Here is a 56,652-nt window from a genome sequence, read left to right as displayed (position 1 = left end):
TGGGAGCACGCCTTCGAGGGGCCCGTTGAGCTGGCCTCCGCCCTCGGCGAGGCGCCCGAGGAGCACAAGATCGTGCCCCTGCCCCCGCGCTACGACTTCTTCGAGAAGCACCCGTCGCAGGTTCGCTCCAAGTAGCGAGAAGGGCGGGCGAGAAGATCCGGCGCTCAGGCAGTCCTCGCCGCAAAGAGCGCGGCTGCGGAACTCGCGGCGGACCTTCTCGCCCGCCCGCACTTGATCGGCCCGTCTTACCGAAGGGAACCCACATGACCCCCACCCCGCCGCCCGTGCATGTTCCGAGGCCGTATGCTCTGCCGGCCACGCCGCTCGCGGCGCGCGTGGAGTGCCCAATGCCGGACGGCGCCACGATCGTGGCCTGGGTCTACGCGCCGGCGGGCGTGGCTGACGAGCCGGGGACGCCCTTTGGCATCGACCTCTCCGTGCCGCCCGTGCTCATGCTGCACGGCAACGGCGAGGAGCACGGCATCTTTGGCCCCGTGATCGACGCCGTGTGCGCGAGCGGCCGCTCCGTCGTGGCGCTCGACTCGCGCGCGCAGGGCGCGAGCACGCGCGGCGCAGCGCGGCCGCTCACCTACGAGCTCATGGCCGCGGACGCCATCGAGGCCTGCGCGCGGCTCGGCGTGGCGCAGGTCCACGTGCTCGGCTTCTCCGACGGCGGCATCCTGGGGCTCCTCCTCGCTCGCGACTGGGGCGCGCACGTGCTCTCGCTCACCGCGCTCGGGGCCAACCTCACGCCCGCGGGGCTGCCCAAGGAGGACACCGACTGGATGGCCTTCGCCGCGGCGGAGAACCGCCGCTGGGCCGAGGAGGGCTTCGAGGGCGCCACGCTCGAGGACGGGACGCCCGTACCCTCGCCCGCCGAGTCCGCGCAGATCGCGGAGCTCCTACAGCTCATGGTGGAGAACCCGCAAATTGACGCCGCTTCGCTTGCCTCCGTGGGCTGCCCTGTCACCGTGATGGTGGGCGAGTTCGACGAGATCCTCCCCGAGGAGACGGACCGCATCGTGGCGGCCATCCCCGGCGCCCGCAAGGTGGTGGAACCCGGGATTGATCACAACCTGCCCAAGATGGCGCCCGCCGCCGTGGCGCGCGAGCTTCTGGCCACGGTCGAGAGGAACGACGTGCGGCACCCCCGCCGCGCCATCGAGCAGCCCGCCGGCATCGCCGTCTGCCGCATCCCCGTCTCGGGACGCTGGGCCGAGAGGCTCGAGGGTCTCTACCGGCGCGTGGACGCCGAGCCCGGGACCTCGGGCTGGGTGCAGGACGTGTGGCCGCCCATCGGGATGGCGGCAGAGCTCCTGGCCGCAGGCGCGTACTGGGGCGCCTTCGACGCCGCGGCCGTGCGCGACGGCAGGCCCGCGGACGACGCCGCCCTTCTCGGCGCCGTGGCCGTGGACCACGACGCCGACATGGGGGACGGCACCGCCCCCGGGCACGGCTCCGGGCTCGGCGGCCCCTCGTGGGGACGGCGGGCCGAGAAGGACGTGGCGTGCTGGCACCTCCTCGCCGTGGACCCCGCGGCGCGCGGGCGCGGCGTGGCCGACGCCCTGCTCGTCGCCGGCGTGCGGGGGGCGCGGGAGCTGGGGGCTCGCGTGGTGCGCCTCAACACGAACGTGGCCAACGTGCCGGCCAACGCGCTCTACGCCGCGCGCGGCCTCACGCGGCACCGGCCGGTCTGGCTCCCCTACCCGGGGCTGCCGCTGCCCGGCTGGTCGAACCTCTGGGAGCTGCGACTTAGCTAGGCCCGCCCCCCAGCAGCGCATCGCGAGTGTCGACGCCGTCGATCGCCGCCCAACAGGCCCCATCATCGCCTGAGAGCGGCGACAGGGGCCGCCCCCTTGCGTCAACGCGGGAACGTCACGGTGATAGAGGTCCCCTTGCCGACGACGCTCTCGAGGCGGATGTCGGCCCCGTGGTAGGTGGCGGCGTGCTTGACGATGGCAAGGCCCAGGCCCGTGCCGCCCATGTCGCGGCTGCGCCCCTTGTCCACGCGGTAGAAGCGCTCGAAGACCTTGGCCTGCGCCTCCTCGGGAATGCCGATGCCGGTGTCGGAGACGCGCAGGCAGGGGTGCCCGCCCTGGGGCAGCACCCACACGAAGACCTTGCCGCCGGGGCGGTTGTAGCGCACGGCGTTCTCCACGAGGTTGCTCACGAGCTCGTCGAGCAGCCGCGCGTTGCCCAAAAGCGGCGTCGAGATGCCCGAGAGGTTCACCGTGACGCCGTTCTTGCGCAGCGCCCGGTCGCGCAGGCGCCCCACGACGTCGGTCGCCACGGACATGAGGTCGACGGTCTCCGCCCGCCCAAAGACCTCGCGGTCGCCCGCGCGCTCGGACTCGTCGAGCTTGGAGAGGGTGAGGATGTCGCTCACGAGCAGGGAGAGCCGCTGCGCGTCGTCGTAGATGCGCCCCGCAAAGCCGCTCACGTCCTCCGGCCGCGCGATGCCGTCCCGGATGAGCTCGGCGGCGCCCGAGATGGAGGCGATCGGCGTCTTGAGCTCGTGCGTGACGTTGGCCGTGAAGTCGCGGCGCATGTCGGCGGCGTCCTGTATCTCCTCCATGCGGCGCATGAGCTCGTCGTGCTGCTCGTTCAGGCGCGTGACGAGCGGGTCGAGCTCCTCGTAGGGGGCCACCCCGTCGCCGACGGACGGGTCGATCTCAAGGATCGGCCGCACGAAGCGGTCGGCCAGCCGGCGCGAGACGAGCCAGCTCATCGCCACCACCACGAGCGCGAGCGCCGCAAGCAGCGCCACGTCCTGCATGAGGAAGGCCGCCACGCCCGCGCGGTCCACGGACAGGCGCAGGACCTCGCCGCTCTCCAGGCGCACGGCCTCGTAGAGGCTCACGTAGCCGGAGGTCTCGCTCGCACGGTCGGAGGAGCCCACGCCCGTGGAGAGCGCCGCCGCCACCTCGGGGCGCGAGGCGTGGTTCTCGAGCGTGGAGGCATCGGTCAGGCTGTCGTAGGTCACCGTGCCGTCGGGCGCGACGAGCGTCACGCGGATCCCCGCGAAGTCGAGCCCCTCGAGCACGGAGGCGCCGTCGGTGCCGTCGAGAAGCGACGCCACCGTCCGGCACTCCCCCGCGAGCTGGTCGTGCTCGTCGGCGAGGAAGGCGGACTGGTAGAGAACGGACGCCGCGGCCGTCACCACCACGGCGACGACCGCGCAGGCGGCGACGAGCGCCGCGAAGACGCGCCTTGAGAGCGAGCCCTTTGCTCCCGGCTCCCTGACCACGCGCCCGCCTATCCCCGGACGCGGTAGCCCACGCCGCGGACGGTCTCGATGAGGTCGGAGGAGTCACCGAGCTTGGCGCGGATCTGCTGCACGTGAACGTCGACGGTGCGCGAGCCCCCGTCGAAGTCCCAGCCCCAGACGCGCTGGAGGAGGGTCTCGCGCGAGAAGACCACGCCGGGCGAGCGCATGAGGAACTCCAGGAGGTCGAACTCGCGCATGGTGAGCTGGACCTCGCGCCCGCCGGCCGTGACCTCGCGGCGGTCGGGCCAGAGGCAGACGTCGCCGGACACAAGCGAGCTCGGCTCCTCCTGCGCGGCCTGCTCGCGGCCGGCGCGGCGCAGGAGGGCGCGGGTGCGGCTCACCATCTCCATCATCCCGAAGGGCTTGGAGAGGTAGTCGTCGGCCCCGGAGTCGAGCGCCTTCACGGTGTCGAGCTCGGTGTCCTTGGCGGTGAGCATCATCACGGGGACGTTGGAGAGGCCCGGCGTCCGGCGCAGGCGCGTCAGGATCTCGAGACCGTCGGTGTCGGGGAGCATGATGTCAAGAAGGACGGCGTCGGGTCGGCGCTCGGCGCAGGCCCGGCGGAACTCGGCGTCATCCGCGCAGCCCCGGGCCTCGATGCCTCCCTGGCCAAGCGCATAGACCGTGAGCTCCCTGATGTTCTTGTCGTCCTCCACGTAGTAGACCACGCCGCACTCCTCCAAACGTCGTCCCTCTCTCCCCTATCCTACTACTGCTCCTGGGCCGCCTGCAGGTGGCTTGCCTTCTCGGCGACGGTGTGCTCGCCGGTCACGCGGAAGACCGCCCAGGCGGCGATGCGCTTGGCGAGGTCGCCCATGCGCTCGAAGTACTTGGCCACCATGAGGAGCTCCGGCAGGGACTGCGCGGAGGGCTTGCCGTCGCGGATGAGCGAGACGAGCTTCTCCTCGGCGGTGGCGTAGAGCTCGTTCACGGCCGCGTCCGCCTCCATGACCTGCTGCGCGAGCTCGACGTCGGCAGCGCAGAAGGCGCGCACGGCCTTGTCGACCATGTCGGCCGCGCCCTCGCTCAGCTTGCGGAACTCCCCCTCGAGCTTGCTGGCCGCCTTCTCGGGAATCTCCTCGACGAGAAAGACCGCGTCGCGCGTCATGGAGTCGATGTGCGAGAGGTCGCTCACCATGCGGAAGGCGCCGCTCACAAAGCGCAGGTCCTCGCCGATGAGGGGCTGCTGGAGGAGCATGATGTCGAGGCAGGTGTTCTCGATGGCGGAGCGCAGGCGGTCCTCCGCCTTGCGGCCGCCCATGACGCCGCCGGCCGCGCCCTTGTCGCCCGTGGCCGCAAGGCCCGCGGCGCGCACGTCCGCGACGGTCTTCTCGCCAAAGCGCCTGATGTAGCCCTCGACCTCGTCGAGCTGCTCGGTGAACTTGGTTCGGGTGCTGATGACCATTAGCTGAACCTCCCTGAGAGATACTCTTGCGTGCGCTGCTGGCGGGGGTTGCCGAAGAGCTCCCGCGTGGGGCCCTCCTCGACGAGCTCGCCCAGATAGAAGAAGGCGGTCTTGTCCGCCACGCGCGTGGCCTGCTGCATGTTGTGGGTCACGACGACCACCGTGTGGTCGACCGCGAGCTCGCCCATGAGCTGCTCGACCATACTCGTCGAGATGGGGTCGAGGGCCGAGGTGGGCTCGTCCATGAGCAAGATCTCGGGGTCGGTGGCCAGGGCGCGCGCGATGCAGAGGCGCTGCTGCTGGCCGCCCGAGAGGCCGAGGCCGCTCTTGTCGAGCTTGTCCTTGACCTCGTCCCAGAGCGCGGCGCGCGTGAGGCAGCGCTCGCAGATCTCGTCGCCCTCGGCCTTGGAGACGCGACGCTGGCGCCGGGGCCCGTAGAGGATGTTCTCCCGGATGCTCATGGGGAACGGGTTGGGGTGCTGGAACACCATGCCCACGTAGACGCGCAGGGCGTTGGCGTCCATCTGGAAGATGTCCTTCCCGTCAAACTCGATCGTGCCCTCGGTGCGCACGGACTCGACAAAGTCGCACATGCGGTTGAACGTGCGCAGCAGCGTCGACTTGCCGCATCCGGACGGGCCGATGAAGGCGGTGGCGCGGTTCCGGGGGATCTCCAGGTTGATGCCCTTCAGGGCCTGGAAGTCCCCGTACCACAGGTTGAAGTCGCGGATTGAGATCGCCGTCTCGGCGTCCGCGATGCCGCGGTGGGAGCCGCTGAGGTTGCTCGTGTCCATGTTCCTCCCCTCCTAGCCGAAGCGGCCCGTCAGATAGTCGATGAGGCGCTGGTCGTGCGGGTCCGAGAAGATCTGCTGCGTGGGACCCGTCTCGACCATGTCGCCCACGTAGAAGAAGGCGGTGCGGTCGGAGACGCGCGTGGCCTGCTCCATGTTGTGCGTGACGATGATCTCGCAGATGCCCGTGGAGGCGATGTCGCGGATGGTCTCCTCGATGGCAAAGGTGGAGATGGGGTCGAGCGCCGAGCAGGGCTCGTCGAAGAGGACCACGTCCGGCTTCATGGCCAGGGTGCGCGCGATGCAGAGGCGCTGCTGCTGGCCGCCGGAGAGGGCGTGGGCGGACTGGCGGAGCTTGTCCTTCACCTCGTCCCAGAGCGCCGCCTGGCGAAGCGACGTCTCCACAAGCTCGTCCTCCTCCGCCTTGGTGCGGACGCGACCGTGCTTCTTGGGCGCAAAGAGGATGTTCTCGCGGATGGACTTGCGAAACGGCGTGGGCTGCTGGAAGACCATGCCGATGGACTTGCGCAGCTCGAAGAGGTTCTCCTTGGGCGTGTTGATGTCATGCCCGTGATAGTGGATCTCTCCCCCGACGGAGCACTTGGGAATCTCGCGGTTCATGAGGTTGAGGCAGCGCAGGAACGTGGACTTGCCGCAGCCCGACGGGCCGATAAGGGCCGTTACCTGGCCCGCCTCGAAGGAGAGGCTCGTCTTGTGGAGCGCCTCGTGCGCAAGGTCGTAGGTGACCGTCACGTCACGGGTGAAGAGCAGGGGCCGGCCGGAGGTCGTCCGGGAGGTGGTGATGTCGGTCATTCGGCGGTCAGCCTCCTCGAGAGGAGCTTGCCGAGCAGACGGGCAAGCAGGTTGAACAGGAGCACGCAGACGAGAAGGACCGTGGCGGTGCCCCAGACGATCTCGGTGGAGCCGGCCGTGGGCTCGGAGGTGAGGCGCCAGATGTAGACGGCGAGCGAGCAGGCGGGCCGGAAGATGTTGAAGGGGCAGGTCGGGCTCATGAAGTTGAACGGGTTGGCGAAGTTCAGGCGCGCCGGGGCCGAGCCCGCGGTGAAGATGAGCGCCGCCGCCTCGCCGAAGACGCGCCCGGCCGAGAGCACGATGCCCGTGACGATGGCCGGCATGGCGGCCGGGAGCAGCACGTTGATGGTGGTCTCCCAGCGCGTGAGGCCCATGGCGAGCGCGGCGTCGCGCTGGCTGCGGGGCACGTCCTCGAGCGCCTGCTGGATGGTGCGCACGAGGATGGGGATGTTGAACATCGTGAGGGCGCAGGCGCCGGCGAGAATGGAGATCTTCCAGCCGAGCGTCACCACGAAGAAGAGCGAGCCAAACATGCCGACGACGATCGAGGGCAGGCTCGAGAGCGTCTCGATGGCCGTCTTGGCCGCCGCGGTCACCCAGTTGTCGGGCGCGTACTCCACGAGGAAGATGGCCGCGCCCAGCGAGATGGGCACCGAGATGACGAGCGTGACGATCAGAAGGTAGAACGAGTCCCACAGCTGGTAGACGATGCCGGCGACGACGTCGTCGTTGTAGGGGTTGGTGAGGAAGCCCGGCGTGAGCGCGCGGCCGGCGCCGCGGACCAGGATGTAGGCGATGATGGCCACGACGAGCAGCATCACGAGGCCCACGATGGCGGTGAGGACGCCGGTGGCGATCTTGTCCTGCCGATCGATGCGCCGGACGTGCGCGTCGAGGAGGTCCGTGCGGGAGAGCTCGCTAGCCATTGGCCTTCGCCCCCTTCCTACCGATCAGGTGGATGATCATGATGAAGACGAGCGACATGACGAGAAGGATGAGGCCGAGCGACCAGAGGGCGTGGTAGTAGACCGAGCCCGAGGTGGCGTTGGAGAGGCCCGCCGTGAGGGCCGCGGTGAGCGTGGAGGCCGGGTCGAGAAGGCCGGTCGGCATGGAGCGCTCGACGCCGCCGATGACCATCTGGACGGCAAGGGTCTCGCCGAAGGCGCGGGTCATGCCCAGGATGACGGCCGTCATGAGCGAGGGCAGCGCGCTCTTGAGGACCACGTGCCAGGTGGTCTGCCAGCGCGTGCAGCCAAGGGCGTAGGAGCCCTCGCGGTACTGGTTGGGCACCGCGCGCAGGGCGTCCATCGAGAGCGTGGTGATCGTGGGGAGGATCATGATCGCCAGCACGATCGAGCCGGAAAGGATGCCCGCGCCCGTGGGCGCCGCCTCGCCGAAGATGGCCTTGATCAGCGAGTTGATCACGTAGAGGCCGAGGACGCCGTAGACGACCGAGGGGATGCCCACGAGCAGCTCGATGAAGGGCTGAAAGACGCGGCGGCCAAAGCCGGGCGCGACCTCAACGACGAAGATCGCCGAGCCGATCGCGATGGGCAGGGCAAAGAGGGTCGAGAGCAGCGTGACTGAGAAGGACCCCACGATCATGGGCAGCGCGCCGTAGCGCTCCTGCTCGGGGATCCAGTTCTGTCCGAAGAGGAACTCGATCGGGTTGACGCCGTCCACGAAGAAGGTGGTGAGGCCCTGCTGGGCCACCATGAAGATCAGCGTGACGACGACGAGCGCGACGAGCGCGACGCAGAGGCCTGTGATGGACAGGCCGATGTTCTCGAGCCTCCGCTTGGGCATGAGGTGTGCCATGGAGGAGCCTTTCTCGTCAGGTCAGGGAGATGGCGGCATCCCCCGTGCGAGGGATGCCGCCACCAGGGAGGGCAGGTGTCGCTACGCGGCGGAGATGGTGCCGTCGGCGTCCTTCTTGACCTTCATGTTGCCCATCGGGATGAAGCCCTCCTCCACCACCGTGGCGGCGAAGTCGTCGGACATCATGAACTCGATGAAGGCCTTGGTCACGGGAGCCGTGGACTCGTCCTCGTCCTCTCGGGTGTACATGTGCTCGTAGGCCCAGATGGTGAAGTCGCCGCTCTCGACGTTCTCCTGGGTGGGCTCGACGCCGTCGACGGTGAGGGCCTTGATGCCGTCGCCCTCCATGTAGTTGAAGGCGACGTAGGAGATGGAGCCCTCGGTCGCGGCGACCTGCTCGACGACGGTGCCCGAGGAGTCGACCTCGGCGACCGGGCGGAAGCTGTCCGGGGCGGCCTCGCCGGCGAGGACGGCGTCCTCGAAGGTGGCGCGGGTGCCGGAGCCGGCCTCGCGCTGGATGACCTGGATGGCGCCCGCGGTGCCGCCGACCTCGGACCAGTCGGTGATCTGGCCGAGGAAGATGCCCTTGAGCTGGTCGAGCGTGAGGTCGTCGACGTCAACGCCAGCGTTCACGATCGGGCCCATGCCCACGATGCAGACCTGGTTGTCAACGAGGCCCTCGCACTGCTCGGGCTCGAGCTTGGTCTCGGCGTAGACGTCGGAGCGGCCGATCTGCACGGAGCCCTCGGCGATCTGGGAGAGGCCCTGGCCGGAGCCGCCGGCGGCGATGGCGATGGAGACGTCCGGGTTGGCCTCGCAGAAGGCGTCGGAGGCCTTCTCCACGAGCGGCTGGAACGAGGTGGCGCCGGAGCAGGAGATCGAGCCGGTCAGCGTGGAGGTTGCGTCGTCACCCGAGGGCTCGGTGGTGGAGCCGCAGCCAGCGAGGCCGAGGCCGGCCACGGCGGCGACGGCGCCGGTGAGGCCGAGGAACTGACGACGAGAGAGATCAGACATGTTTCTCCTTCCCAAGGATGTGACCCGTGCGCATGCCGGGCCGTTTCAAGTGGCATCCTAGGACGCCCCCACCACCGCCCCCGCAACGTTTCCGATGCATTACAGGAGGCTGACAGCGCCTTACGTTGGGCTTACAGAGCTCCTTACAGAAGCCATCGTTTGTAAGCCCACACTCCCGACCTGCCCATTTCCTCCTTTACATGTCAGGAGAGCCCCAGGGGCCGGGCGTTCTGAAGGGGCGCCGGCGCCGCCGCGCCCCGCACCCCGCCCCACGCCGATGACGTAAGGTGCAGATTTTGTTAGGTACCGTGAGATAAATCGCACGGTACCTTGAAAGCTCCCCCGCGGCGTCGCACAATGACTCCTTGTCGAAAGGAGTCACATGAAACGAAAGCAGAGAGAAGAAGCGGGCATGAGCGGGCGCGAGGTCGTCCGGACGCTCGCGAAGAGCATCCGCGAGTTCAAGGGGGCGTCGGTCGCCACGCCGATCATCGTCTCCGGCGAGGTCGTGATGGAGGTGGCGATCCCGTTTGTGACCGCCCAGCTCATCAACTCGATCCAGGCCGGCGCGGGCCTGCCCAAGCTGCTGCCCTACGCGGGCGTCCTCGTGGCCATGGCGCTCGCGTCGCTCGCCTTTGGCATCGGAGCCGGCGTCACGTGCAGCCAGGCCTCGTGCGGCCTTGCCATGAACCTGCGCCACGACGCCTTCGCCGCGGTGCAGCGCTTCAGCTTCGCCAACATCGACCAGTTCTCGTCGAGCTCGCTCGTGACGCGCCTCACCACGGACATCACCAACGTGCAGCTCGCCTACATGATGGTCATCCGCACCGCCATCCGCTGCCCGTTCCTTCTGCTCGCGGGCATCGTGATGTCGTTCATCATGGCGGGCCCGCTGGCGCTCGTCTTTGTGGTCATCGTGCCGATCCTGGGCTTTGGCCTCTACAAGGTCATCCGCACCGTGCACCCGATCTTCCGCTCGGTCTTCCACAAGTACGACGCCCTCAACGAGTCCATCGAGGAGAACGTCACCGGCATGCGCGACGTCAAGAGCTACGTGCGCCAGGACTATGAGAAGGAGAAGTTCGGCCGCGCCGCCCAGGACGTCTGCGCCGACTTCACCCGCGCCGAGAAGATCCTCGCGCTCAACACGCCGATGATGAACTTCGCGGTCTATGCCGTCTTTGCCGTGGTGCTGCAGTTCGGCAGCTACCTCATCATCTCCAGCCGCGGCAGCCTGCTGAACGTGGGCCAGCTCTCCGCGCTCACCACCTACGGCTTCATGATCCTCATGGCCCTCATGATGGTCTCGATGGTCTTCGCCATGATCACGATGGCCCAGGAGAGCGCCGAGCGCATCTGCGAGGTCCTCACCACCGAGCCCACGATCAAGAACCCCGCCCACCCCGAGACCGAGATGCGCGACGGCTCGATCGACTTCGACCACGTTACCTTCAAGTACTCCGAGAAGGCCGAGCACCGCGCCCTCGCAGAGATCGACCTGCACATCAGAAGCGGCGAGACGATCGGCGTCATGGGCGGCACGGGATCTGCCAAGACCTCGCTCGTGAACCTCATCAGCCGCCTCTACGACGTCACCGAGGGCTCCGTGAAGGTCGGCGGCGTGGACGTGCGCGACTACGACCTCGAGTTCCTGCGCAACAACGTGGCCGTGGTGCTGCAGAAGAACGTGCTCTTCTCGGGCACCATCAAGGAGAACCTGCGCTGGGGCAACCCCGACGCGACCTACGACGAGCTCGTGGAGGTCTGCAAGCTCGCGCAGGCCGACGAGTTCATCCAGGGCCTGCCCAAGCAGTACGACTACTACATCGAGCAGGGCGGCACCAACGTCTCCGGCGGCCAGAAGCAGCGCCTGTGCATCGCGCGCGCCCTGCTCAAGCGCCCCAAGGTGCTGATCCTGGACGACTCCACCTCGGCCGTCGACACCAAGACCGACGCGCTCATCCGCGAGGGCCTCAAGACCTACCTGCCCGACGCCACCAAGATCATCATCGCCCAGCGCGTGAGCTCGGTGCAGGACGCCGACCGCATCCTCGTGCTGGACAACGGTCACATCGCCGGTCTCGGCACCCACGAGGAGCTGATCGAGAGCTGCCCGTTCTACCGCGACACCTACCTCGCGCAGAGCCGCACGAGCCAGGAGGGCGAGAAGGACGCGAGGGCCGAGAAGGACGACGCGCCCGTGCCCGGCGCGACCGCGAAGGGAGGTGAGGCCGATGTCCGCTAGCAGCAACTCCGCCGAGAACGTCCTCGCAAGTGTCACCGGCTCCAACCAGCCGACCGAGCCCGAGCGCGAGCCGGAGCGCCAGAACGTCGCCGGCCGCCAGGTCGAGCGCCCGCGCCGCCGCGGCGGCCGCGGCAAGACGCTCTCCCGCCTCATCAGAACGCTCTTCTCGTTCTATCCAAAGATGCTGCCCCTCGTGGTCCTCTGCATCGTGGTGTCCGCCGTGCTCTCGGCCCTGCCCGCCACGTTCATGCAGCGCACGCTCGAGATCGTGACCGCCAACTGGGAGGGCGGCGACTGGGGGGCCGTCGCCGGCAAGGTGACCTCGCTCGTGCTCACGCTCGTCGGCATCTACGTGGTCTCGCTCGCCCTCAACTTCACCTGGACCCGCGCGATGGCCGTCATCACGCAGGGCTCGCTCGAGAAGTTCCGCGAGCGCCTCTTCGGCCACATGCAGGACCTGCCGATCAGCTACTTCGACCAGCACCAGCGCGGCGACATCATGAGCCACTACACCAACGACATCGACGCCCTGCGCCAGATGATCGGCCAGTCGCTGCCCAACATCACGCTCACCTTTGTCACGTGCTGCTCGGTCGTCGCCGTCATGGTCTACTACAGCGTGTGGATGTGCCTGGTCATCGTGGCCGGCGTGCTCTTCATGGCCTACATGACCAAGCAGCTCGGCGGCCGCTCCGCCCGCAACTTCGTGGCGCAGCAGAAGGAGATCGGCATCGTCGAGGGCCACGTCGAGGAGGTCATGAACGGCCAGCGCGTGGTCAAGGTCTTCTGCCACGAGGAGGCCGCCCAGGAGGACTTCGACGTCCGCAACCGGCGCCTGTTCGAGGCGAGCCGCGCGGCGAACATGTACACCAACACGCTCGGCCCCATCCTCATGAACCTCGGCAACCTCATCTACGTGGTCGTGGCGCTCGTGGGCGGCGTGTTCATCGAGGCCGGCGTGCCCAACCTCTCCATCTCGGGCCTGCCCTTCTCGATCGCCGTCACGGTGCCGTTCCTCAACATGACCAAGCAGTTCGCCGGTCAGATCGGCCAGATCTCGCAGCAGATCAACTCCGTGGTCATGGGCCTCGCGGGCGCCGAGCGCATCTTCGAGCTCATGGACGAGCCCGCAGAGCACGACGAGGGCTACGTGGAGCTCGTGGCCTGCACCGTGGCCCCCGACGGCACTGTCGCCGAGTGCGACCGCCGCGACCCGCAGTGGGCCGGCCAGTGGGCGTGGCGCCACCCGCACGGGGACGGCTCGCTCACCTACACCCCGCTCACCGGCGACGTGCGCCTCCTCGACGTGGACTTTGCCTACCGCAAGGGCCACACGGTCCTGCACGACGTGAGCGTGTGGGCCAAGCCGGGCCAGAAGGTCGCCTTCGTGGGCGCCACGGGCGCGGGCAAGACCACGATCACCAACCTCATCAACCGCTTCTACGACATCGAGGACGGCAAGATCCGCTACGACGGCATCAACATCAACAAGATCAAGAAGCCGGACCTGCGGCGCTCCCTTGGCATCGTGCTCCAGGACGTGAACCTCTTCACAGGCACCGTCATGGACAACATCCGCTTCGGGCGGCTCGACGCCACCGACGAGGAGTGCATGGCGGCGGCGCGCCTCGTGGGCGCGGACGGCTTCATCAAGCGCCTGCCCGAGGGCTACGACACCATGCTCACGGACAACGGCTCGAACCTCTCCCAGGGCCAGCGCCAGCTGCTCTCCATTGCGCGCTGCGCCGTGGCCGACCCGCCGGTGATGATCCTCGACGAGGCCACGTCCTCGATCGACACCCACACCGAAGCGATCGTCCAGCGCGGCATGGACGCGCTCATGACGGGGCGCACCACGTTCGTGATCGCCCACCGGCTCTCCACGGTGCGCAACTCGGACGCGATCATCGTGCTCGACCACGGCCGCATCATCGAGCGCGGCACGCACGACGAGCTGATCGCCAAGAGAGGGACCTACTACCAGCTCTACACCGGCGCCTTCGAGCTCGAGTAAACAGAAGGACACCGCATGCGAGCGGCCCCGGCGTTCCTCCAGAACGCCGGGGCCGCTCGCTTTTGAGACGCGCACGGCTGGGGGCGGTCCCCCAAACGGGTCAAACTGCATGGTACCTTGACATCTCGGGCGGGTGGGAGCAGAGTTGACTCGTTATGCAGACTATGACGAAAGGAGTCCCTCGTGTGCGAGACAGGGACCCAGAGGGGCGACCAGGGGGCCGAGCGGCGCATCCTGCGCAGCTTCGGGTACTTTGGCTACTATCTTCACGTGCACTGGGGCGGGCGCAACGGGAAGCAGCACATCCTCGTTGAGCTGCTCTCCCACGGCGGCACGATGACCCAGCGCGACCTGCAGGAGGCGTCGTGCATCACCTCCGCCTCCCTCTCCGAGGTCATCTCCAAGCTCGAGGCCGAGGGCCTCGTCGCGCGCGAGCGCTCGGAGACGGACCGTCGGCAGCTCACCGTCACGCTCACCGAGGAGGGCCTGCGCCGCGCACGGGAGATCGTTCGCACCCGCGCCGAGTTCGAGGCGCGCGCCTTCGACTGCCTCGAGCCCTCCGAGCGCGAGCGGCTCGCCGACACGCTCGACCACGTGGCGGCGCGCTGGCTCGAGCTTGAGGCGCAGGAGCGCGACCGCCGCTCGGAGCCGGACCTCGGGACGGAGAGGGGTGAGGCTCGATGAGCATTCTCCCGCAGAAGCCAGACGTGGGCGAGGACTTCGTGAAGACCGCCTCGCACGTGGGCTACGGCACGGTCGGGCGCAGGCTCATGGGCAGCGTGCGCCAGTACAGGGCCGCCACCATCGTCACTCCCCTGCTCGTGCTCGGCGAGGTGGTCTTTGAGGTCATGATCCCGCTCTACACGGCCGACCTCATCGACGCCATCAAGGGCGGCGCCGACCTGAGCCAGATCGTCTCCACGGGCGGCGTCCTCGCCCTCATGGCGCTCGTCTCGCTCGCCTTTGGCGCGGCGGCCGGCCTCACCTGCGCGAAGGCGTCCACCGGCTTTGCCAAGAACCTCCGCAAGGACATGTTCTACAACATCCAGACCTTCTCCTTCGCCGTCATCGACCGCTTCTCGAGCTCCTCGCTCGTGACGCGCATCACCACCGACGTCATGAACGTCCAGATGGCCTACATGATGCTCATCCGCACGGCGATCCGCTCCCCCTTCATGCTCGTGCTCGCCTTCATCGCGGCGTGGAACATGGCCGGCTGGCTCGCGCTCGTGTTCGTGGTGATCATCCCGGTCCTTGCGCTGGCGCTCTTCGGCGTGATCCGCAAGGTCGTCCCGATCTTCCGGCGCATCTTCCGCAAGTACGATGCCATCAACGAGCGCGCCGAGGAGAACCTCGCCGGCATTCGCGTGGTCAAGAGCTACGTTCGCGAGGACTACGAGAAGGAGAAGTACGAGCGCGCCGCGACCGAGGTCCAGAACGACTTCACCTACGCCGAGCGCATCCTCGCGCTCAACGCGCCGATCATGAACTTCTGCATCTACACCGTCATGGTCTTTGTGATCTACGCGGGCTCCTACGCCATCGTCACCACCCAGGGGGCCCAGCTCGACGTGGGGCAGTTCTCCTCCCTCATCACCTACGGCTTCATGATGCTCATGCAGCTCATGATGCTCTCGATGATCTTTGCCCAGGTGGTCATGAGCGAGGAGAACGCGCGGCGCATCTTCGAGGTGCTCGACGCAAAGACGACGATCGCCCAGCCCGAGGAGCCCGTCTTCGAGGTGGCCAACGGCTCGATCGACTTTGACCACGTGGGCTTCTCCTATCGCGGCGACAAGGACCGCGAGGCCCTGCGCGAGGTGGACCTGCACATCAGAAGCGGCGAGGTCATCGGCATCATCGGCTCCACGGGCTCTGCCAAGTCCACGCTCGTCCAGCTCGTCCCCCGCCTCTACGACGTGACCGAGGGCACCGTGCGCGTGGGCGGGCGCGACGTGCGCGACTACGACCTCGACACGCTGCGCAACGCCGTGGCGATGGTCCTCCAGAAGAACGTGCTCTTCTCGGGCACCATCAAGGAGAACCTGCGCTGGGGCAAGGCGGACGCCACCGACGACGAGATACTGGAGGCCGCGCGCCTGGCCCAGGCCGACGAGTTCGTCCAGGGCTTCCCGGACAAGTACGACACCTACATCGAGCAGGGCGGCACCAACGTCTCCGGCGGCCAGAAGCAGCGCCTGTGCATCGCGCGCGCCCTGCTCAAGCACCCCAAGATCCTCATCCTGGACGACTCCACCTCGGCCGTCGACACCAAGACCGACCGCCTCATCCGCGAGGGCTTTAGGACCTACCTCCCCGAGACCACCAAGATCATCATCGCCCAGCGCACCTCGAGCGTCGAGGACGCCGACCGCATCGTGGTCATGGACTCCGGGCGCATCAACGACGTGGGCACCCACGAGGAGCTCCTGGCCAGGAACCCCATCTACCGCGAGGTCTACCTCTCCCAGAACAAGCAGAGCCACGACGAGCGCGAGCTCGAGGAGCTGGAGGTGAGCGCCGATGAGTAGGAACATGCACCGCGGCCGTGCTCCCAAGTCCATGGGCCGGACCGCCCTGCGCGTCCTCAGGATGCTGCGCGGCTTCTATCCCGTGATGCTGCCGGCCGTGGCCTGCTGCATCCTCGTGCAGTGCGTCGTCCAGGCCATGCCCAACGTCTTCATGGAGCGCGCCCTCACCGTGGTGGGCCAGACCTGGGAGTCGGGCGACTGGGCCACGGCGCAGCCGCAGGTCTTCGCGAGCGCGGCGATGCTCGCTCTCCTCTACTTTGCGAGCCTCGTCTGCAACGCCGTGTGGCAGCAGTGCATGGCGATCATCACGCAGGGCTCGCTCAAGAAGTTCCGCTGCCTCATGTTCGGCCACATGCAGGACCTGCCGATCAAGTACTTCGACACGCACCAGCACGGCGACGTCATGAGCTACTACACCAACGACATCGACGCGATGCGCCAGATGATCGCCCAGTCGCTGCCGCAGCTGTTCCTCACGCTGCTCATGCTCGTCTCCGTGGGGTGCATCATGCTCTGGTACAGCGTCCCGCTCACCTGCGTGGTCGTGGGCGGCGCCGTCGTGATGGCCCTTCTCGCCAAGGTGCTCGCCGGCCGCTCGGCCAAGAACTTCCTGCGCACCCAGCGCGCCGTGGCGGCCGTGGAGGGGCACGTCGAGGAAATCATGAACGGTGAGAAGGTGGTCAAGGTCTTCTGCCACGAGCCGCAGGTCGAGGAGGCCTTCGACCGTCTTAACGACGAGTACGAGGCCGCCGCGCGCGCCGCCAACTCCTACGCCAACACGCTCATGCCGATCCTCATGAACATGGGCAACCTCCTCTACGTGATCGTGGCCGTGGCGAGCGGCGTCTTCCTGGTGCTGGGTACCCCCAACCCGTCCATCTCGGGCATGTCGCTCACGATCGCGGTGGCGGTGCCCTTCCTCAACATGACCAAGCAGTTCGCCAACCAGATCGGCCAGATCTCCAACCAGGTGAACTCCGTGGTCATGGGCCTCGCGGGCGCCGAGCGCATCTTCGAGCTCCTCGACGAGCCCGTGGAGCAGGACGGCGGCTACGTCGACCTCGTGGCCTGCACCGTGACCCCCGACGGCACCGTCGCCGAGTGCGACCGCCGCGACCCGCGGTGGGCCGGCCAGTGGGCGTGGCGCCACCCGCACAGCGCCGACGGCTCGGTCACCTACACCCCGCTCGCCGGCGACGTGCGCCTCTTCGACGTGGACTTTGGCTACGAGCCGGGCCATACCGTGCTCCATGACGTCTCGCTCTACGCCAAGCCGGGCCAGAAGGTCGCCTTCGTGGGCGCCACGGGCGCGGGCAAGACCACGATCACCAACCTCATCAACCGCTTCTACGACATCGAGGACGGCAAGATCCGCTACGACGGGATCAACATCAACAAGATCAAGAAGCCCGCGCTGCGCCGCTCGCTCGGCGTGGTCCTTCAGGACGTGAACCTGTTCACGGGCACCGTCATGGACAACATCCGCTACGGACGGCTCGACGCCACCGACGAGGAGTGCATGGCGGCGGCGCGCCTTGCCGGCGCCGACGACTTCATCCGGCGTCTCCCGGACGGCTACGAGACCATGCTCACGGACAACGGCTCGAACCTCTCCCAGGGCCAGCGCCAGCTCATCTCCATCGCCCGCGCGGCCGTGGCCGACCCGCCCGTCATGGTGCTCGACGAGGCCACGTCCTCGATCGACACGCGCACCGAAGCGATCGTCCAGCGCGGCATGGACGCGCTCATGACGGGGCGCACCACGTTCGTGATCGCCCACCGGCTCTCCACGGTGCGCAACTCCGACGTCATCATCGTCCTGGACCACGGCCGCATCATCGAGCGCGGCACGCACGACGAGCTGATCGCCAGGCGCGGCACGTACTACCAGCTGTATACTGGCGCCTTCGAGCTCGAGTAGCAGGAGGGGTCGCGCCCTCGGGGGCGAACCGCCGGTGACGGGGCAGCCTGCTATCCTTGTGGCAGGCTGCCCCGTCACCAGTCAACCCACGTCGGGAGGAAGCATGTACGAGCTGACGCAGGAGGAGTTCGAGGACGCCGTGGAGGCCGCGCTCGACGCGATTCCCGACGAGTTCATCGACGAGCTCGAGAACGTGGTCTTTACCGTCGCCGACGAGCCGAGCCCCGAGCAGCTCGACGCCGTCGACGACGCCCATGCCGAGGTCATGGGAAGCGAGGTGCTCGGCCTCTACGAGGGGACGCCCATCACCCAGCGCGACAGCTTCTACGGCTCGGGAGAGCTCCCGGACGTGATATCGATCTTCAAGGGGCCCCATGAGCGCTGCTTCGGCCTCGGCGAGCCGGACGAGGCCGCCCTCAGCATCCGCGAGCAGGTCCGCCGCACCGTGGTCCACGAGATCGGCCACTACTTCGGAAACGACGACGCGACCCTGCGCGCCCTCGGCTACTAGCGCGTCACGGGCGGCCTGACGCTCTCTCGCGCCCAAAGAGCTCGGCGTCGAGCTCCTCGAACTCCGCGGGCACGCCCTCGCACCCAAAGGACTCCCCCACCGCACGCGCCTGAAGGCGCCTCAGCCCGGCTAGGTCCGTGTTGCCCTCGCGCTCGTAGAGATCGGCCACGCGGTCGAGCGCGTAGCGGATGTAGGAGGCCACGGAGTCGCCCACGCCCGAGAGCAGGACCATCGTCACGAGCGAGTCGGGCGCGAGCGAGAGCGCGATCTTAGGGTCGAGCTCCAGGATGTCGCCCACCTGTCGCTCCGCCTCCGCAACGCCGTCGGCGTCCCCCGCCACGGCCCGGCGGAGCGCCCGGGAGACCTCCTGGACGAACTCCCCCACGACCTCAGTCAAGTAGTCCCTGTGCAGCATGCGCGCTCCTCTCCTTGGCCCTAGCATAGCGCGAAATGCGGCCGGCGCGGCGCGCTACTCGCTCCGGAGGGCCTCCACCGGGTCGCGGCGGCTGGCGGCCGAGCTGGGGATGAGGCCCGCCACGAGCGTGAGCCCCACCGAGATGGCCACGAGCGCGACGGCGGACCCCCAGGGCAGGCTCATGATGTTCTCCACGCCAAAGTCCGCGAGCACCCAGGCGTTCACCGGCATCGAGACGCCCACGACCACGGCGATGGCAAAGAGGCCGGAGATGAGGCCCTCGATGAAGGTCTCGGCGTTGAAGACGCTCGCGACGTTGCGCCTGGAGGCGCCGATCGCGCGCAGGATGCCGATCTCCTTCTTGCGCTCGAGCACGGAGATGTAGGTGATGATGCCGATCATGATGGAGCTCACCACTAAGGAGATGCTCACGAAGGCGATGAGCACGATGGAGATCATGTTCACGATGTCGGTCACGCTGCCCATGATGACGCCCATGTAGTCCGTGTAGGTGATGACGCCGTCGTCGTTGCCGGCGGCGCGCTGCTGCTCGTTGTACGCGTCGATGATGCCCACCACGCGCTCCTTGGCCGCAAAGTCCTTGGGGTAGATCTGGATCGCCGCGGGGTCGTCGGGCGTGGCGTAGCCGAGCGTCTGGAGGTTGTTGTCGTAGGTGAGCTGGCTCGCGTTGGCGTAGCTCTCCATGAGCGAGGTCAGGTCCTCGGCGTCCATGTTGAACTGGACGGCGCTCGAGAGGGCGTCGACGTCCACCGAGAACGCGTCCTGAAGGCTCGAGAGGCTCGCGGCGGCCTGGCTCGCATACTGGGAGAGGACGTCGGTCATTGCGGACTGCAGCTGCGTGGAGACGGCGGAGCTGATCTGCGAGGACATGCTCTGGAGAAAGCCCTGGAGGTAGGGCGCGAGGTCGCCGGAGACGTAGTCACGCACGACCTGTCCCACGCGCTCGCGGACGGCGGGACCGGCCACGGCGTCGATCTGAGTGAGGAGCGCCTGGGCGTTCTCGGTGGCGAGGTACTGCTCAAAGTGGTCGGAGACCTTCTGAACGAAGTCGGGGTCCTCGGGGTCGAGGGCGCCGGCGTTGGCGCCCCACCAGGCCACGAAGTCCTGGGCGAGCTGGCCGCCCAGGGTGGTGACCTCCTCGAGCTGCTCCGTGGAGAGGGCCGGGTCGGCGAGCTCCTGGTCCAGAATCGCGGAGAAGTCCGGCGCGGGAACGCCCGCCACGAGCGACTCCACGTCGACGGAGCCCGCCACGCTCGAGAGGTCAATGGAGAGGCCGGAGAGGTCGAGCCCCGACGGGTCAAAGCCCTCCGCGATGCCCGAGGTGTCGAACGAGAAGGCCGAGCGCAGCCGGTCCTCGTCCACGGTGAAGAGGCTCTCCAGGTCAACGCCCTGGCGCGCCTCCTCCTGGAGCGTGTCGAAGCTCTTGCCCGTGAATACGTCGACCTCGGGGCTCGCCAGCTGCTGCTGCACGATCTGAGAGCTCGCGGCGCGGTCCATGAGCTCGCGCGTGAACTCCGGCGTGTAGGCGATGCCGGCCGAGAGCGCCTTGGCGTCAGAGGACTCGTTGGGGCGCACCACGCCCACGACGTGCAGGTCAAGACCGTTGTTCACGGCATCGGCCATGAACTTCTCGTCCGAGGACATGTTGGTCCAGCCGCCGGTCTCGGAGTTCTTGCGGTACTCGTCCGTGGGGGCGATCACCTTGAAGGAGAGCTCGAGCGCGTCGTCATAGGTGAAGTCGACCTCCCCCTGGTCGATGTCCGTCTCCCCCGCCGTGCCGCTCATGGCACTGCCCACCATCTCCGTGAGCTCGGCCGGATCGAGCACGCCGATGCCGTAGAGCGTGTAGTCGCTGATGCGCCCGCTCCGCGTGAGGACGAGCACGCACTCGTCCGCCGCGGTGGCCCAGCGGCCGGCGACGACGTCGTACTGGGACTCGAGGAGCTCCTGGTCGTCGATCATCTCGTTGAATACGGACATCCCGCCCGCCGTCATGCCCGCCGTGGCGGTCCCGGACGCGCCGCCCGTCATGGCCGTCGAGAGCGCGTTGGGGTTGAGCTGGGTCACGCCTCCCGAGGTGTCCGCCTTGTAGACGAGCGGCGTGAGGCCGTAGTCGTACTGGATGGCGTTCACGTTCTCGGCAAGCCCCTCGGGCCCGGCCTCGAGGTAGGACTTGAGGCCGGAGAGGTCGTTTGACCCCACGGAGGCGAACATGTCCGTGAGCATCATGAACTCGGGAATCTGGGTGGAGCCGGAGTTCTTCTCGGCCGCCTCCTCGCCGCCCCTCCCTGCCGCCTCGCCCGCCGCGCCGCCCATGGCGTCCTCCGAGAGCATGCCCGAGATGTCCATGCTCTGTCTGCTGATGGTGAGCGGGTAGCTGGAGAGCGTGTCCTCCTCGACGCGTGCGATGTAGCCGTTCACGCCGTTGGCGAGCGCCAGGATCGCCGCGATGCCGATGATGCCGATCGAGCCCGCGAAGGCCGTCATGACGGTGCGGCCCTTCTTGGTCATGAGGTTGTTGAACGAGAGGCCGAGCGCCGTGAGGAAGCTCATGGACGTGCGTCGGGACGCCTTGGCCTCGCGGCGGGGCGCCGTGGCCGGGTCGAAGGGGTCGGAGTCGTGGGTGATGTGGCCGTCCGCGAGCTCCACGATGCGCGTGGCGTAAGCGTGCGCGAGCTCGGGGTTGTGCGTGACCATGATGACGAGGCGGTCCTGCGCCACCTCCTTGAGCAGGTCCATGACCTGCACGGACGTGGCCGAGTCCAGGGCGCCCGTGGGCTCGTCGGCGAGCAGGATCTCCGGGTCGTTGATGAGGGCGCGGGCGATGGCCACGCGCTGCATCTGCCCGCCGGAGAGCTGGCTCGGCCGCTTGTTCACGTGGTCGGCGAGGCCCACGCGCGCGAGGGCGTCGAGGGCGCGCTGGCGACGCTCGGCGCGTCCCACGCCCGAGAGCGTGAGCGCGAGCTCCACGTTGGCGAGGACCGTCTGGTGCGGGATGAGGTTGTAGCTCTGGAAGACGAAGCCGATGCGGTTGTTGCGGTAGGCGTCCCAGTCCCGGTCCTTGTACCTGCGCGTGGGGATGCCGTCGATCACGAGGTCGCCCTCGTCGAAGTGGTCGAGGCCGCCCACGATGTTGAGCATCGTGGTCTTGCCGGAGCCGGAGGGGCCGAGCACCGCCACGAACTCGCTGTCGCGGAAGGCCACGGAGACGTGGTCGAGCGCGACCTGTGTGAAGCCGGTCGTGACGTAGCGTTTGCAGATGTCGTTGAGCTCGAGCATGGAGTTCCTCCGGAACGGTTGTGGGCCCATTCATGGTACCCAAACGCCTTGCGTTCCAGACCCGTCCGCGCAATCGGCGCCCCTTCGCGCCAAGACAACAGCCGCGCGCGGCCGCGACGTGCCCCGGGGCGGCCCGTCCCGAGATTTGGCACAATGGGGCTGACGAGAGGAGAGGCATGGCACGGGTACTGGTCATAGAGGACGACGCGGCGATCAACGACGTGGTAACGACGCGGCTCTCCCGCGACGGCCACGCCGTGACGCAGGCGTTCTCCGGCTCCGAGGCGCGGCTCCTCCTGGGCGGCGCGGACGGGAAGGGCGCGGGGTTCGACGTCGTGGTCTGCGACCTCATGCTGCCCGGGGCCACCGGCGAGGAGCTCGTGGGCCTCATCCGCGGGCGCGACGCGGCGACGCCCATCGTGGTGATCTCCGCCCGCACGACGCCCGCCGATAGGGTGGGGCTTCTTCGCCTCGGCGCGGACGACTATCTCACCAAGCCCTTCGACCTCGACGAGCTGGCGGCGCGCGTGGAGGTGCAGCTGCGCCATCGCGGCGGCGAGGCGCCCGCGGCCGGCGAGGCGCTGCGCTGGCACCGCTGGTCGCTCGACCCGGAGGCGCGCACGCTCTCGGTGGCGCCGGGCGCAGGCGGCGAACCGGGCGGGGACGTCCCGCTCACCAAGATCGAGTTCAACATCCTCGAGGCGCTCGTGCGCCGGCCGAACAAGGTCTTCTCCAAGTCCGAGCTCTTTGAGCTGGCGTGGGGCGAGCCCTTTGCCGGGGACGACTCCGTCGTGGCCGTCCACGTGTCCAACATCCGCGCCAAGCTCCGCGCAACGGGCACCGACGCCTACCTCAGGACCGTCTGGGGCATGGGGTTCAAGCTCGCGTCGTGACCCGGCGAAGGACGCGGGCAAGCGTCCCTGTCACCTCCGCCGGCACTGCCGGCGGAGGCGCCCCCCATCCTCAAACTTTCTTAAGAGTTGGCTCACGGTTTCTGAAGGGTCACCTGCCAGACTGGAGCCAACCTCAGGAAAGGAGCTCAGCGTGAACGTCATCGAGACGCACGGCCTCACCAAGCGCTACCGCCGCAAGCTGGCCGTGGACAGCCTGGACATGACCGTCGCCGCCGGCGACATCTACGGCTTCGTGGGCAAGAACGGCTCCGGCAAGTCCACCACGATGAAGATGGTCTGCGGCCTGGCGCGCCCCACCTCCGGCGAGGTCGTCCTCTTCGGCGACCCCGAGAACGGTGGCGCCACGCCGCAGGGCTTCTCGCGCATCGGCGCGCTCATCGAGAGCCCCGGCGTGCTCGCCAGCCTCACCGCGCGGGACAACCTCGTCGCCAAGGCGCTCGCGCTCGGCATGACGCACGCGGGTGACGTGGCGGACGACCTCCTCGCGCTCGTGGGCCTGGACCCGCGCGACCGCCGCCGCGTGAAGGCCTACTCGCTCGGCATGAGGCAGCGCCTGGGGCTCGCGCTCGCGCTCGTGGGCGCGCCCGACCTGCTGCTCCTGGACGAGCCCTTCAACGGCCTCGACCCCGAGGCCACGCGCGCCATGCGCCTCGCGCTCGTGCGCCTCAACCACGAGCGCGGCGTCACGATCATGATCTCCTCCCACGTTCTGGACCAGCTCGACCGCGTGGCCACCCGCTTCGGCGTCATCTCGGACGGGAGGCTCACGGCCGAGTTCACCGACGCGGAGCTCCACGAGCGCTGCGGCAGCTCCGTGCGCGTGCGCCTGGCGTCCCCGGAGCGCGGGCTCGCCCTGCTCGAGCAGGCGCTCCCGCAGGCGACCTTCCGCGCGGAGCCCGACGGCGCGCTCGTGGTCGCGGGCGTCGCGCTCGAGGAGCTCAGCGCCGCGTGCTTCCAGGCCGGCATCGAGGTCCGCGAGCTCTCCCAGCAGGAGCGCGACATCGAGGAGTACTTCGTCGAGCTCATGGGCGTGCAAAGGGGACAGGCACCTTTGCACGGCAAGAAGGACGGTGGCGAGCGATGATCGCCCTGCTCCGCTCCGACGCCCACCGCGTCCTGCACGGGCGCTGGGTCTGGGCGCTTGCCGCGGCGGTGGCCGTTCTCACCTTTGCGCCCGCGCTCCTCATGCGCTGGACGAACATGGGTCCCGTGACCTTTGACACCCTCACCGGCTCGGCGCTCAGCCTCGGGGGCATCGAGGTCATAACGGCCGTCATGGCGGCGATCGTGTGCTGCGACCGCACGGACCTCGGCTTTGGCCGCTCGATCCTCTCGTCCCTCGGCACGCGGGCCCGCAGGGTCTGGTTTGCCGAGAAGTGCGTGTTCTCGCTGCTCCTTGCGGCCGTGACGATTCTCTTTGCGTTCGCGCTGGGCCTTCTCGGCTGGGCCGTCTCCGGCGTGCCCGTGCTGACGGTCGAGCCCGCGTGGCAGGTGGCCGCATGGCTCGGCTGCACCTGGCTCGTGAGCGCCCCCTACGTCGTGCTCACGGTGCTCGTGGCCCACCTCACCCGCGCCGAGGGCGTGACCATGGGCTTTGCTGCGCTCGCGGCGGCCGGGCTGCTCGAGGCCGGCCTGCTCGTCGGGCTCGACCTCCTGTGCGTGCTCGCCGGGGGAGAGTTTCTCGCCCTGAGCGCGTCCGTGGGCCCGTGGCTGCCCGCAGAGATTGCCGCCGCGGTGGGCGACGGGGCGGCCGCGACGTTTTCCGCGGAGAACGCCGCGAGCCTCGCGCCTGCCATCCGCGCGCTCGTCGTCTGTCTGCCGCTTGCCGTCGCGGCCACCGCTGCCGACGCGCTGCTCGCCTCAAGGAGGGATGTCGCATGATCGCCCTGCTCCGCTCCGACCTCTACCGCATGGCGCGTGCGCACTGGCCGTGGTTCGTGCTCGTAATCGTGGCGCTCCTGACCCTGGGCACGGCCGTGTCCACGCTCTGGTGGCCGCTCGAGCCGGGCATCGTCTACGACGGCCTCACCGGGCGCGACGGGGCGCTGCGCCTCGCCGGGCGCGGCTCGAGCATCGCGCTTGTCCAGATGGTCGCCGTGTACGTGGCCGCGTACCTCTCGTGCGAGGACTCCGACGCCGGCTATAACCGTACGCTCCTGTCGTCGCTGCGCGGCCGCGTCGCCTACTTTGCCGAGAAGTACCTGCTCGTCGTCATTGTCACGGGCTTTGTCCTGCTTGCCTACCTGGCGTTCAGCGGCCTCGGGGTCCTTGTGACCATGCGTCCCGTGGAAAACGTCGAGCCGCTCTGGCAGGTCGTAGCGTGGGCGCTCGAGGGCTGGCTTCACGCGTGCGCCTATGCGCTCGTCGTCCTGCTCGTGGGGCAGCTCACGCGCGTCCAGGCGATTGCCGTGATCGTTGCGTTCCTGCTGCTCATGGCTGCCTTTGAGCAGGGATTTCTCACCTTCCTGCTCTTTGTGGGCAAGGCCTTTGGCCAGGACTGGGAGCCTGCGCTCGAGGCGGCCATCGCGTGGATGCCCTACGTCACCACCGCCGCCGTGGGCAACGGCGCCGCGGGCATGCTCGCCGTGGACGCCACGGGCGTGGTCCCGGCCGTCCGCGCGCTCGTGGTCTGCGTCCCGCTCTGCCTTGCGTGCGGCGCGGTCGGCACCCTCGCGGGCACGAGGCGTGACCTCGCGTGATGGGCGACGCGCTCCTCGAGCGGCTCTACCGCTGGCTGGAGTCGCTCGTGGACTGGCTGCTCGCAAGCTCTAGGATGGAGTGGTGGGCCGGCGTCTTGGAGAGGTTTCACATGACGGATGCGATCATGCTCGCGGCGATTCTCGCGCTGGGCCTCGGGCTCGGGGCCGCTCTTGCCGCTGGCTGCTACGCCACCGAGCTCGGCCGCCAGGCGCGCTTCCTCGCCGACCGCGACCGCGCGAGCAACGCGCGCCTCACGTGCGGCAGCCGCCTGCCGGGCATGGTGGGGCTCGTGGACGCCGCCAACGCCGAGCTCGACGCCGCGGACGCCGAGCGCGTGGAGGCCCTGCGCGACGCCGACGAGTTCTCCCGCGGGCTCTCCGCGCTCAGCCACGACGTGCGCACGCCGCTTACGGGCGCCCGCGGCTACCTGCAGCTCGCGCGCGAGGAGGCGGACCCGGCGCGCAAGGACGCCCAGCTCGCGGCCGCGGACGCGCGCCTGGCGGCCATGTCCGGGCTGCTCGACGAGCTCTTCTCCTACGCCCGCGCCGCCGACCCGGACACCCCGCTCGAGCTGGCGCCCGTGGCGCTCCGCCCCTTGCTTGAGCAGGTCCTTCTCGGCCATTACCCCGAGTTCGAGGGGCGCGGCTGGGAGCCGGCGCTCGCCTGCGAGGACGTCACCGTGACGGCGGACGCCGAGGCCCTCGCGCGCATCGCGGAGAACCTCGTGGTCAACGCGCTGCGCCACGGGTCCGGCCCGCTCACGGTGACGGTCCGCCCGGCCGAGAGGGACCGCGTGGCCGTGGACTTTGCCAACCCCGTGGCCGACCCCGCCGCGATCGACGCCGACCGGCTCTTCGAGCGCTTCTACCAGGGCGACGCCTCGCGCGCCACGGCCGGCTCGGGCCTTGGCCTGGCCGTCGCCGCCGAGCTCGCCGCCGCCCAGGGCATGGACCTCTCGGCCCGCGTCGAGGGCGGCACCCTCACTATCACGCTTGTCGCATGGTGCGTGCAAAAGTGACTGTCACCTTTGCACGCAGGAAGGAGGAAGAGATGATCGTCACGACCACCAACTCCGTGGAGGGCCACGAGATCGCCGAGTACCTCGGCATCGTCACCGGCGAGGCGGTGAGCGGCATCAACATGTTCCGCGACATCGGCGCGAGCGTCCGCAACATCTTCGGCGGCCGCTCGGCCGGCTACGAGGAGGAGCTCCAGGCCGCGCGCGCCGAGGTCCTCGAGGAGATGCAGGAGCGCGCCGCCGCGCTCGGCGCCGACGCCGTCGTGGGCGCCTCAATCGGCTACGAGACCTTCGAGGGCATGATCATGACCTGCTGCTCCGGCACGGCGGTGCGCCTGCGCCGTGCGTAGGGGCGGCCACGCCTACTCCCCCGCCGGCATGCCCGCCCCCAGCAGCACGCGCCGGCACTCGCGAACGCAGAGCAGGTAGTACAGGGCGAGAAGGACGAGCGTGCCCGCGACCGAGCAGGCCGCGATGATAGCGAACGTCCCGTCCGGCACGGCGCGCGCGAGCTGGCGCACCAGCATGAGGCCGAAGGCGTCGTGCGCCACGGCGAGCGCGGCGGGCAGCGCGAAGGCCGCGCCCACCTGCGCCCGCACCGCGGCGCGCATCTCGCGCGCGTCGGCCCCGAGCGCAGCGAGCGTGGCGTAGGCGCGCCTGCCGTCCGCGGCCTGGCTCACCTGCTGGAGCGCGAGCACCGCCGCGGCGGCCACGAGGAACGACTCGCCGTAGAAGATCCCCACGTAGCCGATCGGCGCAAGCGAGGCCTCGGCCAAGGCGGCCGGGTCCGCGAGCCCGGCGGCGCGCTGCCCGACGGAGAACACGAGCCCCGCGCAGACCATGCAGACCGCGCACGCGATGAGCACGCAGGTGCACGAGAGCGCCTGGCAGCCCGTGGACACGCGGCCCTCGACCTGCCGCAGCGCAAAGGCGCGCAGGCCCTCCCAGTAGCGTGGACGCCGGCGCGCGCAGGCGGGCACGGCGGTCGCCACCAGGCGGAAGACGAGCGAGGTCGCCACGTAGGCGGCCCAGCCCATCGGCAGGATGGCGAGCACGAAGAGCCCCGGCATGACCACGCACGACCCCCACACCACGGCGAGAAGGACCACGGCGAGCACCGCCTGCGCGCGCGTCACCCCGCGATGCCCGGAAAGGGCGAGCCGCTCGGACGCTCGGTCCCGCCCGAGGAGCTCCACGAGCGGTCGGCGCAGCACGTCCACGACGGAGAGCACAATCGCGAGCCCCTCGATCCCGGCGAACCACGCGCACGCATCGAGCGCCGCCGCGGGCGAGACCGACCACGCGAGCCGCCAGGGCACGCCGAAGACGAACGCCGCGACGGCGCCGAAGGCCGGCGAGATGGCGGCCCCGAGCGCGAGCCCCGCCGCGAGCGCCGCCGCGCCGACGAGCGCGCCCTCCGCCGCGAGGATCGCCGCGAGCGAGGGGGCGCGCATCCCGAGCAGGCCGTACGTCGCGAACTCCCGGGAGCGCCGGCGCACGATGAAGCGGCTCGCGTAGGCCACGAGCACGGCGAAGACGAGCACCACGAAGACCGAGAAGGCGCCCGTGACCTCGCGCGCCTTGTGGATGACCTCGAGCTGGCCCGCGTTGAGCGGCATCGCGAGCAGGTAGTCCCCCGAGGCGTTGAACGAGTACATGAGGCACGTCGCAAAGGCGAGCGTGGCAAAGTAGACCGAGTAGTCGCGGACGCTGCGGGAGACGTTCCCGAGCGCGATGCGCACGACGGCGGGCATGGGCGGCTCCTTCCGGACGGCATGTGGGACCCCACGATCGTCCTTCTCGCCCGGACGGCGTGCCATGGCCCGGGCTTATGCGCCCCTAACGGTTTCGCAAGGTTGCCCGCGCCGGCGACGGGCCGGCGCCCCGCCTTGGGCTACAATGCCCGCATGAAAAGGACCCTTCTTGCCGGCGGGCCGGGCGGCGTGGCCGTGGAGGTAGAGCGCCGGCGCGTGCGGCGGCTCAACCTGCGCGTGCGCCCGGACGGCACCGCTCACCTCTCCATCCCCCAGCGCGCCACGCTCGCCGAGGCGCAGCGCTTCCTGGACGGGCACGCCGACTGGCTGCGCAGGCACGTCGCGCGGCAGGAGGCGCGCGCTGCCGAGGCCGAGGTCGCGGCCAGAGACGGCCTCCTCCCCCTCTGGGGCGAGCTCGTCGCGCCGCCCGCGGGCATGACGGCAGACGAGCTCTACCGCGCCGAGCTCGAGCGGCGCCTGCCCGAGGTTACGCGTCGCATGGAGGAGGCGACGGGCGCCCGCGCGTCCGGCTGGCAGCTGCGCGCGATGTCCTCGCGCTGGGGGTCGGCCACGCCCGGGACGGGGCGCATCCGCATCAACGTGCGGCTTGCCGCCTACCCGCCCACCTGCCTTGACTATGTTGTGGCCCACGAGCTCACCCACCTCCTTGAGCCCAGCCACAACGAGCGGTTCCACGTTCTTCTCGCCCGCGCGTACCCCGCCGAGCGCACCGCCCGGGCCCTGCTGCGCCGCCCCGCGCGCGAGGTCGCGGCAGCCAACTCGTTCCCAACCGGTAATGCGCACGAAACAAGCGCCGGGTAAGCTGCCCTCAATCGTCTCCGAAAGGAAGGACGTCAATGTCCCGTTCCGCGCACATCGCTCTTCTTGGCGCCCAGCAGCTCGCTGGCGCTGGCGCGTGGTGGTGGACAAGGACGACTCCCCTCTCGGACTGACGAGGCCACTCGCGCATACATATAGGGCCCTCGGACTCAGCTCCGGGGGCCCTTTTTTCGTGCGCGACCCACCCAAAGAAAGGAGCACGACATGGCCGGCACCTCCGCACCCTACCGCACCTACCTGAGCGAGCAGCAGATTCCCACGGCCTGGTACAACCTGCGCGCCGACATGCCCGAGAAGCCCGAGCCCATGCGCCTGCCCAACGGGGCCGTGGCCACGCACGCCGACCTCGCCCCCGTCTTTGCGGACGCCCTGATAGACCAGGAGCTCGACGACGACACCCGCTACTTCGAGATCCCGGCGCCCGTGCTGGAGATGTACAAGGTCTACCGGCCGAGCCCCCTCTGCCGCGCCTACAACCTGGAGCGCGCGCTGGGCACCCCCGCGCACATCTACTACAAGTTCGAGGGCAACAACACGAGCGGCTCGCACAAGCTCAACTCCGCGCTCGCGCAGGCCTACTACGCCGCGGCGCAGGGGCTCTCCACCATCACCACCGAGACGGGCGCCGGCCAGTGGGGCACGGCCCTCGCCGAGGCCGCGGCGCACTACGGGCTTGACCTCGACGTCTTCATGGTCAAGTGCTCCTACGAGCAGAAGCCGTTCCGCCGCAACATCATGGAGACCTTCGGCGCCTCGGTGACGCCCTCGCCGAGCGCCACGACCGAGGTCGGCCGGCGCATCCTGGCCGAGCACCCCGACTCCACAGGGTCTCTCGGCACCGCCATCTCGGAGGCCGTGGAGCGGGCGCTCCACGTGCCGGAGAACCGCGGGCGCTACCAGCTGGGCAGCGTCCTCAACCAGGTGATGCTTCACCAGAGCATCATCGGCCTCGAGAGCTACGAGGCGCTCGCCGAGCTCGGCGAGTACCCCGACGTCGTTATTGGCTGCGCGGGCGGCGGCTCCAACCTTGGCGGCCTCATCGCGCCCTTCATGCGCGACAAGCTCCGCGGCGAGCGCCCCGACACGCGCTTCGTCGCCGTGGAGCCCGCGAGCTGCCCCTCGCTCACGCGTGGCCGCTACGCCTACGACTTCGCGGACACCGGCCAGACCTGCCCGCTCTGCAAGATGTACACGCTCGGCAACGGCTTCATCCCCAGCCCCGACCACGCGGGAGGGCTCCGCTACCACGGCATGAGCCCGATCGTGTCCAAGCTCAAGCATGACGGCTACCTGGAGGCGGTGGCCGTGCGCCAGACCGACGTCTTCGAGGCGGGCGAGAAGTTCGCCAAGCTGGAGACGATCCTGCCGGCGCCGGAGAGCGCGCACGCCATCCTCGTGGCGATGCGCGAGGCCGAGCGCTGCCGCGAGACCGGCGAGGCCAAGACGATCCTCTTTGGCCTCACGGGCACCGGCTACTTTGACATGGCGGCCTACGACAAGTTCAACCGCGGCGAGATGGAGGACCACGTCCCCACCGACGAGGAGCTCGAGGCCGGCTTCGCCACGATCCCGAGCGTCCCCGGGATCCAGTAGCGCCACGGGCGGACGCCCTTCTCGCCCTGGCGGCGCCCCCCTGCGCCGAATCGGCCGCATATGTGCGTTTGGGTGCCGGAATAGCTGGATATGTGCGCGAGGGGTGCGGGAATGGTCGGATATGTGCGCGCGCAAACGCACACATCCCCCTGTTCCGGCACCCCAAACGCACATTTCCCCACTATCGGGCGCAGGATTATACGGCGACGCGCAGGCAGAAACGGCGACGACGGGGCGCGGACAAGCGTCCCCGCCCCGTCGTCACGTGTCGTGCGGAACGACCTACTTGCCGCAGTTCTTCCGGCCGAGCTCGGACCACTCGGGCTCCTCGTCAGGAAGCGACCCGGCCGCCTTGCCGAAGAGCTCCTTCAGGCAGTTGTAGGCCACGATGAGGCCCAGCACCACGAGCAGGATCGCAAAGACGAGCTGCAGGCCGGAGGTGGCAATCACGGCCGCGCCGCTCGCCGCGAGCGCGTTCACGCAGCCGATGATGCTCTGGACGAGCGAGGTGAACGTGCTCACCAGCAGGAAGGCCACCGGCACGTAGAGCATCCAGCCCTTGCGGCCGGTGCACTTGCAGAAGACCGCGAGCATGATCATGGTCATGCCGCCGAGCAGCTGGTTGGACGCGCCGAAGAGCGCCCAGATGTTGTTGTAGCCGCCGAAGGCGAGCGCAAGCCCCAGCGCCAGGGTGAGCACGGTGGCGACCCAGGTGTTGGACGCGACCTTGGCCACGCCGGTGGCGTCGGCGCCGGCCTCCTCGGCGGCGTCGTTGGTCTTGGCGAAGAACTCCTGGAACGAGAGGCGGCCGATGCGGGCCACGGCGTCCACCGAGGTCAGCGCGAGCGCGGAGACGCACATCGTCATGAACACCTTGGCCAGCGTGGCGTCCACGCCGAACGCGGTCATGCCGCTCGCCACGCCCTGCGAGAAGATCTGGAACGGCGTGGCCGTGGGGGCGCCCGCCTCGAAGGTGTAGAACGAGCCGAACATGATGGCCGCGAACACGATGGCCAGCACGCCCACGAAGGACTCGGCGACCATCGCACCGTAGCCCACGACGACCATGTCCTTCTCGTTGGACACCTGCTTGGAGGAGGTGTTGGTGGAGACGAGGCTGTGGAAACCGGAGAGCGCGCCGCACGCCACGGACACGAAGAGCAGCGGGAACATGTTCTTGCCGGCCGCGGAGAGCGACTCGAGCGTGGCGGAGTCGGCGATCATCGGGGCGTTCATCGTGGCCTGGCCGTTGAGGCCGAGCACCACGATGCCCACCACGGCGCACGCGATCATGACGATCATCATGATGGAGGTGAGGTAGTCGCGCGGCTGCTTGAGGGTCTGGATCGGCATGGCCGCGGCAAAGAGCAGGTAGACCGTGATGACGGCGAACCAGCCGAGCTTGTCCAGGTAGACGGGGAACTGCATGCCCACGGCAAACATGAGCACGAAGAGCACCACGGCCAGGACAAGCTCCTTCCACCCGGTGAGGCCGAAGCGACGGCTCGCCCAGCCAAACGCGATCGCCACGAAGGTGAACAGGATCGAGATCGTGCCGGCCGCGCCGCCCGCGTAGGACTTCGCCGCGTCAACGGCGCCGTCAGCGCCGAAGGTGGCCATGAAGGTGCCCGCGACCATGTCCACGAAGGCCGCGATCACGATGATCGTGAAGAGCCAGCTGAAGAGCAGGAACAGCTTGCGCCCGGTGCGGCCGATGTACTTCTCGATCAGCTGGGCGAGCGACTTGCCGTTGTTCTTAACGCTCGCGTAGAGCGCGCCGAAGTCGTGCACGGCGCCGAAGAAGATGCCGCCCACGAGCACCCACAGAAGCACCGGCAGCCAGCCGAACATCATCGCGGCGATGGTGCCCGTGACGGGGCCAGCGCCGCAGATGGAGCTGAACTGGTGCGAGAAGGCCGTGAAGCACGACGCGGGCGAGAAGTTCTTCCCGTCCTCCATGCGCCGCGCAGGCGTGAGGGCCTTCTCGTCGATGCCCCACGTGCGCGCGAGCCAGCGGCCGTAGAGCAGGTACCCGGCGACCAGCACCACGGCCGCGACGAGCACGATGACGATTCCGTTCATGTTTCCTCCTTTGACTCGATGGAGCGCAGTCCATGGTGCTCCTTTTAAGCTTCGTGGGCATGACATGGTTGCCGACCGCTAACCGCCGCGAAACATACCGTTCACGGAGTGCGGCGCAGGGGCCGAGGGGGTCATGACGCCCCGGCCCCGCCACGATGACAGAACCGTCACCGAACCGCGTCCGGTGCGCCCCGTATACTCGTGGCAGGAAGCGACGAAGGGAGGACCATGCTGCGCATCCTGCTCGCCGAGGACGACCCGCTGATCGTTGAGGGGCTCTCCGAGCTGCTCGCCGGAGAGGGCTTTTTCGTGCTCTCCTCCCCTACGCAGGCCGGCGCCGTGGAGCTCGCGTGCGCTCCGGGGGCAGACATCGCGCTCGCGCTCGTGGACCTGACGCTCGCCGAGGGCAGCGGCTTTGCCGTCTGCAACGCCATCAAGCACGTAACGCCCGAGGTCCCGGTGATCTTCCTCACCGCGGCCGACGACGAGCTCTCCACCGTGACGGGCCTGGGCCTCGGCGCGGACGACTACATCGCCAAGCCGTTCCGCCCGCGCGAGCTCGTGGCCCGCGTGCAGGCCGCCCTGCGCCGGGCGCGGCCGGAGCGCTCTGTGGCGCACCTCGGCCCCGTGACCATCGACCTCGATCGCGCCCGCGCCGTGAAGGGCGGCGAGGAGGTCCCGCTCTCCGCGCTGGAGTACCGACTCCTCCTGCTCTTTGCCAAGAACGCCGGACGCGTCGTCACGCGCGACATGATCCGTGACGCCCTCTGGGACGACGCCGGCGCCTACGTGGAGGAGAACACGCTCTCGGTCTACATCAAGCGCCTGCGCGACAAACTCGAGGACGACCCGACCGACCCGCGCCTCATCGTCACGGTCCGCGGCATGGGCTACCGCGCCCAGGGCTAGCGCGAGAAGAACGACGAGGCGCCGGATGGGCAACCTGCTGAGAAACCCGGAGGTCAAGCACGCGGCCGCGGCGTTTCTCGCCGTGGGCGCGGTGGGGTCTGCGGCGGCGTGGTCGCTTGCGGGGCCGCGCGCCGCGGCCGTGACAGGCGCGGTGGCGCTCGTGCTGCTGGGCGTCATGCTCCTGGCCACTCGGCGGCGCTACCGGAGAATCGCGCGTCTGGCGGCGCAGGTGGACGCGATGCTCCACGGCGAGCGCGACGTGAGCTTCGAGCGCATGCGCGAGGGCGAGCTCGCGATCCTGGCCTCCGAGCTGGACAAGATGCGCACCCGCCTGACCCTTGCCAACGAGGCGCTCGAGCGCGAGAAGAACGCGCTGGCCGATGCGCTGGCCGACATATCGCACCAGCTCAAGACGCCGCTGACCTCGCTTTCCCTCATGACGTCGCTCTCGCGGGGCGCGCTCGCGGCCGACGGCGCGCACCCGGGCGAGGTCGAGCGGCTGCGCACGATGGAGCGGCTGGAGGGCCGCGTGGAGTGGCTCGTCTCCTCCCTGCTCAAGCTGGCCCGCATCGACGCGGGCGTGGTGAGCTTCGCGCGCGGGCGCGTGGACGGCGGGGAGCTCGTGGCACGCGCGGCCGAGCCCCTTGAGCTGGCCGCCGAGCTCGCGGGCGTGGAGCTGCGCTCTGAGGCGCAGCCCGGCTGCGGCTTCACCGGAGATTTGGCCTGGACGGCGGAGGCGCTGGAGAACGTGCTCAAGAACTGCATCGAGCACACGCCGGTCGGCGGGAGCGTGACGGTGCGCGTCACGGAGGACGCGCTGGCCTTCCGCGTGCGCGTGCAGGACACCGGGCCCGGCATCGCGGCCGAGGACCTGCCGCACGTCTTCGAGCGCTTCTATCGCGGCGACGCGGGCCCGGCGGCCGGCGCGACCGGCTCCGAGGTAGACCCCACGGGCGTGGGCATCGGCCTCGCGCTCGCCAAGAGCCTCGTCACCGCGCAGGGCGGCTCCATCCGCGCCGGCAACGCGCCGGGTGGCGGCGCCGTTTTCGACCTCGTCTTCTTCAAGGCCACGGTGTAGCGGCGGCGCGGTTCTTCTCGGCGGCGCGCTCTTCTCGGCGGCGCGCTCTTCTCGGCAGCAGCCCAGTCCAGAAACTCACTGAAACTCACGCTTTCCGGTGCAAAACCGAGACTTTTGATGAGCTGCGCATCGCCAGCTCACACAAAGTCTCGTTTCGCGGCGCCAAAGCGAGACTTTCAACGAGCTCCCAAATCACAACATGACGAATCCGTCACGTGCACGTCACGCGCGCGCCGACCTCCTCCCCCACCATAGAATTGTCCACGAGAGCGAGGAGGCAGCATGGACATTCTGCGCATAGACCATCTCACCAAGACCTACGGCAGCGGCGACACCGCCGTGCGCGCGCTCGACGACGTGAGCTTCACCGTGGCGTCCGGCGAGTTCGTGGCCATCATCGGCAGCTCGGGCTCCGGCAAGTCGACGCTCCTGCACATGATCGGCGGCGTGGACCGGCCCACGTCCGGCACGGTCTACCTCAACGGCGAGAACGTCTTCGAGCGCACGGACGAGCAGCTCGCGGTCTTTCGCCGTCGCGAGGTGGGCCTGGTCTACCAGTTCTACAACCTCGTGCCGGTGCTCGACGTGGTGGAGAACATGTGCCTGCCCGTGCTCATGGACGGCCGCGCGGTGAACGAGCGCCGCCTCACGGGCCTCATCCGCACGCTCGGGCTCACCGGGCGCGAGCACCATCTGCCCAACCAGCTCTCCGGCGGCCAGCAGCAGCGCGTGGCCATCGGGCGCGCCCTCATGAACGCGCCCGCGGTGGTGCTGGCCGACGAGCCCACGGGCAACCTGGACTCCAAGAACTCCGCCGAGATCATGGCACTCCTGCGCCGCTCCAACCGCGAGCTCGGCCAGACGCTGATCGTAATCACGCACGACGAGGACATCGCGCTCTCGGCCGACCGCGTAATCGCGCTCGAGGACGGCCGCGTCGCCTCCGACACGAGGGCGAGGTAGCCATGAGCCGCTCGGAACATGTGGAAAAGGGACTGGCACCTTTCCACGCCAACGTCTTCACCCGCTTCACGCTGCGCTCGCTGCGCGCGAACCGCGTGCGGACCACGGTCACGATCGTGGGCGTGGCGCTCGCGTGCGGCCTGCTCATGGCCGTGCTCGCGAGCGTCACGAGCCTGCGCGCGGGGCTTCTGGAGCGCTCGCGCTCGCTCGACGGCGTCTGGCAGATGAGCTTCGACTACACCGACGACGCCACGATCGGCAACCTCGAGACGCTCGCCGGCTGCCACCTCGACCGACTCGCCACCCGCCAGGACCTCGGCGCCGCGGCGCTCTCCACCGACAACTCCGTCTACAGCGGCCCCTACCTCGGCGTGCTCAGCCTGCCGCAGGAGGACCTGAGCCTGCCGCGCGCCGCCGGGGACACCGCCCACGCGGTCGTGCCGTCGCCCTCCGTCGAGGAGGGGCGCCTGCCCGAGAAGCCCGGTGAGATCGCGCTGCCCGCCTACCTGAAGGGCGTCGAGCTCACGGACGGCCCAACGGAGCTCGAGGGCATTGCCACAAGCGCCACCTCGGAAGGCGAGCTCGAGCTCGGCTCCACCGTCACGCTCGCCGCGGGCCGGCGCACGTGGCTCGACGGCCACCCGGAGCCCGTCTCCTCCGGCGACCCGCTCCAGATTGACTACGCCTACGAGACGGACGCCAGCGGCAACGTCACCTCCGAGACCACGACCCCGCTCGAGACGCTCTCCGACCTTGGTGCGCCGCGCGCCTTCACGGTCGTCGGCTTTGTGTACCGCACGAACAACACGCTGCTCACGTACCAGGGGCTCGCCCCCAGCAGACAGATCTTTGACTCGCTCGCGCAGATGGCCCTCGTGCTCGCGGTGGTGATCGTGGTGGCGGCGGTCTCGCTCATCGGGAATGCCTTCACGATCTCCATCTCCGAGCGCACGCGACAGTTTGGCCTGCTCTCCTCGCTCGGCGCCTCGCGCCGCCAGCTCAGGCGCACCGTCTACACCGAGGCGGCGCTGCTTGGAGCCGTGGGCATTCCCCTTGGCCTTGCGATCGGACTCGCCGCGACCGCCGCCGTCTTTGCCGTGACCGCCGAGGGCTGGTCCTTAATGCTGGGCGATGACATCGCGGTGGGCCTCGTGGTCGCACCGCTCGACCTGGCCGTCGCCGCGGGCCTCACCGCGGTCACGCTCCTGATCAGCGCCTTCGTGCCCGCGCTGCGCGCGAGCCGCGTCTCTGCCGTGGACGCCATCCGCCAGACCCAGGACGTGCGCCCGAGCCGCCGCCTGCGGCGCCTCTTCCGACGCCGCCGCACCGCGATGGACGACTTCTCCGCGGACGGGCGCCGCCCGCGCGGGCTGGCGGCGCGGATCGGCGGCATGCCGGTCTTTCTCGCCCGCCGCACGCTCGCGGTCACGGCGTCGAAGTCCCGCGTCGCCGCCGCCGCGCTCGCGGTCTCGGTGGCGCTGCTCGTCACCGCGGGCCCGCTCTCCGACTACCTCACCGGCACCGTGGGCTACATGGACTACGGCAACGCGGACCTCATGATGCACCTCTCCTCCCAGGACTACTCCTCGAGCAACATAGCCGAGGACCCCGTGGCCTCTGACCTGGACGGCATTGCCTCAGACATCGCCGGCGTGGCAGGCGTGCGCGAGGGCAGCGTGAGCGGCGTGGCACGTGCGACGGCCAGCATCCGCCTGGGCGAGAACGACGTCAACTGGAGGGGCATCGACACCTTCAACGAGCGCACCAACCGCTACGGCGGCTTCCAGCTCGACCGACAGGGCTACGGCCAGGCGGTCGTCGAGCTCGTCAACGACGGCACCTGGCGCCACCTCGCCGACACGCTCGGCCTCTCCGGGGCCCAGGCGGACCCCACGAGCCTCTCCTGCGTCGCGTTCAACCTGGTGAGCGCCACCAACGCCGATACCTACGGCTCCATCTCGCCGCTCACGGGAACCGCCGGCTCCGTCGACGTGCTCCTGAAACCGGAGGGCCTCACCAACGACGAGTGGCTCGGCATGGGCGACGACGGTCGCTACTCGCTCAGGCGTGCCGACGAGACCTCCGGCGGGGTCGTCGACGTGGCCCCGGCCTCCGAGCTTGGCCTGAGAAGCGTGAGCGTCCCCGTGGCCGCCTACGCCACGGACCTCGGCGACGACTTCCCGATCGGGTCCGCCCAGCTCGCGGACACCACTTCCGTCACGCTGGTCATGCCGATGAGCGCGGTCGAGGGAGCCGGCCTCACGGACGCGCTCTGGCTCTCCCTGACCGAGTTCTACGCCGGCTTTGCCGAGGGCGCGGACGAGGAGGAGGTCATAAGCGGCATTCAGGACGTGCTCGCCGAACGCGGCGACATCGGCACCTCGCAGGTCGTCAACCTCCGCGAGTCCCTTCGCGAGTACCGCGCGATGACCTTCACCGTGAACGTCTTCCTCTACTGCTTCATCGCGATCACGATGGCCATCGCCGTGGCCAACGTCTTCAACACCATCGCCTCCGGGCTCATGCTGCGCACGCGCGAGTTCGCGACGCTGCAGTCCGTGGGCATGGGACGACGGGCGTTCCGCCGCATGATCTTCCTCGAGTGCGCGGACTTCGCGTGCAAGGGCCTGGTGGGCGGCGTGGCGCTGGCGGCGCTCGTCAACTGGGGATTCTTCACGGCACTTTCCAGCTCCATCTCCACGCTCTCCCTCGACATGCCATGGGGCCACGTGGCGCTGGCGTTTGCCGTGGTGGTCGTGGTGCTGGCGGCGAGCACGGGCTACGCCCTCCACAAGACGCACGCGCTCAACCTCGTTGAGGCCCTGCGCGCGGACGCGCTGTAGGGACGGGTGCGGGCGCGGCCCCGGCTCGCAGCGACTCGCGGGCCGGGGTCCTTCTCGCCGCGCGCTCCGGCCCGGCGCCTTAACCGGCACTCCGGCCCGGCGCTCCTCATGCTGCGCCGGATTTGCCGGATATGTGCGCGAGCGGTGCCGGATTCCGGGGTTATGTGCGCGAGCGGGCGCACACATACGGGTATTCTGGCACCACAAACGCACATATCCCCGGAATCCGGCGCAAGCGTAAGAGCACGCAAGCGGGAAGAACGCGCAAGCGGGAAGAACGCGCAAGCGAAAGAGCGGACCCGCCGAGAAGGACGGCCCCTACCCCAGGATCGCGGCGGGGAGCTCGGCCAGGCCCCCGAGCACGGCCGCGCACGCGAGGGCCACATCGGGGGCGGGCTCGGCCCACTCCGGGACCAGATAGGTCGCCATGCCCGCCGCGAGCGCGGCTCGCGCCCCGTTCATCGAGTCCTCCACCGCAGCACAGGTCTCGGGCGCAGCGTCGAGGCGCCGCGCGGCCTCGAGGTAGATGTCGGGCGCGGGCTTGGAGCGCGAGACCTCGTCACCGAAGGTCATCGTAGAGAAGAACGGCGTCATGCCGAAGCGGTCCATCTCCTTCTGGGCGTGCTCTCGCGCCGTGGTCGTGGCAAGCGCGAGCGTGACGCCGGCATCGGCGAGCGTGCGCAGCGCGTCGAGCGCGCCCTCGCGCGGAACGAGGATCTCGTCCTCGAGCGCAAAGAAGAGCTCGTGCTGGTGCGCAAAGAGGCGGTCGGTGAGGCCCTCGTCGCCGAACTCCTCGTTGATCATCGCGCACGAGGTGGGGATGCTGCAGCCCACGAAGGCGTCCCAGATGCGCTCCGGGACGTCGAGCCCCAGGTCGGCCGCCGCGCGGCGCCACGCCGTCTGGCTCACGCGCTCCGTGTCGATGAGGGTCCCGTCCATGTCGAAGATCACAGCCTGGGGCGTGGGCATCAGCGTCCTTTCGTCGCGCCTTATGTTCTGAGGCCGCATTGTATACGAAGGCTCGTCCCCTCGCCGCACGAAGGGACGAGCCGTGCGTGCAAAAGTGACTGTCCCCTTTGCACGGGGGTTACTGCTGCGGGCGGGCGGGCGGCACGCTCGCGTCGCGCTCGGCGGCACCCGCGGCGAGCATCTGCTCGAACATGCCCGCGGTCTGCGTGAAGTCGCTCGGCAGCACCACCGTCGAGGCCTTGCCCGCCTTGGCGAACTCGCCCATCATCTCGGTCCACTGCGTGAACATGAAGAGCTGGTTGGCCTCGGCGGCCGAGACGCCCGTCTCCTGGATGGTGGCGAGCGAGTCGGAGATGCCGGCCGCGATGGCCTTGCGCTGGTTGGCGATGCCCTCGCCGGACTTCTCCATGGCCTCGGCCTCAGCCTGCGCCTCGGTCACGCGGCGGATGCGGTCGGCCTCGGCGAGGTCCTGCGCCGCGGCCTTGGTGCGCTGGGCGGCGTTGATCTGGTTCATCGAGTCCTCGACCTCGGCCGGCAGCGCGATCTTGGTGATGAGCGTGGAGACGAGCGTGAAGCCGTAGGCGGCCATCTGCTCGGACACGGTGGCGTTGACGTCCTTGGCGATGTCGTCCTTCTTGGCAAAGACCTCGTCGAGCGTGTAGACCGGGATCGACGAGCGCAGCGCGTCCGTGATGAAGTCGCGCATCTGCGCCACGGGCTGCTGCAGCATGTAGTAGCTCTTGTAGACGCCGGACTGCTGCGGGGTGGCGCCGGTCTCGTAGCTCACGTGGTACTGGGCGGAGATCTCGAGGCCGATGGTGACGTTGTCCTCGGTCTTGACGTCGATGTTGAAGCCGTTCTTCATCGTGCGCAGGGAGACCGTGGCGGCCTTGCGGTCCACGAAGGGGATCTTGGCGTGGAAGCCCGCGCCCACGATGCGGTGGAACTTGCCCAGCCGCTCGATGATCACGGCGTGCTGCTGCTTGACCACGTAGAACAGGTTGCCGGTGACAAGGCCCACGATCAAGAACACGACAAGGACGAGAAGAACGAAGCCTACGAGCTCCATAGTCACTCCCTAGAACGTCCAACAGGTTCTTCTCAGCATACCCAACTGGCCGGACAACAATATACTGGGAGCAGAGTTTTTACCGTGAGCTGGCACTTTCGCCGGACGGAGGGAGTCCCCATGCCTGCTTTCCGCTTCTCGCGCCCAGACGAGTCCCAGGTGGACCCCTTCAACGCGGGCGAGCCCGAGCTCCCCTGCGACGAGCCCGACCTGCCCGGCGCCGCACCTGAGGAGCCGCCCGCCGAGGGGCCTGACTACGCCCCGCACGGCGAGCCGGGCGGCCAGCCCCACAAGGCCGATGACGACTACCAGGCGCCCACCACGCGCGGCCACGCCTACGACGCCCCCTCGACCGACGAGCCCCCGGCGCCGCGGCGTCGGAATCGCCGCGGGCGGCCCGCGGCGACCGAGCCCGTCAGCACCCGCAGGGCCTCGGGCTCGAGGGTCGGGAAGCTCGTCGCGGCGGTCGTCGCCATCATCATCGCCGTGAACGTGGCGGCTCCCATCCTCATGCTCGTGGGCGAGTTCGCGGAGAACGTGTCCTCGTCTACCGAGGACGTCTCCTACCTGGTCCACGAGAGTGACGATGCCGACGAGGAGGCCCTCGAGCTCGCCGCCTCGGCCGCCCTCTCGGGCGCGCTCGCGGACCCGGAGTCGGGCGCCCTGCACGGCCGCATCGCAGAGTACCTCGACGAGAAGCTCCTCACCATCGAGGGCTACTCCGCCGAGCAGCTGGGGATCGACGCGGACGCCTTCGCCACCTGGGCCGTCTCCCAGACGTCCTTCTCGACCGACGGGGGCTACGACCGGGAGGACGGGACGGCGACCGTCTACGTGGACATCGTCGCGCCCAACGTCAACGACATCTTCTGGGCCGCGAACGAGGGGCTGTCCGACTACCTCATGGAGAACGACCTCTGGGGCAGCTACTCGGAGGACGCCGCGCCGCTCTCGGAGGACCAGCGCGCCGTCGCGGCCACGCTCTTCGAGGACGCCGTGGACGCCGCGGGCGCCGGCGAGTCTCTGAGCTACTCGCTCGACCTCACGCTCGAGGACGACGCGTGGGCCGTCGATGCCGACAGCCTCTCCGACCTCTTTGTGAGCGCCTACTCCCTCTGGTAGGGCGACCTGCCGGAAGGGCCCCTTCTCGCCGGGGGCGGGCGGGGACGGCGTACAATGGTCCCGGCACATCCGAGGGAGAGGGGACCCCATGAACGCCACCGCACCCACCACGCACGCCGCGCCCTTCGAGGGCGCGCGCGGAAAGCTCGGCTTCGGCTGCATGCGCCTGCCCAAGCTCGAGGACGGCACCGTCGACATTGCCACGTTCACGGAGATGGTGGACGCCTTCCTCGACGGGGGCCTCAACTACTTTGACACCGCGCGCCCCTACCACTCCGGCGGCTCCGAGCCGGCGCTCGCGCAGGCGCTCGCCGCGCGCCACGACCGCTCGGAGTTCCTGCTCGCGGACAAGCTCTCCCCCAACGGCTTCGAGCGCCGCGAGGACATCCGCCCGCTCATCGAGGACCAGCTGCGCACCTGCGGCGTGGACTACTTCGACTTCTACCTCATGCACTCGCAGGGCATGGGCAACTACGAGAAGTACCAGCGCGAGGGCGCCTACGAGGAGGCCTTTGCCGCGCGCGACGCCGGGCTCGTGCGCCACGTGGGCTTCTCGTTCCACAGCAACGCGGCCTTCCTCGACAAGATCCTCACCGACCACCCCGACGTCGAGTTCGTCCAGCTGCAGGTCAACTACCTCGACTGGGAGAGCGGCGTCATCCAGAGCCGCGCGTGCTGCGAGGTGGCCGCCGCCCACGGAAAGCCCGTCATCGTGATGGAGCCCGTCAAGGGCGGACGGCTCGTCAACCTGCCCGAGGAGGCGCGCCGGGCGCTCGCCGCCGCGGGCCCGGGCTCGCCCGCGAGCTTTGCCCTGCGCTTCGCCGCGGGGCTGCCGGGCGTGGAGATGGTGCTCTCCGGCATGGGCACGCCCGAGATGATCGCGGAGAACGTGGCCACGTTCTCGCCGCTTGAGCCGCTCTCCCCCGCCGAGCGCGACGCCATCGACCGCGTGACCCAGATCCTGCGCGGCCAGAACGCGATCGAGTGCACGGCCTGCCGCTACTGCGTGGACGGCTGCCCCAAGAAGATCAACATCCCCGACGTCTTCTCCTGCCTCAACGCCAAGCGCGCCTACGGCGAGGACTCGGCCGGCTTCTACTACAAGTCCGTCCACACGGGCCACGGCCACGGCCTGGCCTCCGAGTGCGTGGGCTGCGGCGCCTGCGAGCGCGCCTGCCCGCAGCACCTGCCCATCCGCGAGCTCCTGCGCGAGGTGGCGGCCGAGTTCGAGACCGAGGCCTAGCCTCTCCGCGCCGGCTGACGGGGCCCGGCGGGCTGACGGGGGCGGGGCACGCCGTCGCCCCCGTCCGTCCGCCGGGCCCGACGCGCTGCCGTCAGGCGGACCTGTCAGGCGGACGGGTCCTTCTCGCCCAGCGACGTCACCACGGCAACGCCGTCCTCGCCCGGCCGCTCCGCGGTGAAGGCGACCTCGTCGCCCGGCTGCCACGCCACGACGCCGATCAGCTCCGGCAGCGCGCAGTCAAAGATCGTCTTGCTCCCCTCGAGCGTCACGTAGAAGTGCGAGTTCCCGTCCACCACGGCCTGCGCGACCGTCCTGACCACCCCCGAGACCGCCTCGCGCCCGGCCGCCTCGTCCGCCGCCTCGCCCGCGAGCACGCCAGAGTCGGCGAGCAGCGCCAGGTAGTCCTCCTGGCACGCCGCGACCGTGTCTCCCGTCGCGACGCTCTGGTAGGACTCCACGTTGATCATCGCGTACATCTTGACGAGCCCGGCGGCGTCCTTGAGGCTCATGAAGTAGGTGGGCTGGCCGGCCACGTTGAGCAGCAGCGGGAAGGTGGCCTGGTAGCCCAGGTGCTGCACCGCGCCCTCGGCCGAGGCCATCGCCGAGTCCTCCGTGGCCCCGCCCTGGGCCAGCGCGTAGTAGCGCGACTCGCCCGTGCGCTGGTTCACCAGGATGAAGCCCACGTTTGAGCTGTCGGCGGTGACCGAGGACACGCCCGTGTAGAGGTAGATGTCCCCGCCCTGGGCGAGGTAGTTGTAGCCCAGCTCCCCGTTGGTGCCGCTCGTGGTGCGCACCACGCCCTCCTGGCCGAGCCACGAGTTGAGCCAGCCGCCCTGGTAGGCGCCGCTCCAGTTGTACTGCTCGATGAGGAGGTCGGCGGGATAGGCGCGGTCCACCCACGTGGGGACCTCCTCCACGGCATAGAAGTCCGTCTCGCCCGTGCAGGCGTCCACGAGCACGACGGCGTAGATGTCCGTGCCGCCAAAGAGCCCGATCGTGCGGCGCTGGACCGGGTAGACCCACCAGGGGTGGCCCTCCTCGTCCAGCTCGAAGGACTTCTGGTCGAACATGAGGTCCGGGTAGGAGAGCTGCACGTGGCGGTCCACGTTGCGCGCGAGCGGCTCGGAGTCGGAGTAGAAGATCGGCTGCTCCAGGCGCACGACCTTCGCCTCCTGCGTCACCATGTCCACGAGCACGTAGGCCGGGATGCCCTCGTCGCGGTTGGAGAGCCACTTGAAGAGGTCCGCATAGGCCAGCGGGCTCACGCGGACGGGGCGTCCCTGGTAGTTGATCTGGCTGTAGGTGTCCGCGATCTCGAACTGGCTCACGTACTCCGGGATGGAGCCCATCGCGCGGTTGCCGAGAAGGACCGCGGAGTCGCGGTCGATCACGGGGACGTCGGCGTAGTCGACCTGCTCGATGTCCGAGGCGAAGTCCCCGTCCGTGGTGGCGAGCACGCTCGCGTAGCGCTCGGCGTTGCCGGGAACGAAGGGCTGGCTCAGAAGCGCCCCGAACGCGATGGACGCGATCACGGCGGCGGGGACGAGCATGAGGCGCCGGTAGAGGGGGCCGTTCAGCACGCTTCGCGCCGCCGCGACGGCGAGGGCGAGGATGCCAAGGAGGCAGATGCCGACAATCCAGAGGCACACGAGCGGGCTCCGCAGGTTGAGCGAGGGGTGAAACCACCAGTAGCACGCGAGAAGGACCAGCACGGCCACGACGGCGAGCACCGCGAGCGCGCGGCGGCTCCAGTGGGCGAGCGACTCAATCGGGTCGGGACGGCGCCCGGCCCCGGAGGGCGCGCGGTCGCCGGAACGACCCCCGTTGGTCGCACGGGAGGCGGCGAAGAGCGCGTCGACGAGCTTCTGGAACGGGCCGTTCGTGCCGGGCATCGGGAGTCCCCTCTCGCGGCGCGCCCCCGCGGCGCGCGTTCACCCCAGTATGACCGAGCATCGCGCGCGGGGGAAGTCGGGGCGGCGGCCGGGGTCGGGGCGGCGGCCGGCCGCTTTCCCGAGGCGCCCTACGGTCGCTTTCCGGCGGTGGGCGCGCGTCATGGTTCTTCTCGCGAGGGCTCGCCTGTGTCTGGCGCGCGGGCCGCGATGGTGCGAAAATGGGTCGGTCGCGAGAGGGGCGCCGGGCCGAGGGCCAAAGCGTCGCCGACCGCGGCCGGACCATCGGCCATGACGCAGGGAGGCCTCATGAGCGATTCCATCACCAACCAGGACGCGGCCACGGGGCAGGCGCCGAACCTCGTGCACCCCGGCATCTTCTCCGACCCGCACACCCCACACGACCTCATCCCCGCCGCGGACGGCCCCGCACCCATTGACGGGCGCCTGCGCAAGGCGCCGCTGCGCGTCCCCGAGAGCTACGAGGCCTGCAGCGGCTTCACGCTCTTCGGCCGGCGCATCCGGACGCTCCTCTACTCGACCGACGTCGCCGCGATCCGCAACTCCAACGCGGACGCGATCTTTGCCGTCTACCCGTTCACGGCGCAGCCCGCCATCACGCAGGCCCTGCTCACGGTGGCCGAGGCCCCGCTCTTCGTGGGCGTGGGCGGCGGCACCACCACGGGCCGGCGCGCCGCCGAGCTCGCGGCCGTCTCCGAGATGCAGGGCGCGGCGGGCGTGGTGCTCAACTCCCCCGCCACCCCGGAGATGGTGGGGCAGGTGGTCTCGACGGTCGACATCCCCGTGATCGCCACGATCACGCGCTTTGACAACGAGGCTGCCGAGAAGATCCAGGCCGGCGCGCGCATCATCAACGTTGCCGCCGGCCGGCGCACCGCCGGGGTCATCGCCGAGCTGCGCGCGGCCTTCCCCGCGCTGCCGATCATCGCCACCGGCGGGCGCGACGAGACGAGCTCTGCCGCGACGGTGGCCGCAGGGGCAAACGCGCTCATCTGGGCGCCGCCGAGCGTCGTCGAGCTCCAGCGCGACATGATGGTCCGCTACCGAGAGAAGGCAGAGGCGGCCGCGGAGGCCGCCGGCGAGGAGACGCCGGTCGCCACGGTCGTCCCCGACATCACGGACATGCCCGTGGCCGACGTGCCCACGGGCGTCGTTGAGAGCGTGCCGCCCGAGGTCGAAAAGGCGCAGCAGATCGGTGACGACGACTTCGTGAGCCCGTACCGAGGACGGCTGCCGCGCCTGCCGTTCTTTGGCCCGCGCCGCTGGTAGCGCGCGCCGCGGCGCGGCGTCGGCACCGACGCCGCGCGTGCGCGCTCGAAGCCACGTTCTTCTCGGCCGGGGCCACGCTCTTCTCGCTCGAAGTCACGCTTTTCTCGTTCGGGGCGTGACTTCGAGCGAGTTTTCTTTTGCAGCTCGTTAGAAGTCACGCCTTCAGCGCCCAAAGCGTGAGTTCGCGTGAGTTTTTGCCGACAGCTCAGCCAGAGTCACGCTTTTGCTCGCAAGAACGTTATCACAAGTGAGTTTTCTCCAACAGCTCACCCAAAGTCACGCTTTGCCGGCTGAAGCGTGAGCTATTGTGAGTTTTTCTCGCCAGCTCGCCAAAAGTCACGCCTCTGGGACTTGAAGCGTGACTTTCAAAGAGCTCTTCTCGCCAGCTCGCCAAAAGTCACGCCTTTCTACATTGACGACGCAGACCTCCAGGGGTCAACGCCGGCGCAGGGCCTCCCAGTCAAGCAGAATCGAGTCCGCCGGCACCGCGAGCGGAGAGTTTTCCCGTGGCACGCCATGAAGCTCGAGCTTGCGAACGAGCCCCTCGACGCCCGCCGCCTCGCCGTACGTGAACCGCACGATCGAGACGTCGTAGGCCGTGAGCAGCCCCTCGCGCTCTCGCTGGCCAAGAAGGACCTCCTCCGGGGACCTCCCCTGCGTCATCTCGGGGTCGAGCAGTTTGCGCTCGCCGTCGCACTCCCCCACGATCACGCGACCGTCGGTGCGCGCCCAGAGAAAGTCGACGCGGAACAGCCGGCCCGGATGCAGCGGGTCGGGCACCGCCACCTGGAGCTGTGGCAGAGCAAACCCCTGCTCGATCATCGCGGCACGCGCGATCGACTCGCCCCCACTCTCGGCCCGGCCATCGCCCGCCGCGAGCGTCTCGAGCGCGCGAGCGACCCCACGGCACGATCCCTCGTGCTCCCGAAAGTAGCGCTCAAGCGACTCCCGCCGACCGGCCCTCCCGTGCAGCGCGCGATCGGCGACGACCATGCCCTCGCGGAAGCTCATCCACCTCAGGCAGTCGAGGGTCGTCCTTGGAAGCGGCGTCACGCGGACGCCCGCGCGAACGACCGGGCACTCGCCGGGATAGCTCCCCATCTCAATGGCGTGGTAGCGCAGAAAGTCGGTCCGCGCGGGCCATGACGCGCCGCGGGCGAGCACGTGGAAGGGCCGCTGGAGGGCGTACGAGACGTCGGCACCAAACGCGAGCGCCGCAGACGGGCCGCAAAACACCCGGTCCGGGTGCAGTTCTTGCAGCCCCCGCATGATGGAGAGGCTCTGCTCCGTGGGGTCGAGGCGCCCCCACGCCTCCCGCTCCGCATACAGCCCGCGCGCGGGCGAGACGACCGTGCCGTCCTCGCCCATTCGGCGCCGAAGCGCCATCAGCAACCGGTGCGACGGCGCCGGGATGCACGCGCCCGGCTCGCCGGCCCCCTCGAAGAGCTCCCTCAGCTCGCGATCGACCCTCTCGCTCATGGTCCCCCCTTCCTCTTGTGGGGGCATTCTGGCACGAAGCTCGCGCGCGTGCTTTTGGGATATTTATTATCGTATTTTATCGATTCATAATTTGCTGTGATGTTGCCACATTTCTGCTGTTGGGCAGCTTTGACCATGTGCAGTCAGTTACATGCTAGTTACGTGTAATCCGCAGATGGTAGCAAATCGTCCCTCCAACGGCGGCATTCCCCCAACGCCTCTTTGCAGGCCGTGCGAGAAGAACCTCGCGACGTGATGCGCGCGACACCTTCTGCCAGCTCGCTCGAAGTCACGCGCCCGTCGCCCGGGGCGTGACTTTTGATGAGTTTGCCGCGTTGGCTCACCTGAAGTCACGAAACACGGCTCGAAAGCGTGACTAACTGCGAGTCATCGCGGCCGGCTCGCTAAAAGTCACGCTCACGGCACCGAAAGCGTGACTTTTGATGAGCTTTCTTTCGTGACACACTAATAGTCACGCTTCTATCGCCGAGAGCGTGACTCTGCTTGAGCTCATGCTCGCGGCTCGTCAATAGCCACGCCCCCGCAGCCGAAAGCGTGACTTTAGGGGCGCCGGCACGGGCGCTCACTCGTCAGGCACGTACTCGAGCAGATCGCCCGGCTGGCAGTCGAGCGCACGGCAGATGGCGTCGAGCGTGGAGAACCGCACGGCAGAGATTCTGCCGCACTTGATGCGCGAGAGGTTGACCTCGGAGATGCCGACGAGCTCGGCCAGCTCCTTGGAGCGCATCTTGCGGTCCGCGAGCACGCGGTCAAGGCGAAGCACGATCATTCGCGGGCCCTCACAGCGTCTCGTCGTCCTGCCGCTGCAGGACGCACCCGTACTCGAAGACCCGCGAGACCGCGGCAAGCGCGGCCCCCGCGAGAATCGGCCAGCCGGTCCCTCCGGAAAGCGAGAAGGACGCCCCCGCGGGAGCCGCCCAGGACGCGAGCATACAGAGCAGCGCCGGGACGACGTCGGCCGCGACGAGCAGCACGGACACGCAACGAAGCGAGCGCACCACCCGGTCGCTGAAGGGCCTTCCCGTCCGCGCGACGTCACGGAGCATGAGCGTGACGCCCAGGCACGCGGCGACGCCGATCGCGAGCGCGGGCAGCCCGGACGCGAGCGTGGTCACGGCCGCCCAGCCGCCGCCGTTGTGAACCGCGCTGTAGAGCCCGCCCGACGGGGGCGCTGGCAGCGTGGGGCTGGGATCGGCCATGTAAAGCGCATGCCAGAGGTCGGGCGCGCCCGTGGCGAGGGCGCCCTCCACCCGGGAGCAGACCGCGATCGTCACCGAAACCAGGGCGAAGGCCGCAAGCGCCGTGGCCATGGCGCCCAGACACCAGAGCGTCCGCATCGAGTCCCTGAGCCTGCGCTCGACGTCGGCACGATCGGCACCCGCACTCTCACGCCTTGCCAGCATCTCGCCCCTCCGTTCTTCTCGGCAGTTTTCCTCTAGGCTTCCTCGTGGCTGTTCTTATCGTTCTTATACCAGTAATTATCAGTAATCGATAACTTCTAACGAGTTTTTCAGCGGAGCGGCGCAGAATCGTCGCCGAGCGTGCATAATGGACGGGACGTCAAACCAAATCGAGAGGGGCAGGTCATGAAGGAGCTCGAGGACCGCATCCGGCAGGACGGCATCGTGCGCGAGGGCAACGTCCTCAAGGTCGACAGCTTCCTCAACCATCAGTGCGACGTCGAGCTCTACGATCGCATGGGCGCCGAGTGGGCGCGCCTCTTTGCCGACAAGCGCATCGACAAGATTCTCACCATCGAGTCCTCAGGCATCGGCATCGCGTGCGTCGCCGCGACCCACTTTGGCAACGTGCCCGTGGTCTTTGCGCGCAAGACCGAGTCCAAGAACCTCGACGGGGACCAGTACCGCACCAACATCACGAGCTACACCAAGGGCCGCGAGTACCAGGTCATCGTGGCCAAGCGCTTCCTCACGCCCGGCGAGCACGTGCTCGTGATCGACGACTTCATGGCCATGGGCTGCGCCATGAACGGCCTGCTCGAGATTTGCGACGAGGCGGGTGTCATCGTGGAGGGCATCGGGATCGCCATCGAGAAGGGCTTCCAGCCCGGCGGCAGCAGCCTTCGCGAGCGCGGCTACCAGGTGGAGTCGCTCGCCATCGTGAAGTCGATGGACGGCGCAACGGGCGCGATCGAGTTTGCCTAGGCGGCCGAACGGGAGCGTCCGGGGTGCCCGCGCGCGCCGCTCGCGTCGGGTCGCTTGAGCTTTCTCGCGCTTTGTCACGCTTTCGGCCGGGAATCCGTGAGTTTTTGCGAGTCAACGCTGCCGGCTCGCTCAATGTCACGCTTTGGGCGGCGTTTTCGTGACTTTCAAAGGTGCTGGCGGCGGCAACTCACCAAAAGTCACGCCCCGGCCGCGCTTCGTGACTATGAGCGAGGTATCGGCGAAAGCTCACTCGTAGTCACGTTTCTGCCCCCAACTCTGTGACAATGAGTGAGTCGCCGCCGGAAGCTCACAAAAAGTCACGCCTCACACGTCAATTCCGTGACGAAAAGCGAGCCGCCGTCGCCAGCTCGCTCGAACTCACGCCTCACGCCCCCGTTCCGTGACCTTCGGCGGCGCATTCCCCACCGGGCGAGAGCCCCCACTTGGCGAGAAGAGCCTCGCGCCCGCGCGCTTTCTCGTTGACATATGAACGTATGCTCATATAATCATGTTCAGCATTACATATGTGCGTCCGTTCATATGTTCACTTGAGACGCAAGACTTGAGGAGAGAGGCACGCCATGCCCGAGGAAACCACGCCGGCCACAGAGCCCACCCCCACCGAGATGCCGGACGAGGAGCTGCTCTACGACCTCGCCGACCTGTTCAAGGTGTTCAGCGACACCACCCGCATCAAGATTCTCTACGCCCTCATGGGCCGCGAGCTCTGCGTGGCCGACATCGCCGAGGAGACGGGCTCCACCCAGAGCGCCGTCTCCCACCAGCTGCGCACGCTCAAGCAGGCGCGCCTGGTGCGCTTCCAGCGCGACGGGCGCAACGTGCTCTACTCGCTCGCCGACGACCACGTCTACACGATGCTCAGCCAGGGCATGACCCACATCTGCGAATAGCCGAGAAGAACGTCGGCAAGGAACACCAGTCCACAGGAGGGACCCATCATGCGCAAGTCATTCAGGCTCGACGAGATCGATTGCGCCACCTGCGCGCTCAAGCTCGAGGACTCCATCAGGCGGCTCGACGGCGTCGACGACGCGAAGGTCAACTTCATGACGCAGAAGCTCACGCTCACCGCGGCGGACGAGCGCTTCGCCGAGGTGCTGGAGCGCGTCGTGGCCCTCGTCGCCAAGGTCGAGCCTGACTGCGAGATCGTCCGCTAGCAACACGTTTGGGGGCCGCCCATGAACAAGAAGCAGCGCCGCTGGCGCAACCGCATCGTCATCGCCGTCGCGATCTTCGTGGCCGTGATGGTCGTCGAGAGGACCGGGCTTCTCGCCAGCCTGGTCGGAGCGTCGTCCGAGCCCTACGTCGCCTTTGCGCTCTACTTCGCCACGTTCCTCGTGGCGGGCTACGACGTCCTCATCAAGGCGTGGGGCAACATCCGCCGGGGGGACCCCTTCGACGAGGCCTTCCTCATGACGGTGGCCACGATCGGCGCCTTTGCCACGATCCTCTTCCCCGAGACCGAGCCCCAGTCCGCCGAGGGCTGCGCCGTCATGCTCTTCTACCAGGTAGGCGAGCTCTTCCAGAGCTACGCGGTGGGCAAGAGCCGCAAGTCCATCAGCGACATGATGGACATCGCGCCTGACTACGCCAACGTCGAGCGCGACGGCCGGCTCGTGCAGGTGGACCCCGACGAGGTGGCCGTGGGCGACGTCATCGTGGTCAAGCCCGGCGAGCGCGTGCCCATCGACGGGCGCGTCGTGGAGGGCGCCTCGCAGCTCGACACGGCCGCGCTCACCGGCGAGAGCGTCCCGCGCCACGTGGAGCGGGGTGCCGACGTCATCTCGGGCTGCATCAACATGACGGGCATCCTCCACATCGAGACCACCAAGCCCTTCGGCGAGTCCACCGTGAGCCGCATCTTGGAGCTCGTTGAGAACGCAAGCGAGAAGAAGGCCCGGACCGAGAGCTTCATCACGCGCTTCGCACGCGTCTACACGCCCGCCGTCACGCTTGCCGCCGTCCTCCTTGCCGTCATCCCGCCCGTGCTGGGCATGGGCCCCTGGACGGACTGGGTGCTCCGCGGGCTCACGTTCCTCGTGGTCTCCTGCCCGTGCGCGCTCGTGATCAGCGTGCCGCTCTCGTTCTTCGGCGGCATCGGGGGCGCCTCCCGGCTGGGCATCCTCGTCAAGGGCTCCAACTACCTGGAGCTTCTCGCCCACGTCGACACCGTGGTGTTCGACAAGACCGGCACCCTGACCTCGGGCACCTTCAGCGTGGTGGCCGTCCACCCCGAGGAGGGGGTGGACCCGGACTACCTGCTCTCCCGCGCCGCCTACGCCGAGGCGTTCTCCGACCATCCCATCGCCGCCTCCGTCAAGCAGGCCTACGCCGGCACGATCGACGAGGGGCGCATCCGCGACGCGCACGAGGAGTCCGGCCACGGCGTGTCGGCGACCGTGGACGAGCACGTGGTGCTCGTGGGCAACGACAGGCTCATGGCCGCGCACGGCATGCGCTGGCACGAGTGCGACCTCACGGGCACGGTCCTGCACGTCGCGGTGGACGGAGCGTACGCCGGCCACATCGTGATCGCCGACGTGGTGAAGGAGGACGCCGCCGAGACCATCCGCGGCCTTCGCGAGGAGGGCGTCAGGAAGTGCGTCATGCTCACCGGCGACCGCCGGGACGTGGCCGAGGCCGTGGCCGCGCGCCTCGGCATCGACGAGGTGCACGCGCAGCTCCTCCCCGAGGACAAGGTCGACGCCGTCGAGCGGCTGCTCGCGGGCGAGAAGGACGGCGCGCGCCTGGCCTTCGTGGGCGACGGCATCAACGACGCCCCGGTCCTCATGCGCGCCGACGTGGGCATTGCCATGGGGGCGATGGGCTCCGACGCCGCGATCGAGGCCGCCGACGTGGTCCTCATGGACGACAGGCCCTCCAAGATCGCGACGGCCATGCGCGTGGCGAGAAGGACCATGCGCATCGTGTGGCAGAACATCGTGTTCGCCATCGGCGTCAAGGTGGCCATCCTGGTGCTCGCGGCGCTCGGCATCGCCAACATGTGGCTCGCGGTCTTCGGCGACGTGGGCGTGGCCATCATCGCGATCCTGAACGCGATGCGCTGCATGCGCGTCGGGGCCGCCCGCTAGCCGCGCCGGCCCCGGGGCCGCCGGTCCCGGGGCCTAGAGCTCGCGCTGGAGGTAGGCGATGATGTCGGCGGACTCGTAGAGGGGCGCGCCGTCGATGAAGAGGCAGGGCACCTGCCCCTTGCCTCCCACGCGCACGAGCTCGTCGCGTGCCGCGGGGTCGGCGGCTATGTCCTCCACGGCCACGACGTCGCGCGCGGAGATCCCGCTCCGGTCCATGAAGGAGAGGACGCGCTGGCAGTACGGGCAGGACGGCATGACAAAGAGGCGCAGGCTCGGCATGGCGCTCATGGGGCTCCCTTCGGTCGACTGACCGTATCCTACCCGCGCCCGCCGCCCGCGATTCGTGACAAAAGCGACAGGGCGGGCCGTCGCGTCCGCCCTAGCGCCCGAGCCGCGCCCTGACGAGCTCCTCGAGCACGTCGCCGAGCTCGCGGCCCGCGACGCGCATCATCTGCGGGAAGCGCGAGTAGTACGTGAGGCCCGGCATCGAGTTGACCTCGTTGAAGACGACCTCGCCCTCGGGCGTGACGAAGAGGTCCACGCGCGCGAGCCCCTCGCAGCCGAGCGCCCCGTACACGGCCCGGCCGGCCGCGCGCACGCGCTCCATGACGTCGGCGGGAAGCTGCGCCGGGCAGCGCAGCTCGGTGTTCGCGCCGGGGTCCTTCTCGAGATGGATCCGGAAGAAGCCGTCACCGGAGACCACGATCTCGTCGGGCTCGCCCATCTCAAGGCCGCGCGCGGCGTCGCCCACGATGGCGCAGCCCACCTCGACGCCCGTGATGGCCTCCTCCACCGCGACCTTCTCGTCGAGCTCGAAGGCCGCGTCGAGCGCCGCGGCGTAGGACGGCCCGTCCGCGGCGCGGGAGACGCCGATCGAGGAGCCGCCGCGCGCGGGCTTGACGAAGACGGGAAAGCCGCCGCAGGCCTCGACGGCCGCCGCGCGCGCCTCGTCGGAGCAGCCTCGCCAGAGGACCTCGCAGCGCGGGGAGCGGACGCCGGCGGCCGCGGCAAGACGGTGGGAGGCGTCCTTGTCCATGCAGATGGCGCTTGCCATGACGCCGCAGCCCACGTAGGGCACCCCGGCCACCTCGAGGGCGCCCTGGACCGTGCCGTCCTCGCCGCCCTGACCGTGCAGGACCGGCAGCGCAACGTCAACCTCGAGTGGACGGGCCCCGTCGCCCGCAAGCTCGACGAGGCCGCCCGCCGGCACGAGGGCCACGGGCGCGCAGTCGTGCCCCTCCCATCCCCCGCCCACGATGTCGGCGGGGTCGCCCGTGTAGCGCAGCCAGCGGCCGTCGCGCGTGATGCCAACAAGCACCAGCTCGAACCGCCCGCCCAGCGCCGAGATCACGTTGTCGGCCGACTTGCACGATATCTCGTGCTCGGTCGAGACGCCGCCAAAGAGGAGTGCCACCTTCGTCATGTCATGCCTTTCGCTCGGGGCTCCGTCCGGAGGGATTCGCCCCATTATAGGGGCGACGCGACGACCCGTGGCGCGGTATAGTTCTCATGTGGGCGCACGTGAGGACAGACCCCCGCCGCCCCGCCGCCCGTGACCGTCCCACGGCCCCAAGGGGTCTGCCCCCTTGGGAGGTATGGAGAAGAACCATGTCAAAAGAGCGCAAGTACCTCAAGATCGTCTGCTTCCTCTACGCCCTTGACGCCATCGCCTGTCTCGTCTTTGGCGCGATCGTGCTTGCCGGGATGGGCCTCATCGACCCCGCCGAGACGGTCAGCGTGGGCGGCATCGACTTCCACCTCCAGCCCTGGGCCCTCGGCTTCGGCGTGTGGGGCATCCTCTCGGGCATCTTCTACCTCGTCTTCGCCGGCGCGGGCATCAGGGGCGCCAACACGCCGCGCAAGATCGGCCCCTTCCGGGCGCTGTGCGCCGTGGCCGTGGTTCTTGCGCTGCTCGGCTTCCCCCTCACGCTCGTCTTCAACGACGGCACGCTCGTGAGCGCCAACGGCGTCATGCCGATCGTCTCGCTCGTCTTCTCGATTCTCTGCCTTTGGCTCTCCGGCGCCATCGCCAAGCAGGCGCAGCGATAGCGGCTCCCTCGCGGCACGTCCCGGGCGCGCCCCCCATCCGGGGGGCGCGCCCGACTCATGATGAGAGGATATCTCTCACCGATTGACCAAATTGGCGCGGATATTCCATATGAACCTGCAAGGTGCTCGCTCGATGAGGAGAGCGTTGCGGTATAGTCTGCGCAAGGCCGAGCGCATGGAAAGGACCCTTGATGCCCACCTCCGCCAAGAACCCGATCTCGGCTCGAGAGCTCCTCCCGCTCCTTGCGCTCACGCTCTCCGCCTTTCTCCTCAACACCTCCGAGTTCGTTCCCATTGGGCTGCTCACCGACATCGCCGGGACCTTTGGGCTCACCGAGTCCGGCGCCGGCGCCATGATCTCCGTCTACGCGTGGGCGGTCGCGCTGCTCTCCCTCCCCCTCATGCTCGTCGCGAGCCGCCTGCCCCCGCGCCGGCTCATCGTCGCCGTCCTCGCCGTCTTCTGCGCGGGCCAGGCCCTCTCCGCCGTGGCGCCCACCTTCGAGCTTCTCGTGGTCGCGCGACTCGTGGTCGCGGCGGCGCACGCGGTCTTCTGGTCCGTGGCCTCCCCCTTCGCCGTGCGCGTCGCCGCGCCCGAGCGCTCCTCGCTCGCCATGAGCCTCGTTGTCACGGGCACGTCCGTCGCCATGATCTTTGGCCTTCCCCTGGGGCGCGCGCTCGGCCTCGCGCTCGGCTGGCGCATGACCTTCGCCTGCGTGGGCGGTGCCGCCGCCGTGGCCGTGCTCGCCCTGCTCGCGAGCTTCCCGCGCCTCAGGGCCGCCGAGCCCTTCACGCTCTCGCGCCTCCCCGAGCTCGGTCGCAACCGCCCGCTCGTGGCGCTCTACGCCACCACGGTGCTGATCGCCGGCGGCTACTACACCGGCTACAGCTACATCGAGCCCTTCTTCGCGCAGGTCGCCCAGCTTCCGGCCGACCTCGTCACGGCGGCGCTCACGGTCTTCGGCGTGGCGGGCCTTGCCGGCAGCTGGCTCTTCTCGCGCCTCTTCGACGCGCACAGGACAACGTTCCTCTGCGCCGCGCTCGCGGGCGTGGCGGCGGCGCTCCTGCTGCTCCTGCCGCTCGCCGGGTGGGCCTGGGGCCCGTTTGCCGTCTGCGTCGTCTGGGGCGTCTCCGCCACGGCCATGAACGCCGCGGCCCAGGCGGAGGTCATCCGCGTGACCCCCGTGGCCGCCTCCGCGGTGGCCATGTCGATCTTCTCCGGCCTCTACAACATCGGCATCGGGTGCGGCTCCGCCGTGGGCGGCCTCGTCTGCGACGGCCCCGGCGTGGGGATGGTGGGCGTCGCGGGCGGCCTCGTCGCCGGCGCGGGCGTCCTTCTCGGCGTCATGCGCCTGCGCCCCCTGCTCGACTCCCCGCAGCACCCCTAGCCGCACCCCCGCGACGTCAGCCCCCTCGAGGAAGGACGACCATGCTCGACGATTACGCCAAGGCCCGAAAGCTCGGCCTCAAGCAGGTGGAGAGGGACGTCGCGGACGGCCGCTACCC

General features: G+C 69.1%; 49 protein-coding genes (1 of these 49 only partly in view). 29 read left to right on the top strand and 20 right to left on the bottom strand.

The window, feature by feature from the left end:
- Both B5F84_RS03025 and B5F84_RS03020 read left to right on the top strand, forming a co-directional pair.
- Positions 1-135, top strand: the 3' portion of a protein-coding gene (locus tag B5F84_RS03025; protein ID WP_087320616.1) for a class I tRNA ligase family protein. The gene continues 1,887 nt to the left of window position 1, outside the view; only the last 135 of its 2,022 coding nucleotides appear in the window; its start codon lies off the left edge, out of view; the stop codon is at positions 133-135.
- Positions 136-335: 200 nt separating this feature from the next.
- A complete protein-coding gene (locus B5F84_RS03020; protein ID WP_239378212.1) occupies positions 336-1,760 on the top strand; it encodes a bifunctional alpha/beta hydrolase/GNAT family N-acetyltransferase in 1,425 nt (474 codons plus the stop codon).
- Positions 1,761-1,861: 101 nt separating this feature from the next.
- On the opposite strand, the gene B5F84_RS03015 is transcribed toward B5F84_RS03020, so the two are convergent.
- The 8 genes from B5F84_RS03015 to B5F84_RS02980 form a co-directional block, all read right to left on the bottom strand.
- A complete protein-coding gene (locus tag B5F84_RS03015) occupies positions 1,862-3,247 on the bottom strand; it encodes an ATP-binding protein (RefSeq protein WP_087320612.1) in 1,386 nt (461 codons plus the stop codon).
- An 8-nt stretch (positions 3,248-3,255) separates the two neighbouring features.
- The gene (locus tag B5F84_RS03010) at positions 3,256-3,936 is read right to left on the bottom strand and encodes a response regulator transcription factor (protein WP_087320891.1); all 681 of its coding nucleotides are present in this window, start codon (positions 3,934-3,936) and stop codon (positions 3,256-3,258) included.
- A gap of 41 nt (positions 3,937-3,977) precedes the next feature.
- Positions 3,978-4,673 carry a PhoU domain-containing protein gene (locus B5F84_RS03005; protein ID WP_087320609.1) on the bottom strand — a complete coding sequence of 232 codons (696 nt, stop codon included), beginning with the start codon at positions 4,671-4,673 and terminating at the stop codon, positions 3,978-3,980.
- Complete coding sequence (gene pstB, locus B5F84_RS03000; RefSeq protein WP_087320606.1) at positions 4,673-5,467, bottom strand: phosphate ABC transporter ATP-binding protein PstB; 795 nt, start codon at positions 5,465-5,467, stop codon at positions 4,673-4,675. Before pstB ends, B5F84_RS03005 begins: the two co-directional genes overlap by 1 nt.
- 12 nt (positions 5,468-5,479) lie before the next feature.
- Positions 5,480-6,277, bottom strand: coding sequence for a phosphate ABC transporter ATP-binding protein (locus B5F84_RS02995; protein WP_087320603.1), 798 nt, complete (start codon positions 6,275-6,277; stop codon positions 5,480-5,482).
- Entirely contained in the window at positions 6,274-7,203 is a 930-nt protein-coding gene (gene pstA / locus B5F84_RS02990) for a phosphate ABC transporter permease PstA (RefSeq protein WP_087320601.1), read from the bottom strand. The genes B5F84_RS02995 and pstA overlap by 4 nt, the downstream gene beginning before the upstream one ends.
- Positions 7,196-8,095 (bottom strand): phosphate ABC transporter permease subunit PstC, encoded by a 900-nt coding sequence (pstC, locus tag B5F84_RS02985; protein WP_087320598.1) that lies wholly within the window; start codon positions 8,093-8,095, stop codon positions 7,196-7,198. The genes pstA and pstC overlap by 8 nt, the downstream gene beginning before the upstream one ends.
- A gap of 81 nt (positions 8,096-8,176) precedes the next feature.
- Positions 8,177-9,109, bottom strand: a complete 933-nt coding sequence (locus tag B5F84_RS02980) for a phosphate ABC transporter substrate-binding protein PstS family protein (protein WP_087320595.1) — start codon at positions 9,107-9,109, stop codon at positions 8,177-8,179.
- 382 nt (positions 9,110-9,491) lie between these two features.
- Here B5F84_RS02980 and B5F84_RS02975 point away from each other — a divergent pair, with 382 nt between their 5' ends.
- The 6 genes from B5F84_RS02975 (at position 9,492) to B5F84_RS02950 (ending at position 18,331) form a co-directional block, all read left to right on the top strand.
- Entirely contained in the window at positions 9,492-11,354 is a 1,863-nt protein-coding gene (locus tag B5F84_RS02975) for an ABC transporter ATP-binding protein (RefSeq protein WP_204205487.1), read from the top strand.
- A complete protein-coding gene (locus B5F84_RS02970) occupies positions 11,344-13,368 on the top strand; it encodes an ABC transporter ATP-binding protein (RefSeq protein WP_087320589.1) in 2,025 nt (674 codons plus the stop codon). Before B5F84_RS02975 ends, B5F84_RS02970 begins: the two co-directional genes overlap by 11 nt.
- 183 nt (positions 13,369-13,551) lie before the next feature.
- Positions 13,552-14,052: a MarR family transcriptional regulator gene (locus B5F84_RS02965; protein WP_087320586.1), complete on the top strand. Its 501-nt coding sequence runs from the start codon at positions 13,552-13,554 to the stop codon at positions 14,050-14,052.
- A gap of 86 nt (positions 14,053-14,138) precedes the next feature.
- Positions 14,139-15,899, top strand: coding sequence for an ABC transporter ATP-binding protein (locus tag B5F84_RS02960; RefSeq protein ID WP_087320890.1), 1,761 nt, complete (start codon positions 14,139-14,141; stop codon positions 15,897-15,899).
- Positions 15,892-17,820, top strand: coding sequence for an ABC transporter ATP-binding protein (locus B5F84_RS02955; protein ID WP_087320585.1), 1,929 nt, complete (start codon positions 15,892-15,894; stop codon positions 17,818-17,820). The genes B5F84_RS02960 and B5F84_RS02955 overlap by 8 nt, the downstream gene beginning before the upstream one ends.
- A 103-nt stretch (positions 17,821-17,923) precedes the next feature.
- Positions 17,924-18,331: a metallopeptidase family protein gene (locus tag B5F84_RS02950; RefSeq protein WP_087320582.1), complete on the top strand. Its 408-nt coding sequence runs from the start codon at positions 17,924-17,926 to the stop codon at positions 18,329-18,331.
- Positions 18,332-18,335: 4 nt separating this feature from the next.
- On the opposite strand, the gene B5F84_RS02945 is transcribed toward B5F84_RS02950, so the two are convergent.
- Entirely contained in the window at positions 18,336-18,746 is a 411-nt protein-coding gene (locus B5F84_RS02945; protein ID WP_087320579.1) for a hypothetical protein, read from the bottom strand.
- A 54-nt stretch (positions 18,747-18,800) separates the two neighbouring features.
- Positions 18,801-22,046, bottom strand: coding sequence for an ABC transporter ATP-binding protein/permease (locus tag B5F84_RS02940; RefSeq protein ID WP_087320577.1), 3,246 nt, complete (start codon positions 22,044-22,046; stop codon positions 18,801-18,803).
- A gap of 176 nt (positions 22,047-22,222) precedes the next feature.
- On the opposite strand from B5F84_RS02940, the gene B5F84_RS02935 reads away from it, so the two are divergent.
- The 6 genes from B5F84_RS02935 (at position 22,223) to B5F84_RS02910 (ending at position 27,028) form a co-directional block, all read left to right on the top strand.
- On the top strand, positions 22,223-22,939 hold the full coding sequence (locus B5F84_RS02935; RefSeq protein WP_087320574.1) for a response regulator transcription factor: 717 nt from the start codon (positions 22,223-22,225) through the stop codon (positions 22,937-22,939).
- A gap of 151 nt (positions 22,940-23,090) precedes the next feature.
- Positions 23,091-24,044 (top strand): ABC transporter ATP-binding protein, encoded by a 954-nt coding sequence (locus B5F84_RS02930; protein WP_087320572.1) that lies wholly within the window; start codon positions 23,091-23,093, stop codon positions 24,042-24,044.
- A complete protein-coding gene (locus B5F84_RS02925) occupies positions 24,041-24,841 on the top strand; it encodes a hypothetical protein (RefSeq protein ID WP_087320570.1) in 801 nt (266 codons plus the stop codon). Before B5F84_RS02930 ends, B5F84_RS02925 begins: the two co-directional genes overlap by 4 nt.
- Complete coding sequence (locus tag B5F84_RS02920; RefSeq protein WP_087320567.1) at positions 24,838-25,659, top strand: hypothetical protein; 822 nt, start codon at positions 24,838-24,840, stop codon at positions 25,657-25,659. Before B5F84_RS02925 ends, B5F84_RS02920 begins: the two co-directional genes overlap by 4 nt.
- Positions 25,659-26,678 (top strand): HAMP domain-containing sensor histidine kinase, encoded by a 1,020-nt coding sequence (locus B5F84_RS02915; protein ID WP_239378211.1) that lies wholly within the window; start codon positions 25,659-25,661, stop codon positions 26,676-26,678. The genes B5F84_RS02920 and B5F84_RS02915 overlap by 1 nt, the downstream gene beginning before the upstream one ends.
- A gap of 32 nt (positions 26,679-26,710) precedes the next feature.
- Positions 26,711-27,028 carry a YbjQ family protein gene (locus tag B5F84_RS02910; RefSeq protein WP_087320564.1) on the top strand — a complete coding sequence of 106 codons (318 nt, stop codon included), beginning with the start codon at positions 26,711-26,713 and terminating at the stop codon, positions 27,026-27,028.
- Positions 27,029-27,040: 12 nt separating this feature from the next.
- Here the strand turns inward: B5F84_RS02910 and B5F84_RS02905 are convergent, their stop codons facing one another.
- Positions 27,041-28,432, bottom strand: coding sequence for an FtsX-like permease family protein (locus B5F84_RS02905; protein WP_087320561.1), 1,392 nt, complete (start codon positions 28,430-28,432; stop codon positions 27,041-27,043).
- A gap of 153 nt (positions 28,433-28,585) precedes the next feature.
- Here B5F84_RS02905 and B5F84_RS02900 point away from each other — a divergent pair, with 153 nt between their 5' ends.
- Complete coding sequence (locus B5F84_RS02900; protein WP_087320558.1) at positions 28,586-29,254, top strand: YgjP-like metallopeptidase domain-containing protein; 669 nt, start codon at positions 28,586-28,588, stop codon at positions 29,252-29,254.
- Positions 29,255-29,476: 222 nt separating this feature from the next.
- The gene (locus B5F84_RS02895) at positions 29,477-30,865 is read left to right on the top strand and encodes a TrpB-like pyridoxal phosphate-dependent enzyme (protein WP_087320556.1); all 1,389 of its coding nucleotides are present in this window, start codon (positions 29,477-29,479) and stop codon (positions 30,863-30,865) included.
- Positions 30,866-31,147: 282 nt separating this feature from the next.
- Here B5F84_RS02895 and B5F84_RS02890 read toward each other — a convergent pair whose 3' ends face one another.
- The gene (locus tag B5F84_RS02890; protein WP_087320552.1) at positions 31,148-32,947 is read right to left on the bottom strand and encodes a carbon starvation CstA family protein; all 1,800 of its coding nucleotides are present in this window, start codon (positions 32,945-32,947) and stop codon (positions 31,148-31,150) included.
- A 228-nt stretch (positions 32,948-33,175) separates the two neighbouring features.
- Between B5F84_RS02890 and B5F84_RS02885 the strand changes: the two genes are divergently transcribed.
- The 4 genes from B5F84_RS02885 (at position 33,176) to B5F84_RS02870 (ending at position 38,740) form a co-directional block, all read left to right on the top strand.
- Entirely contained in the window at positions 33,176-33,856 is a 681-nt protein-coding gene (locus B5F84_RS02885; protein ID WP_087320549.1) for a response regulator transcription factor, read from the top strand.
- Between the two features lie 25 nt (positions 33,857-33,881).
- Positions 33,882-34,934, top strand: coding sequence for a HAMP domain-containing sensor histidine kinase (locus tag B5F84_RS02880; protein WP_087320547.1), 1,053 nt, complete (start codon positions 33,882-33,884; stop codon positions 34,932-34,934).
- A 282-nt stretch (positions 34,935-35,216) separates the two neighbouring features.
- Positions 35,217-35,897: an ABC transporter ATP-binding protein gene (locus B5F84_RS02875; RefSeq protein ID WP_087320544.1), complete on the top strand. Its 681-nt coding sequence runs from the start codon at positions 35,217-35,219 to the stop codon at positions 35,895-35,897.
- 20 nt (positions 35,898-35,917) lie between these two features.
- Positions 35,918-38,740 carry an ABC transporter permease gene (locus tag B5F84_RS02870; RefSeq protein ID WP_143786036.1) on the top strand — a complete coding sequence of 941 codons (2,823 nt, stop codon included), beginning with the start codon at positions 35,918-35,920 and terminating at the stop codon, positions 38,738-38,740.
- A gap of 318 nt (positions 38,741-39,058) precedes the next feature.
- On the opposite strand, the gene B5F84_RS02865 is transcribed toward B5F84_RS02870, so the two are convergent.
- Positions 39,059-39,709 (bottom strand): HAD family phosphatase, encoded by a 651-nt coding sequence (locus B5F84_RS02865; RefSeq protein WP_087320538.1) that lies wholly within the window; start codon positions 39,707-39,709, stop codon positions 39,059-39,061.
- A 118-nt stretch (positions 39,710-39,827) separates the two neighbouring features.
- On the bottom strand, positions 39,828-40,778 hold the full coding sequence (locus B5F84_RS02860) for an SPFH domain-containing protein (RefSeq protein WP_087320535.1): 951 nt from the start codon (positions 40,776-40,778) through the stop codon (positions 39,828-39,830).
- 120 nt (positions 40,779-40,898) lie between these two features.
- Between B5F84_RS02860 and B5F84_RS02855 the strand changes: the two genes are divergently transcribed.
- Both B5F84_RS02855 and B5F84_RS02850 read left to right on the top strand, forming a co-directional pair.
- Positions 40,899-41,900 carry a hypothetical protein gene (locus B5F84_RS02855; RefSeq protein ID WP_087320532.1) on the top strand — a complete coding sequence of 334 codons (1,002 nt, stop codon included), beginning with the start codon at positions 40,899-40,901 and terminating at the stop codon, positions 41,898-41,900.
- A gap of 88 nt (positions 41,901-41,988) precedes the next feature.
- Positions 41,989-43,143: an aldo/keto reductase gene (locus B5F84_RS02850; RefSeq protein ID WP_087320530.1), complete on the top strand. Its 1,155-nt coding sequence runs from the start codon at positions 41,989-41,991 to the stop codon at positions 43,141-43,143.
- A 104-nt stretch (positions 43,144-43,247) separates the two neighbouring features.
- On the opposite strand, the gene B5F84_RS02845 is transcribed toward B5F84_RS02850, so the two are convergent.
- Entirely contained in the window at positions 43,248-45,035 is a 1,788-nt protein-coding gene (locus B5F84_RS02845) for a Tat pathway signal sequence (RefSeq protein ID WP_204205486.1), read from the bottom strand.
- A 306-nt stretch (positions 45,036-45,341) separates the two neighbouring features.
- Between B5F84_RS02845 and B5F84_RS02840 the strand changes: the two genes are divergently transcribed.
- Positions 45,342-46,322, top strand: a complete 981-nt coding sequence (locus B5F84_RS02840; RefSeq protein WP_204205485.1) for a hypothetical protein — start codon at positions 45,342-45,344, stop codon at positions 46,320-46,322.
- A 435-nt stretch (positions 46,323-46,757) separates the two neighbouring features.
- Here B5F84_RS02840 and B5F84_RS02835 read toward each other — a convergent pair whose 3' ends face one another.
- From B5F84_RS02835 to B5F84_RS02825, 3 genes are all read right to left on the bottom strand, one after another.
- A complete protein-coding gene (locus tag B5F84_RS02835; protein ID WP_087320528.1) occupies positions 46,758-47,801 on the bottom strand; it encodes a hypothetical protein in 1,044 nt (347 codons plus the stop codon).
- Positions 47,802-48,384: 583 nt separating this feature from the next.
- Positions 48,385-48,591, bottom strand: coding sequence for a helix-turn-helix transcriptional regulator (locus tag B5F84_RS02830; protein WP_087320525.1), 207 nt, complete (start codon positions 48,589-48,591; stop codon positions 48,385-48,387).
- Positions 48,592-48,601: 10 nt separating this feature from the next.
- Entirely contained in the window at positions 48,602-49,225 is a 624-nt protein-coding gene (locus B5F84_RS02825) for a DUF2975 domain-containing protein (RefSeq protein WP_087320522.1), read from the bottom strand.
- A gap of 183 nt (positions 49,226-49,408) precedes the next feature.
- On the opposite strand from B5F84_RS02825, the gene B5F84_RS02820 reads away from it, so the two are divergent.
- From B5F84_RS02820 to B5F84_RS02805, 4 genes are all read left to right on the top strand, one after another.
- Positions 49,409-49,987: a xanthine phosphoribosyltransferase gene (locus B5F84_RS02820; protein WP_087320520.1), complete on the top strand. Its 579-nt coding sequence runs from the start codon at positions 49,409-49,411 to the stop codon at positions 49,985-49,987.
- A 581-nt stretch (positions 49,988-50,568) separates the two neighbouring features.
- Positions 50,569-50,898, top strand: a complete 330-nt coding sequence (locus tag B5F84_RS02815; RefSeq protein ID WP_087320518.1) for a metalloregulator ArsR/SmtB family transcription factor — start codon at positions 50,569-50,571, stop codon at positions 50,896-50,898.
- A gap of 48 nt (positions 50,899-50,946) precedes the next feature.
- The gene (locus B5F84_RS02810) at positions 50,947-51,165 is read left to right on the top strand and encodes a cation transporter (RefSeq protein WP_087320516.1); all 219 of its coding nucleotides are present in this window, start codon (positions 50,947-50,949) and stop codon (positions 51,163-51,165) included.
- Positions 51,166-51,186: 21 nt separating this feature from the next.
- Positions 51,187-53,100, top strand: coding sequence for a heavy metal translocating P-type ATPase (locus B5F84_RS02805; protein ID WP_087320513.1), 1,914 nt, complete (start codon positions 51,187-51,189; stop codon positions 53,098-53,100).
- A 33-nt stretch (positions 53,101-53,133) separates the two neighbouring features.
- On the opposite strand, the gene B5F84_RS02800 is transcribed toward B5F84_RS02805, so the two are convergent.
- Together B5F84_RS02800 and B5F84_RS02795 are read right to left on the bottom strand one after the other, a co-directional pair.
- On the bottom strand, positions 53,134-53,388 hold the full coding sequence (locus B5F84_RS02800) for a glutaredoxin domain-containing protein (RefSeq protein WP_204205484.1): 255 nt from the start codon (positions 53,386-53,388) through the stop codon (positions 53,134-53,136).
- Positions 53,389-53,479: 91 nt separating this feature from the next.
- Positions 53,480-54,523, bottom strand: coding sequence for a D-alanine--D-alanine ligase family protein (locus tag B5F84_RS02795; RefSeq protein ID WP_087320510.1), 1,044 nt, complete (start codon positions 54,521-54,523; stop codon positions 53,480-53,482).
- A 185-nt stretch (positions 54,524-54,708) separates the two neighbouring features.
- Here B5F84_RS02795 and B5F84_RS02790 point away from each other — a divergent pair, with 185 nt between their 5' ends.
- Both B5F84_RS02790 and B5F84_RS02785 read left to right on the top strand, forming a co-directional pair.
- Positions 54,709-55,149: a hypothetical protein gene (locus B5F84_RS02790; RefSeq protein ID WP_087320507.1), complete on the top strand. Its 441-nt coding sequence runs from the start codon at positions 54,709-54,711 to the stop codon at positions 55,147-55,149.
- A 191-nt stretch (positions 55,150-55,340) separates the two neighbouring features.
- Positions 55,341-56,534: an MFS transporter gene (locus tag B5F84_RS02785; protein WP_087320504.1), complete on the top strand. Its 1,194-nt coding sequence runs from the start codon at positions 55,341-55,343 to the stop codon at positions 56,532-56,534.
- The last annotated feature ends 118 nt before the right edge of the window (positions 56,535-56,652 follow it).

Origin of the sequence: Olsenella sp. An290, from assembly GCF_002159535.1 — a bacterium.
Classification (GTDB): Bacteria; Actinomycetota; Coriobacteriia; order Coriobacteriales; family Atopobiaceae; genus Thermophilibacter.
Note: the sequence above shows the minus strand (reverse complement) of the source record. Positions and strands in the feature narration are given on the sequence as shown.

What these genes read in the sequence shown, in the direction of transcription:
- B5F84_RS02795 (WP_087320510.1), bottom strand. Translation starts at nt 54,523, where the DNA reads ATGACGAAGGTGGCACTCCTCTTTGGCGGCGTCTCGACCGAGCACGAG.
- B5F84_RS02840 (WP_204205485.1), top strand. Translation starts at nt 45,342, where the DNA reads ATGAGCGATTCCATCACCAACCAGGACGCGGCCACGGGGCAGGCGCCG.
- B5F84_RS02830 (WP_087320525.1), bottom strand. Translation starts at nt 48,591, where the DNA reads ATGATCGTGCTTCGCCTTGACCGCGTGCTCGCGGACCGCAAGATGCGC.
- B5F84_RS02850 (WP_087320530.1), top strand. Translation starts at nt 41,989, where the DNA reads ATGAACGCCACCGCACCCACCACGCACGCCGCGCCCTTCGAGGGCGCG.
- B5F84_RS02980 (WP_087320595.1), bottom strand. Translation starts at nt 9,109, where the DNA reads ATGTCTGATCTCTCTCGTCGTCAGTTCCTCGGCCTCACCGGCGCCGTC.
- B5F84_RS02905 (WP_087320561.1), bottom strand. Translation starts at nt 28,432, where the DNA reads ATGCCCGCCGTCGTGCGCATCGCGCTCGGGAACGTCTCCCGCAGCGTC.
- B5F84_RS02810 (WP_087320516.1), top strand. Translation starts at nt 50,947, where the DNA reads ATGCGCAAGTCATTCAGGCTCGACGAGATCGATTGCGCCACCTGCGCG.
- pstB (WP_087320606.1), bottom strand. Translation starts at nt 5,467, where the DNA reads ATGGACACGAGCAACCTCAGCGGCTCCCACCGCGGCATCGCGGACGCC.
- B5F84_RS02860 (WP_087320535.1), bottom strand. Translation starts at nt 40,778, where the DNA reads ATGGAGCTCGTAGGCTTCGTTCTTCTCGTCCTTGTCGTGTTCTTGATC.
- pstA (WP_087320601.1), bottom strand. Translation starts at nt 7,203, where the DNA reads ATGGCTAGCGAGCTCTCCCGCACGGACCTCCTCGACGCGCACGTCCGG.
- B5F84_RS02790 (WP_087320507.1), top strand. Translation starts at nt 54,709, where the DNA reads ATGTCAAAAGAGCGCAAGTACCTCAAGATCGTCTGCTTCCTCTACGCC.
- B5F84_RS02955 (WP_087320585.1), top strand. Translation starts at nt 15,892, where the DNA reads ATGAGTAGGAACATGCACCGCGGCCGTGCTCCCAAGTCCATGGGCCGG.
- B5F84_RS02885 (WP_087320549.1), top strand. Translation starts at nt 33,176, where the DNA reads ATGCTGCGCATCCTGCTCGCCGAGGACGACCCGCTGATCGTTGAGGGG.
- B5F84_RS02925 (WP_087320570.1), top strand. Translation starts at nt 24,041, where the DNA reads ATGATCGCCCTGCTCCGCTCCGACGCCCACCGCGTCCTGCACGGGCGC.
- B5F84_RS02800 (WP_204205484.1), bottom strand. Translation starts at nt 53,388, where the DNA reads ATGAGCGCCATGCCGAGCCTGCGCCTCTTTGTCATGCCGTCCTGCCCG.
- B5F84_RS02835 (WP_087320528.1), bottom strand. Translation starts at nt 47,801, where the DNA reads ATGAGCGAGAGGGTCGATCGCGAGCTGAGGGAGCTCTTCGAGGGGGCC.
- pstC (WP_087320598.1), bottom strand. Translation starts at nt 8,095, where the DNA reads ATGGCACACCTCATGCCCAAGCGGAGGCTCGAGAACATCGGCCTGTCC.
- B5F84_RS02995 (WP_087320603.1), bottom strand. Translation starts at nt 6,277, where the DNA reads ATGACCGACATCACCACCTCCCGGACGACCTCCGGCCGGCCCCTGCTC.
- B5F84_RS02920 (WP_087320567.1), top strand. Translation starts at nt 24,838, where the DNA reads ATGATCGCCCTGCTCCGCTCCGACCTCTACCGCATGGCGCGTGCGCAC.
- B5F84_RS02890 (WP_087320552.1), bottom strand. Translation starts at nt 32,947, where the DNA reads ATGAACGGAATCGTCATCGTGCTCGTCGCGGCCGTGGTGCTGGTCGCC.
- B5F84_RS02855 (WP_087320532.1), top strand. Translation starts at nt 40,899, where the DNA reads ATGCCTGCTTTCCGCTTCTCGCGCCCAGACGAGTCCCAGGTGGACCCC.
- B5F84_RS03005 (WP_087320609.1), bottom strand. Translation starts at nt 4,673, where the DNA reads ATGGTCATCAGCACCCGAACCAAGTTCACCGAGCAGCTCGACGAGGTC.
- B5F84_RS02875 (WP_087320544.1), top strand. Translation starts at nt 35,217, where the DNA reads ATGGACATTCTGCGCATAGACCATCTCACCAAGACCTACGGCAGCGGC.
- B5F84_RS02910 (WP_087320564.1), top strand. Translation starts at nt 26,711, where the DNA reads ATGATCGTCACGACCACCAACTCCGTGGAGGGCCACGAGATCGCCGAG.
- B5F84_RS02935 (WP_087320574.1), top strand. Translation starts at nt 22,223, where the DNA reads ATGGCACGGGTACTGGTCATAGAGGACGACGCGGCGATCAACGACGTG.
- B5F84_RS02975 (WP_204205487.1), top strand. Translation starts at nt 9,492, where the DNA reads ATGAAACGAAAGCAGAGAGAAGAAGCGGGCATGAGCGGGCGCGAGGTC.
- B5F84_RS02895 (WP_087320556.1), top strand. Translation starts at nt 29,477, where the DNA reads ATGGCCGGCACCTCCGCACCCTACCGCACCTACCTGAGCGAGCAGCAG.
- B5F84_RS02820 (WP_087320520.1), top strand. Translation starts at nt 49,409, where the DNA reads ATGAAGGAGCTCGAGGACCGCATCCGGCAGGACGGCATCGTGCGCGAG.
- B5F84_RS02945 (WP_087320579.1), bottom strand. Translation starts at nt 18,746, where the DNA reads ATGCTGCACAGGGACTACTTGACTGAGGTCGTGGGGGAGTTCGTCCAG.
- B5F84_RS02950 (WP_087320582.1), top strand. Translation starts at nt 17,924, where the DNA reads ATGTACGAGCTGACGCAGGAGGAGTTCGAGGACGCCGTGGAGGCCGCG.
- B5F84_RS02880 (WP_087320547.1), top strand. Translation starts at nt 33,882, where the DNA reads ATGGGCAACCTGCTGAGAAACCCGGAGGTCAAGCACGCGGCCGCGGCG.
- B5F84_RS02815 (WP_087320518.1), top strand. Translation starts at nt 50,569, where the DNA reads ATGCCCGAGGAAACCACGCCGGCCACAGAGCCCACCCCCACCGAGATG.
- B5F84_RS02915 (WP_239378211.1), top strand. Translation starts at nt 25,659, where the DNA reads ATGGGCGACGCGCTCCTCGAGCGGCTCTACCGCTGGCTGGAGTCGCTC.
- B5F84_RS02785 (WP_087320504.1), top strand. Translation starts at nt 55,341, where the DNA reads ATGCCCACCTCCGCCAAGAACCCGATCTCGGCTCGAGAGCTCCTCCCG.
- B5F84_RS02940 (WP_087320577.1), bottom strand. Translation starts at nt 22,046, where the DNA reads ATGCTCGAGCTCAACGACATCTGCAAACGCTACGTCACGACCGGCTTC.
- B5F84_RS02845 (WP_204205486.1), bottom strand. Translation starts at nt 45,035, where the DNA reads ATGCCCGGCACGAACGGCCCGTTCCAGAAGCTCGTCGACGCGCTCTTC.
- B5F84_RS02805 (WP_087320513.1), top strand. Translation starts at nt 51,187, where the DNA reads ATGAACAAGAAGCAGCGCCGCTGGCGCAACCGCATCGTCATCGCCGTC.
- B5F84_RS02970 (WP_087320589.1), top strand. Translation starts at nt 11,344, where the DNA reads ATGTCCGCTAGCAGCAACTCCGCCGAGAACGTCCTCGCAAGTGTCACC.
- B5F84_RS02865 (WP_087320538.1), bottom strand. Translation starts at nt 39,709, where the DNA reads ATGCCCACGCCCCAGGCTGTGATCTTCGACATGGACGGGACCCTCATC.
- B5F84_RS02960 (WP_087320890.1), top strand. Translation starts at nt 14,139, where the DNA reads ATGGGCAGCGTGCGCCAGTACAGGGCCGCCACCATCGTCACTCCCCTG.
- B5F84_RS02825 (WP_087320522.1), bottom strand. Translation starts at nt 49,225, where the DNA reads ATGCTGGCAAGGCGTGAGAGTGCGGGTGCCGATCGTGCCGACGTCGAG.
- B5F84_RS02900 (WP_087320558.1), top strand. Translation starts at nt 28,586, where the DNA reads ATGAAAAGGACCCTTCTTGCCGGCGGGCCGGGCGGCGTGGCCGTGGAG.